Origin of the sequence: Roseburia sp. AF15-21 (genome assembly GCF_003479505.1) — a bacterium.
Classification (GTDB): domain Bacteria; phylum Bacillota; class Clostridia; order Lachnospirales; family Lachnospiraceae; genus Roseburia_C; species Roseburia_C amylophila.
Genome location: NZ_QUHG01000011.1, coordinates 16680 through 74350, shown reverse-complemented (window position 1 = coordinate 74350; position 57671 = coordinate 16680). Strand labels below are relative to the sequence as shown.

Sequence of the window (57671 nt, the reverse complement as noted above, 5' to 3'; positions counted from 1 at the left end):
CAAAATAAGTCTCTACCAGCTTTTTCTTCTGGCTGTCATCTAACAGGGAATAGACATATCCAGCTGAATCCGTAACTGCTCCACCAAATCCCTCTATTTTCTGCATGGTAATCTGCGGATACAGATTAATTAGTTGATTCTCCTCTCCTCTATCATCTACAAATACATGATGCTCTTCTTTTGTTTCTTTTTTATTGCCTTTATATGTAGTTGTATAATAAGTCAGTTCCATAAACTTCCTCCTTTACCGCTCTTTTATCCGATATTCCTTCGGTGACATTCCTTTGATTTTCTTAAATACTTTGGAGAAATATTTTTCGTCATTAAACCCCACTTTATAAGCAATCTCATAATTTTTAAGGAAATTCTGCTCCAGATAACAGCACGCTCTTTCCACACGGATCTGATTCAGATAATCGGTAAATCCACATTTCAAATTCTGATTCATCAACGTAGAAAGATAGCCTGTGGATATCTGCAGATATTCCGCCACATCTGCCAACGTAAGACTGCTTGCGTAATTTTCTTTCATATATTCTTTGGCTTCACTCACTAGTGGATTCTCTTTTTCTTTATCGGCGGCTGCCTCAGACTGTTCTTTCACAGTCTCTTCTTTTCCAATATATTCATCTGCCAGATTATTCAGCAATGTAAGAATATCTGCTGCACGGACCGGCTTTAAAAGGTACTCTTTGGCTCCGAATTTGATTGCTTTCTGAGCATAAGTAAATTCATCATAACCACTTAGAATGACCGTAATCGGTCTTATCCCGGCTTTAGCTGCTTCCCGCATCACATCCAATCCCGACTTAATTGGCATCTGCACATCCAGTATCATCATGTCTGGCTGTTTTTGATAAATAACATCTAAGGCTTCTTCTCCATTTTCTGCTTCATAAATTTTACTGAAACGGTCTGTATGAAGTCTTAGATATTTCGCAACACCTTTACATATAACATCTTCATCATCTGCGATCAGTAATTTAATCCCCATTAATCTCCCTCCTCAAATGGAATCTCAAGTATTACAGTTGTCCCTTCTCCAACTGTGCTTTCTATTTTCAGAATATATTGCTCATGATACTTCAACTGAAGTCTTTCCCTGATATTTTTTATTGCATATCTTCCAATTCTCTGTTTGGAATAATTGACCGGTTCATTTTCCCATAAAGCATCTATCTGTTCCTGCTTCATTCCTACTCCTGTATCTTTTATTTCAAAATGAATACGGTCTCCGGTACGCGTTCCTGTTATGGTAAGTTTACACGGTTTGCTGACATTTTCAAAACCATGTACAATTGCATTTTCCACAAATGGCTGAATAATCAGTTTGGGAATCTTTGCATCTTTAATTTCATCTGCAATATGTAATTCGTAATTCAGCTTTCTTGGGAAACGCATTTTCTGTATCTTTAAGTACTCCCGGACCAGTTCGAATTCTTTTTCTACCGTAATTATGCTGCGTCCCTGGTTTAAAGTCAGCCGAAACAATGACGACAGTGATAAGATACTCTCTGCAATTTCATCATTACCTGCCTCTGTTGCCTGCCAGTACAAAGAATCCAGCGTATTATACAGGAAATGCGGATTTATCTGTGCCTGCAGTGCGGCCAGCTCACTTTCTTTTTCCGATAAGGTAATCACATAATTCTCATCAATCAGCTTCTTAATCTCTCCGACCATTGCATTAAAGCATTCCGCCACCTGTCCGACTTCGTCATTGGTTTCTACTTTTACCTGCTGCTCAAAATCACCGGCAGAGAATTTTAAAATGGCTTCGCTTACTTTTCGCAACGGATTGGTTACAAGATTTGAAATAATCATAAAAAACGGAAACATGCCAATCAACAGTCCAAACAGTAATGCCAGTGGCATATAAACGACACTTCTTATCTGAGCCTGCACCTGCTGTCTTGGTATAATCTTGCAGGTAATTGCTCCTTCTTTATTCAGCTGGGTACAAATGACTTCATAATCTCCCCAGATGAAATCCTTTTCCCTCTCTCTGTAATCCTGCTGACGGAATTCTTCTGCCGTCAGATATTTTTTTAATTTATCATCCACATCTCCAACGGTTACCAGTTCCCCCGTATGTGGATCTACGACCATTACGGCTTCTCCGCCTTCTTTCACCATATTGGTCATCAGTTCTTCAAATTTACTTTTTCCAACACCTATTACAATAAATCCAAGTCTTTTCTTATGTGACAGATCATAAATTTCCCTGCAGAGCACTACTTTATCTGAGAAATTAGCAAGATACGGTCCACTATCGTCTGCATCCACGCTTTTCCATATCATTCCAAGCTTTGTATCCACCGTTTCCTGATAAATCTGTGTCTGCCGTATATCTTCCATTGTGGAGAGATTTACACTTCCATCCATACCCCTTAAATAAGGTCTTATTCCATTTTCCGGATAGATAGCTATTGTCTTAATCTCTCCACGCATGGAAATCATATCCTGAACCACTTCCATTGGTCCATTATTCTGCCACAATCTTGCATCTGCATTATAAGGAGCAGAATCACGTTCCGATAATAATCCCCTTATCTCCTGGTTAATACAGATATAGGTTGTATAATCTTTTACATCCGATTGTAGCAGACTTATATTCTCTGCTAAGGATTCCACGTTGGCACGGTTACCTTCCAACCGGTCACTGGATGCCTGTTTATAATTATGTACCATCAGGATGCCGCAGATGAGAATCAGTACAGGCGTAAAGATTGCATATGCATAAATAATTAATTTTGCTTTTACACTCAGACCGTTTATCCATTTTCTAATCTTCTGCATCCCTCATGTACCCTCTCTTATCCTTTTACTGCACCCATGGCAACACCCTTGGTGATATGTTTATTCAATATAATATATACAATAACTGCCGGAGCTGCTGTCAATGCCATAACTGCAAACTGTACTGCGTAATTTGACGAATACTCACCGGTAAATTCAAGAACCGAGAATGGAAGTGTCTTCCATTTATCAGAGCTTAAATAGGTACTTGCCATCATAAATTCATTCCAGTTATTTAAGAACGTCATGATTGCTACAGTTGCAATGGAGGATTTTAACATTGGTGTAATAATCTGGAATAAAATACGATATATTCCACAACCATCCATTACTGCTGCTTCCTCTAACTCTACCGGAATGGATTCCATAAAGCTTGTCATTAAGAACAATCCCTGTGGAAGTGAAAATGCAACATATGGTATCAACAATGCCCAGATGGTATCTGTCATTCCCAGGCGGCTGTAAATCTTATAATTCGGAAGCAGTGTCGCATGAATCGGAATCATCAGTCCCATTAATAAAAGTGTTTTTACGAATGTACTTAATTTCCATTTCATTCTACGGCATGCAAATGCCGACATAATAGATACTACAATTACAAGAAGCACTGCTAATCCATTGATTAAAATACTATTCTTCAGATACCAGAGGAAATTACCATCTACAAAAGCTTTTACGTAATTGCCCCACTGGATTTTCTTCGGCATTACCAGAAGTCCGTTGGTAAACATTTCTGAACTGCTCGCCAGTGAAAAATCTAACAGCCAGATTAATGGAAATATCTGTATTACCGCAACTATAATAAGTATAACATACAGGATTGGTTTCGACAGCTTCTTTTTCTTCTTCTTACTTCCGATCATTTCCATAATTATGCGACCTCCTTTACTTTAATTTTTGCTTCTCTTTCTTCAAAAATCTTATTTAAAATTACAGTTACTAACAGACAGATAATAATGAATACCACACCGATTGCATTTCCATATCCATATTTGTATGCTTTAAATGCCTGCTGATACAGATAGTTTGCTGCAAATTGTGTACTATTTCCCGGACCGCCATTGGTTAACAGATATACCGTCTCCATCTGCTTTAATGCAGAAATAACAGCCATGGTTACATTTACCTGAATAACCGGCTTCATCTGTGGTAATGTAATCTTAAAGAAGGTCTGTATCTGTGTCGCTCCGTCAATTGCTGCTGCTTCATACAATACCGGATCAATATTTTTAATTCCGGTGTAGTAAATTAACATTCCCCATCCAAATCCATGCCAGATTAAGACGATTAAGACTGCCCATATTGCTGTGTCATAATTGAACCAGTTAATATCACCTTTTCCGCCAAAGGCTTTGATAATGTTATTCAGCAATCCAAAATCCGGATTGTAAATGAATTTCCACAGATATGCGATAACTGCTACGGAAATTACATTTGGAATAAAGTATACGCAGCGGAAGAAGTTCTCTCCTTTTCCTCCGAGCTTATCGAGGACTGCTGCTACGATCATTGCCAGCGGATGCTGGATAAAAATAAATCCGATTGCTAAAAGCAGTGAGTTCCGAAGTGATGTTCCAAAGGCTGCATCATGGAACAGATTTTTGTAATTCTCCCACCCAACAAACTGATAAGAGCCCATTCCTGAGTAGTTGGTAAATCCATAATATACACTGAGGCAGATTGGAGCTAATATTGCAAATACAAATAAGAATAACCCCGGAAGTACCAGACTCAGAATAACCCACTTGTTACTGTAAAGTTTCTTCACTATATTTTCCCTCCCTATGTTTTTTCTTTATAAAAATTATAGCAACCGGGCCATGTGGTTTACAGATACCAGTCTTTAGAAAAGGTGTAATATTTTCACATACCTATATATGTTTTTTTCTCCTGCATGCATAAAAAAAGAGGAACCGCAGATTGATCTGCGGCTCCTGATAGGGTATGTAATTAAGAGAATTTGGAGAATGCTATGAAATTAATTTTGTTTACTGGCAGGCTTTTCCGATAGAAGAAAGGAAATCGTCTACGCTCATGCTTCCATTGGAAACACTCTGGATCTCACTTTCAATGCCTGTCTTAAATGCAGATGGTCCACAGTCATTGATTGGGGTTCCGGATACACTTGTTGCATTATTTACTGCATCTACAAACTGCATCTGTAATTCTGTTTCATCACCTGTCATATATGCTGACTGATCCTGTGCAGACATTCCTACACCATTTTCCCAGCCATATTTGGAAAGTTTATCCGGCTGATACATATAATTTAAGAATTTGATTGCTTCATCTTTGTGTTCAGAAGATGCGGATACTCCATATCCACCACCATTCCATGCTGCGATATCTGTTGCAGTTCCTTTTCCACCGTCTACTACCGGCATGGTAAATACACGGATGTTGGTTCTGATATCTTCGTCAATATCTTCATTCAATGCCATGGATGCATCCCAGCTTCCCATATAATACATGGCAGCCTGACCATTGATAAAAAGATTCTGTGCAGTTGCATAATCCTGTGAATCATATCCATTCTGGAATAATCCTGCATCTGCTGTTTCTTTCAGTAGTTCTGTTGCTTTTACAATGCTTGAATCTGTAAAATCACCAGTTGCTACTGCATTGCTTACAATACTGGAATAATCACTTCCTGCTACTTTGTAAAGTAAATCAGATAAATAAACTGCCATTGGCCATCCATCTCCACCATCCATTGCCAGTGGAATATAGCCTGCATCCTTGATTGTTCCTGCTAATTCCAACAGTTCATCATATGTCTTTGGAACTTCCCAGCCATTGTCTTCAAACATTTTCTGATTGTAATAGAATCCGGCAACATCTGTATTTCTTGGAAGTCCATAAAGTTTTCCATCTTTCTTGAATCCTTCTAAGGAACCGGATACGAATCCATAATCATCATAATCTGACTCATTTAATTCTGCAAGTACTCCTGCATCCAACACTTCGTCTAAGAATGCCGGCTGTCCCCAGATACTTACAACATCCGGAAGTCCTTCCATGGAGTATGCTTTGAATTTTGTCTTATAAGCTTCTTCATCCAAAGCTTCTACTTCGATTTTTACATTTGGATTCTCTTCCATGTACTCATCAATAATTTTCTGTTCTACCAGTCCCTGACCATTTTTACGGTCTGGCAGGTTGGAGAATACCTTCAATGTAATTTCATCCCCGCTTGAACTTCCTGCTTCTGCGGATGGGCTCTTCTCGGAACCATCACTACTTGCTGTAGTATCTTTTCCGCCGCATCCTGCAAGCATTGCTGTTACCATTGCTGTTGTTAATAACACTGATACAATTTTTTTCCTCATCATAATACCTCCTTTTTTCAAATGTCTCTCTTCATTTGATGATTCTATTCTAGCATTCACTTTTTTTGAAAAACAGTCATCAAACTTTCAAAAAAGTGCAATTTTTTAATATAATTTTGTTCTTTATACGATAAATTTACCCAAAGTCTCGATTAAACGGCTGGCTCTTTCTCTCAAATTTACAGATGCTTCTTTTAATTCTTTTACTGCACCCAGCTGGGAATCTGCACTCTCATATACTTTAACGGAACATTCTGCCGTTTCCCCGGACACTTCGGAAATGCCTTCTATTGCTTCTAATGTCTCAGAACGGGAGCTATCCATTTCCGATACATTATTGCTGATTGTATCCAATGCAATTAACAAAGAGGCTACCTGCGTATCTATCTGCCGGAAGGACTGCGTCGTCTCTTCTACTGCACCACTTTGTGTAGAAACTATTTCTTCTGCTTTTCGTGCAATTTCTGCCACTTCTCCGGTCTTTTCCACGATTTCTGCTACAATATCCGATATCTGTCCTGCTGATACCAGACACTGATCCGATAATTTACGGATTTCTTCTGCAACTACTGCAAATCCTTTTCCTGCCTCCTGGGCACGGGCTGCTTCAATAAATGCATTCAGGGATAACAGGTTGGTCTGCTCTGCAATCTGGTTAATTGCTGCGACAATCTCATTAATTGCTCTGGAACGTTCTTCCAATTCCTCAATTGCATCAATTACGCTGCGGGTTATCTCTACCGTAGATTCCGCACTGCTGGTCAGTCCCTGTACCGATTGTATGCCAGATTCAATCGTTGTTCCTGCAGAAGATGTAAGATTACTTATTTCCTGTGCATGCAGACTTACATCTGCTATTTTACCAGATAATGCATCCATCTGTGTCAGACAGTTTTCTGCTCCATTGTCAAGTTTATTTACTCCTGTTTCTATACATTCCACTGCCTCCTGTATGTTCTGAGAGGTCTTTAAGAAAGTGCCGGACGCTTCATTGACATAACCTGCTGCTTCATTTAACTGGTTACTCACTTCATTGACATGGACAATCAGTTCCTTTACATGTTCTACGGTATGATTGATTCCTTCACACAAAAGCCCGAATTCATCCTGTTTTCTCGTAGTCAGATGTATCGTCAGGTCTCCGTCTGCTACTTTACGCAGTTTGCGGAGAATATAATGTATCGTTCCGGACATATTCTGCGCAATCATTACGCCAAGTATAAGTGCAACAACGGCAAAACAGATGGAAAGAATTACCGTCAATGTCCGGATCTGTGCTGCTTCTGCCATAATATTCTCTTCCGGCACCAAGGCACATAAAAGTGCATCTTTTTCCGGAATCCGGCTGCTTAGGAAAAGATACTTCTTTCCATTTATCTCTGTCATTGTACTAAATGTCTCATCCTCTGTAGAAAGTGCCTCCTTATAAAATCCGGTGTCATATATCATGGTACTATCCGGAATATTGTCTTCCTGTCCATAAAATTCCTGTCCGTCACTGGTCACCAGCACCGTATAACCGCCGGTTCCCGGATTTAAGGATTCCATGACTTTCCGCAGATAGGAAGCGTCCATATTAATAAGAATTGCACCCTTTTGTGCATTATAATTTTTTACAAGACGGATGCTATAGGTACTGCTATCTAATCCAAGTACTTCATCCGCTTCTTTATCCTGCCCGAATATCAGCCAGTCAGTGGAATCTGCTGCCATTTTCTGTCCCTGTTGTGTTTCTACATATTCCGAATATCCGGCACTGTTTACCGGATTTGTATTATCTGAAATACTTTTTCCACCCTCTGCCAGAAAAACAATTCCACTGACTTTCTCGTCTACCACTGTCTTTGTATTTACTTCATCTGTAACCTTTTTCTTCTGGCTCTTTTCCTCTGAATCTGTATACATTCCGGAAATGTATTTCTGCATCTCTGTATCCGTAAGATACCGCTTGAATTCATCTTCCTCACTAGATACTGCAAGCCCGATGCACTGCTGCATCATATTTATGGTCTGCTCGACCGATTCTTTATACTTGCTTACAATTGCGTATGAAGATTTGTTATAGGAAACCAGCCCCAGTATAACGATTCCGGCTACCGGAACCAGAAATCCCAAAATCAGTTTCATCGCAATCGTCTTGTAAAAAGGCAGTTCCTTTTTTTCTTTCTGATCTCTTTTGTGCATACATAATCCTCCTTTTCTTCCCTTTTAAAGTCACCCTTTTCTCGACACTTTCTCCATTATCTGGTTGATATTATTTATCGTATCATTGACTTTTTATAAAAAATAGTCGAAAGCTTTTTAAAAAAGTGGATTATTTTCATATTACACAAAAATGGGACAATGGCTGCTCTCTGTCCATTGTCCCTTATATTGGTTTCCTGTTATTCTTCCTATTCTTTTAACAATGCCTGATAGACATCCCGCTTACTGATGCCGCGGTCCTTTGCCACCTGCTTCATGGCTTCCTTTCGTTCCATGCCGGAAGCCTCATAATGTGCCATATGTTCCTCGACGGAAAGGCTCTCCCAGGCTTCTCTGGCTTCCCGTTCCTTTGTCTTAAATGTCTTTCCCGAAATGATTAAAACGTATTCTCCTTTTGGTTCGTTGTCCTCATAAATCTTTATGGCATCTTCAAATGTCGTTTTTGTCGCATTCTCATATCGCTTGGTCAGCTCCTTGCAAACCGTTAATTCACGGTTTCCAAGAACTTCATAAAGCTCCTTTAAGGTCTTGAGAAGGTGGTGTGGAGCTTCGTATACTATCATGGTTCGGCTCTCCTGAGCCAGTTCCTCTAAGACTCTGGCACGCTCTTTTTTATCTCTTGGAAGAAATGCCTCAAAGGCAAATCGTCTGGTGGGAAGTCCAGACATGGTCAATGCAGTAATGCAGGCTGCCGGTCCCGGAAGGGATGTTACTTCGATGCCATTTTCATAACAGATACGGACCAGTTCTTCTCCCGGGTCAGAAATACCCGGTGTTCCGGCGTCTGTTATCAGGGCAATATTTTTGCCTTCCTGCAATTTCTCTACAAGCTTGTATGCCTTTTCAATTTTGTTATATTCATGATAGCTGGTCATCGGTGTCTTAATCTCAAAATGATTTAAGAGCTTAATGGAATTTCTCGTATCCTCTGCCGCTATTAAATCTACTTCCTTTAAGGTACGCAATACCCGGAATGTGATGTCCTCTAAATTTCCAATGGGTGTTGCACACAGATACAGTTTTCCTGCCATAATCTATCCTCTTTTATTTAAGTGGTATTATATATCTTCTTACTCCGCTTTCTTCGCATTTTCATAAATGCGCGGCAACATCTGATAGAGTATGATGCCTGCTGCCACAATACCAATGGAAATAAACTGGGAAGTAGAAAGGAATCCCACGCTTCCGCGGTAATCACTTCTTAAAAATTCCACACCAAATCTTCCGATTCCATAGAACATTAAATATAAGGATGCCACTCTGCCTTTTTTCGGCTTACGCTTTGCATAAGCAAGCAGCATCAGGCAAATCATGAAGTCTCCTGCAGATGAAATAAGCTGTGTCGGTATCAGCTTGACTCCATTTGGAGCATAGTCGGAATGGGTAAAGGTGATTCCAAACCAGCTGTCCGTTGCTTTTCCGTAACAACAGCCTGCAAAGAAGCATCCGATTCTTCCAAAGCCCTGTGCCAGTGCTACTGCCGGCATAACAAGGTCAAAGTATTCGATGAAAGATACCTTCTTTATCCTGCAGTAAAGCCAGGATACTAAGATTCCTCCAATAATTCCTCCATATACTACATAACCGTTTTTAAAGTCCCAGAGAATGGATGGGTCTTTGATAATCTCCGGAATCTCTACAATATAATAAAGCAATCTGGTTCCCACCAGTCCGCCGATGATGGCACACCAGAAGATTCCATAAAGGATATCTCCGCTTTTTTCCATTTTCATCTTTTTTCCACGGTAATAACACATCGCATATGCGGCTAAGAATCCAAGTCCAATCATCAGTCCATACATATGAAGTGTCAACGGTCCAATTGTTATCTCATTAAACATATGTCTTTCCTTTCTTTCATTACAAATCATAAATCTCATATATTTCATCGGTGTATACATTCGGTTCCTTGTATACAATCAGCGGCTTCTCCACCGTCATACGGGAACGCCCGCCTCTGCAGCCTTCGATAAGTACCATGTTCGGCTCCCGGTCTGCATATGGATATACCAGCCGCATCCGCTTTGGCTCGATGCGATGCTCATGCATACAACAGATGATTTCCGTCAGACGAAACGGACGGTGTACCATAAAAAAATGTCCCCCCGGCTTTAGTATTCTCGCACTCTCCCTCATAATATCCGTAAGATTGCACAATATTTCATGACGGGCAATTGCCTTTGCTTCCTCCGGATTCGTAAGACCGTGCTGTCCTATCATATAAGGCGGATTTGTGGTTATAATATCAAAAGAAGATGCCCCAAAGATCTTCGAGGCATCTTTTATATCTCCTGTTACGATATCGATTTTATCCGTCAATCCATTTAACGCAACACTTCGTCTTGCCATGTCGGCACTGTCCGGCTGAATCTCAAGCCCGGTAAAATGCTCTCCGGGAGTCTTCGCCTCTAATAGGATGGGAATCACTCCCGTTCCGGTTCCAAGGTCTAACACTCTCTGTTTCGGTTTTACCTTTACAAAAGCACTTAAGAGTACCGCATCCATTCCAAAGCAGAACTGCTTCGTATCCTGAATGATACGATAACCCTTGCGATTCAGCTCGTCCACACGCTCATCCGGTTTTAATTGAATCTCATTACTTGACGTCATTAATCTTAGACTTTCCTCCCTTATCCTCTAAGGCTTCCAGCTCTTTCATCTCTTCCGGAGAAAGTTTGATATTGTCTCTGCGTCTTCTTGGCTTGAACTTCAGCTCTTTTACCTTATATTCCCGAAGTTCTTTCTCATCATTTACTTCGATTAAGACCTTCACCAGCTGACGCAATACGTTAATGCTCTGTACTTCACCTTTACATCCATCAATTGTGATAACGGTATCACCCACATTCGGAAGACGGCTGTTTAAATATTCGTATGTTTCAGCCTCATTTTTCAGACAGCACATCAGTCTGCCACATACACCGGAAATCTTAGTCGGATTTAAGGACAGGTTCTGCTCCTTTGCCATCTTAATGGATACCGGAGCAAAATCAGCCAGATAGGATTTACAGCATAATTCTCTTCCGCAGATTCCAATTCCGCCTAAAATCTTGGTCTCGTCTCTCACTCCAATCTGGCGCAGCTCAATTCTGGTACGGAATACTGCTGCCAGATCCTTTACCAGTTCACGGAAATCAATTCGTCCGTCTGCGGTAAAGTAAAACAGAAGCTTATTGTTATCAAAGGTATACTCTGCTTCTACCAGCTTCATTTCAAGCTTATGCTTTGCAATTTTCTCAAAACAGATTTTGTATGCTTCTTTTTCTTTCTCTTTATTTCTCTGCTCAGTCTTATCGTCCTCCGGTGTTGCCACGCGGATGACCGGCTTCAATGGCTGAACCACTGCTTTATCGTCTACCTCTTTCGGGGCAATCAGCACAGTTCCGTACTCTATGCCACGGGCAGTCTCCACGATAACATGGCTGCCTGCCGCCATCTTTGCTTTACCCGGGTCAAAATAATATATCTTTCCGGCTCTGCGGAATCTGACTCCAACTACTTTTGTCATTCTAATTCTCCTTTATTGTCAGCAGCAACAATTCCATCACAAGGTCAAAGTTGACATTTGCCGTAAGGCGCACCTTTGCCTTTTCCAACGCTTCTAATATTGCTTCAATTCCACTGTAGGAACTCTTGCTTGCCTGCTTCTTTATGTCATAGACTTCATCCTTAAATATCAGTCCATTTACATCTGTTGTTGCTTTATATAATAAAATGTCCCGAAACCAGATCATCATGATATCAAGATAATCGTTGATTTCCATTTTATATTCGTTAATCTGTTTGATGGCTTCCTTAAATTCATAAAGCTCAATCTCATGGATTCGCTTTAATAACTGCACAGCTGCAGCTTTCAGCTCCTGGAAATCATCCGAAGATGCCAGTGCCATTGCCTTTCCCACATTTCCCTGGGCAAATGCCACACACACATCTGCCTGATAATCCGGCACTTTACAGTGCTCCATCAGATATTTTTTGATTTTATCATCAGAAACTACCTTAAGGTTCAATACCACACACCGGGAAAGAATCGTCGGTAAAAATGCATCTGCATTGGTAGTCAGCAGAATGATAACCGCATATGCCGGCGGCTCTTCGATGGTTTTTAACAGTGCATTCTGCGCCTGCTGGTTCATTTTCTCTGCTTCATCTACAATATAAATCTTATATCTGCTGCTGTATGGCTTCACATCTACATCATTTACAAGCTGGCTGCGGATATCTGCAACGGAAAGCGTATTCGGCTTCTCATGTGTGACATAAATGATGTCCGGCTGGTTGTGGTTCACTGCCTGCTTACAGGAATGGCACTCCATGCAGGGCTCAATGCCGTGCTTCTCACACTGCAGGGTCTGGGCAAATGCCTCCGCCAGCATTTTCTTGCCGGATTTGTCCGGTCCGTTCAATATATATGCATGGGATATTTTATCCATTTTTATTGCATTCTGTAAATGCTCTATAATCTGTTCATGTCCAATGATTTCTGCAAATCCTGCCATGTGCGCTCCTTTCTCCTGAAGCTTCCTGCTGTCTTAGGCTGCCCTGTTTTTACGTGAAAATATCCAGCAATAAGCCTGCAATTTCCCCGATTTTATCCAATATGGTAATGTGGTCCGACTCATCCTTCACCAGCTCTTCTGCCAGTTCGTCTAAGTTCTTATCCACCAACTTGACGATTCCATAGACACGATGACGGCCTTTCCGGTCGAGAAAGTTCTCTCTGGAAAATTTATGGGAACGGGTTACGACTTCATTTAAGAAATCCTTCACCAGTCCGCGGTATTTCTTCATGTCCCGGATGTCCATATGCTGTGCAATAAGATTACCCTGCTTGGTAATGTCATCTAAGAGGCTGTTCAACCGCTGCTGAAGCTCCTGCTCTTCGATTGCACTGGTCAATGTAAATTTAAAGCTGCCGTCTCCGGTGTCTACCGGCGTGGTTCCGGTGGTCTGATTCACCGGTGCAGTGCCGTTTACTCTAATCTCCATTTTATCACCTATCCATTATATGATAGCACAAAAGCTGCAATTTCCTCTACTGTCTTTTGCAGATTATCATTCTCAAAATGTCTGGTAATTCCTGCCTTTTCCAATGCTTCTTCTGCAAAATCCGCATCATCTGCAAGAAATCTCCTGCAAAGCTCTGTATACTTTGGCTTATCCTGCATCCGCTCCCGGTCCAATGCCCGCTGCAGGCGTAAACCATCTTCTACTTCTATATATATCGGTACGATTGCGTCTTTTCCATAATAGGCACAAAGCTGTGTATACACGGCAAGGGTGCCAATTAGAAGATAACTGTGCTCCGACAGATTGACCTGCCCGTCTGCAATTGTGGCATAGCGCCAGATTCCGTATATAGTATCATATGCGCGCTGCTCTATGACTTTTCCTTCTTTTTCGAGCTTCAAAAGCCTTTGTTCATCAATAAAATGATACTCTACGCCCTCCGCCTCGCCGGCACGGATCGGCCGGGTAGTATATGGTACAATCGTCTGAAGCTGCAACGCTTTCTCACCCCGCAGCATCTTATATATGGTATCTTTTCCTGTTGAGCTCTTGCCCATCAGGCAGAAAATCTTTCCCATGTGTAAATCTCCTGTTTCTACGGTTTTGCCGTCTGTTTTCTAGTATAAAATAATTTTCAGGAAATGACAACTTTTATCTTTCCGTCCTCAGTCACGCCATGAATACGAAATGCATTCTCCCGGCAGGTTTTTATCACTGCCACCGCCTCTTTGGAAATCTCTTCTCCCGGCACCAACATCGGGATACCCGGCGGATAAAGATAGACAAATGCTCCTGCCGTCTTGCCAACACTTTCCTTCATCCCCATTTCCGCTGTCTTTGCATCCAGCGCTTCTGCAATGGATATGCGGACCGTCCGCTTTGCATAGGCTTCGGTCAGAAACTGCGGCGTTATTGTTCTTCTTGCTACGGCTTCTTTTTTATCAATTTCTTCCAGTGCCGCATACAGCCGGTCAAAACCTTCCTCGCTGTCAAAAATACTGGTCATTGCCAGCGCATAGTCTCCCTGACACATTTCTAACTGCAAATGGTATTTCTCCCTGAGCAGCTGATACAGCTCTTCCCCGGAAAGTCCGGCTTTCGTGGCACGGAGTACCAGCTTCGACGGGTCTTTGGCAAAGCCTTCTGTCTCTTTTAAATCCACTTCTCCCATGACTTCCACATTAGAAAAATGGGATGCTTTTTCATAAAAGTCTTTCATATGCTTCTCATATGCATCAAAATACTTCTCTTTCTCTTCCGTCAGCAGACGCACACATTCATCTATACTGGTCAAGAATAAGTAGGATGGAGAACTGGTTTCATAGATATTTAAGAACCACTCCAACCGTTCCTTATTTATATAAGAAGAATTCCAATGCAGAATTGCAGTCTGTGTAGGTGCCGGAAGCGTCTTATGCAGGCTCTGGATTACCACATCTGCTCCCAGTGTAATAGCTGATTTTGGGAAATACGGATGAAAGCCAAGATGCGCACCATGAGCTTCGTCCACAATCAGCGGAATCCCATGCTGATGGGCAATTTCTGCTATTTTTTCTATATCTGATACGATTCCATCATAGGTTGGTGATGTAAGAAACACAGCCTCAATACTTTCATCCGCTTCTAATGCAGCTTCCACCTGCTCCGGCAGTATTCCACCCTGTATCCCGAATTCTGTAAATACCGGATAGAGATATGTCACCTGTAACTCTCTTAAATATGCTGCATGATATGCTGCCTTATGGCTGTTTCGTGCCATCAGAAGATGTCCCTTTTTCGGTAATGCGGCACTGAGTGCTGCTAAAATACCGCAGGTACTTCCATTTACCAGAAAGAAAGAACTCTTTGCGCCCCATAATGCGGCTGCCCGCTCCTCGGCTTCCTTTATAATTCCTTCTGCGGCATGCAGATTATCAAATCCATCTATTTCTGTAATATCATATGTATAAGGATTGATGTCACAATCCAGTCTCCGCTTATGTCCCGGCATATGAAGGGGATACATATCAGAGGATGCCAATTTACATAATTCGTCTTTTATATATGTCATGGTTCACCTGGCCTGTTATTATGGTTTCATACTCTTTGAATAATGGCTGATTTTCTAATTGATATACCTATTTCTATAGTACGGCTTGAAAGGGGAAAAGACAAGGGATTTTTCCCGCCAGAAACGACTTTCGGGTGACCGCTTTGAAAGCAGCCACCCGAATCTATATGATAACTTTACACAACTCAAATTTTTTATCGATACTCCTTACTGGGTAGTTTACCACTTTTTTCCAACACAAACTTTATGCTTTTGTTGTTGGTTTTCGTTGGTTTGTATTGTTTTTTGTTGTTTCAAAGGGGTTTTTGAGATATAATAAGCTTAATTTTAAAGATGCCTTGTGAAATGTTATTTTATTGAAACGATATATGAGTAAATCAGGAGGACTTATACATGGAAAAAACGCTCCACATTTTATTGATCGAAGATGATATGGACACCTGCAATCGTATTTCAAACTATATTGCGTCCAAAGATAATATGGATTTAGCCGGCGTCACCAATAATTCTTATGTTGGCATTCAATATGTACAGAATACGCTTCCTGACGCTGTTATTCTTGATCTGGAATTGCATCATGGCGGTGGAAACGGACTGTTTTTCCTTTCTGACTTAAATAAACTGGGCTTAGAGAAAAAGCCTTATATTCTTGTTACCACTTACAACTCCAGCAAAATCACACTGGAATCCGCCCGAAGACTTGGTGCTGATTTCATTATCGGCAAATATGAAGATTCGTATTCTCCGGAATCTGCTGTTGATTTTCTCGAACAGCTTCTCCCTATGATTGAAATGACAGAATCCACATCCAATACTTCTTATATGAAAGATAATCAAAAAGATTTAGAGCAGGGACTTATCCGCAGAATCCACCGGGAACTGGAGCTCATTGGTATCAGTCCAAAGGTTGTTGGTTACAAATATCTGACCGATGCCATTATGATAACAATTGATGGACCGACCACAAACATTTCCCAGATTCTTGGTAACAAGTATAAGAAGAGTAATTCCAGTGTGGAACGTGCCATGCAGAATGCCATTAACCGCGCATGGAATTCCAATGACACCGAAACTCTTCTTAACTGCTACACCGCCCACATTAATCCTGACCGCGGAATGCCTACCATTAAGGAGTTCATTTACTTTTACGCGGAAAAGATTACGGATGGACGTTAATGTTTGATAAACTGCTTGATAAAATCTAATAACCAATCCATTTCTATTCCTCCTTTTCAAAAATGTAAGGAGATTATAGAAAAATTCGGAACATTTCTTAGGTTTAAAATCGGGTTGGTTTTTATATGATTTTTAATACATTTATATGAGGTATTGTATGATTCAAAATATAATTCGTTGGTTCTTTGACCTTTTATGTTGCTACTATTTATATTTTAAATTATTAAATTTTAAACTTTCGCAAAAGAAATATGCTATTCTTCTTTCTTTTATATTCATTGGTGAAGCTTTCCTATTTAATTTTATCAATGCATGTCTGCCTCTATTTGCAATCCCTGTCTTTGTCCTTTTAAATGCTTTTATACTTACTTTGGTAACTAAGATACAGCTTACATTAAGTCTGCTATCCTTTACCATTTCTCTTAGTGTAAATTTCATTTTTCTTGCAATTTCAGGTGTTCTTATAGGATTCGCACTATTACCCTTCTTTTATGGAAATTACAACCTGCCATATGCTCTGATTCAAATTTCAGGTGGACTTCTTGAATTGCTCTTAATATTCCTTCTTTTCAAAATCAAAAGGCTCCGCCGTGGCATGCCATTTCTCTATCAAATCGGCTCTTCTGCCACAGGTTTTATCTTAAGCTGTTTTATTCTGCTCATTGTTACCATAATCAGCTTTTATGATTCCATTCCTGACATGCAGTTCCTCTTTCTCCTCATCGCCCTTTTCCTGATTGGACTTCTGCTTTATTGCTGGTGGCGGTTCCGGATTACCCGTGACTACCGGGAGAAGCTGCGGCAGGCGGAGCTTAAGGCTTTACAAAATGAACTCATTGAGAAAGATAACCGCATCCGGAAATTAGAGGAAAATAATGATGCCCTGGCTAAGATTATTCATAAAGATAACAAGCTGATTCCGGCAATGGAACTTGCTGTCTGCGAATATTTAGAGGATGGGATCACAGACGGTGATACCAGAAAGAAGGGCGAACAGCTTTCCAATGAGTTAAAGACCATGGCACAGGATCGGAAAGGTACGCTGAACTCCTACCGCCATGATGAACACGCTCTTCCGGTGACCGGGGTCTGTGTTTTAGATGCGCTTTTTACCTATATGCAGCAGCGCGCCCTGGCGCAGAACATCAACTTTTCCCTGCATATCACAGGCAATATTGTAAAAATGACGGAAGATGTCATTTCCGGGGAAGACCTTTCCCACCTTCTGGCGGATTTGCTGGAAAATGCCATGATTGCCATTGGTGATAATGAGGTGCGCAGTCTTTCTGTCCGCCTTTGTCATGACGAAGATACTTCCACCCTGGAGATTTCTGACAGTGGGAATGCCTTTGATGTGCAGCTTTTTGAGGACTTTGGTCAGACCCGGCACACCACCCACAAGGACAGTGGCGGCAGCGGAATCGGTCTTATGGACATCTGGAAAATAAAGAAACAATACCGTGCATCCCTGCACATCATTGAATATACGCCGGAAACTTCCATATTTACGAAGAAGATTGCTCTGTTCTTTGACCGGAAAAATCACTATCTGATTCAGAGCTACCGCCGTAATGAAATTGAACGGGTACATATGAGAAATGATATGTTTGTTTTACAGTCAGACTGATTTATGTTATGATGGAAGAACTTTTGAGAAGGTAAATATTACATGAGGTAAATGTTATGAGTCATGCACTGGTTATATTATGTGGTGGAAAAAGTACAAGAATTGGAACGGACAAGGCTTTGCTCCCTTTTGGGGACTGCTGCCTGATTGAATATCTGGTCCGGAAATTTCAGCCGGATTTTCCGAAAATCTACCTTTCTGTCCAGCAGAAAAATGATTATGCGCATCTGAATCTTCCGGTGACAACCATTGGAGACATCTATGGAAATGCCGGTCCGCTGTCCGGTATCTTCAGCGCACTTTCTATGATCTCTGAGGAACGTGCCTTCTTCATTTCCGTGGATACACCTTTTGTAGAACCGGCACTGGGGCTTTACCTGCTGTCACAGCCACAGGAGCATCCTATCTGGGCAATTGAGCGCGCCAATGACCAGCTGGAGACTCTCTCCGCTGTCTACTCCAAAAGCTGCATTCCGCAGGTGGGAAAAGCCATGCTCTTTCACCAATATTCCTTTAACCGGCTTCATGAAAAATGCAATGCCGGCTATATCCCGGAAAACGAGCTGGCAAATATATGTCCGGTTCCACTGAATGAACAATTTTTTAACATCAATACCCGCACCCATTATTATCATGCCTTAAAGCTGCTTTCCGAACGGGGAGAGCTTTTTGATGAAGACAGCAATCTGGAGCTTCCGGCAACAGGCAATATTGCTTCTTTTATTCCCGTGGTATCGCTGGTGGGGGATTCCATTATTGATAAAAAGACCTTCTGCATCCAGCTATTGGAGGCATTAAAAAAAGATGGCATTAAGGCTGCCATCTTTGATTCAGAAAAAGATTTTTCCAATATTACAAATGTAGACCTCATCCTCACCTGCGATTTAGAAGATGAAGACTGCTTTAAAATCGAGCTTTTGAGCAGTGAGTTAAATGAGACTCCGCTGCATCCCCTTTCCGGTCTTGTTGCTATCGCCAGTGATTTCGGTTACAAATGCGAAGAAGTTCCTTGCTTTGACTTCCGCAAGCCAAAGTCACTTCTTGGCTTCTTAAAGACGCTGATCCGCGACTATAGCCATTAAGTATCTACAGGAAACGGCAAAGCTCCGGCATCCAGTCTCCGATAAAAATTTCATCTTTGATAATTGCACGCCAGACTGGTGGAAAGAAGGCTTCCAAAAGAGTCATCACTTCCGCCCAGTCTGGCTCTTTTTTTCGCTCCCGCTTTAAGTATGCCGCCCATTTCCGCTTCATATAAGTATAATCCTTATAGCGAAGGACGGTATCCAGCCGGTCTTTTCCAAAGAACAGCTCTCTCTTTGTTCCAACTTCAATAATCTGCTGCTCAACCTTTCTGCCATCTAACGCCTCTTTCTTTAAGATTCCATAAATTTCTTCATAGCAGGACAGGTCGTTGATTAATTCCATTTTCTCTAAGATTTCCACAAAATTCTCTGCCACAACCTGCTCATAAGGATATTGCAGAAACTGGATTACCGTATTCTCCTGTAAGAAAAATGGCAATTCTCCATGGGCAGGCTGCATCTGCTCGTCCCGAAGTTCCTGAAAACGCAGGGTAATGGGAACTTCATGCTCCTTTGATTTTGCCAGCACCTCTATCTGATAGCTGCCCGCCTTTTCTTTCTCTATCTGATAGACATACTCCGGTTTCCGGCTTAACACCTCTTTCATGAGCTGCCCTAACTGCATTTCCGTTAAATGCTCATCCTTTACCACCTGATAATAATAGGAAAGGGAAAAGACTCTCTTCCGGCGATAATTCTCCACACCGAGGCTGCTGCCATTTCTAAGATAAAGCTTCTCTGCAAATGTTGATTTACTTATCTGATATAGAAAATACTCGGTTACTGCAGAAGGAAGCAGGTCCACAAAAGGGATTTGCAAGTCCTCACTTCTCTGCCGGATCAATGATTCTCTCAGTATGCACTCTGCCACTACAGCCACACTCCAATTCTGCTCTGAATCTTTGCCACAACCTTGCGGGCTCTGGCATATTCCATTAATTTTGCAATATCTTTCTTTGGCTCATTGATAAATGCCAGCAGCGCCTTCTTTAAATCCTCCCGCTCCAGACGTTCCTCGTACTTGAGGCAGTCACAGATAAGACGCTCTTTTTCATAAATCTTCATCTCGCCACCGGCAAAAGGAATGACCGTTACACCAAGCTCCATGACTTCCGGCTCTGTATAATATGGTTTCACCACCGGGTATTCCATGCGGAACCTTGACTTCGAAGTATTCTTGCTGATGGCAATACTCCATTCATAAGGACGCTTCTCAATATAACCGTAATAGTAAAGGGCGCTGTCCATACATAAGATTCCATCCGGAAACAGTCCCAGAATAATTTCTTCCTGCGGCTTCTCTTCATACCCCATGGAATAATATCCACTCTTTACATGGTCAAGTATGCCGGCTTTCACCAGTCCCTGAATACTTTTATAGGTCAATCCCAAAGGATATAATTTTTCGGCTTTCACAATGCCATTATTTTCTTCTAAAAGCTTCTTTATCTCTTCAATGGTCTGCTCTTTCTGCTTCGCATTCATAGATATCGCTCCTTCGCATTTTTCTTCTAGTATAAGTTAATTTTTGCCGCTTGTCAATTTCTGTTGCAATTTGTCTTATATTTTTCAGTTTGTCGTTGTAAAAGTTGTTTTCTTGTCGTATAATTTATTTGGAACAATATTTAATGTCGTATATGTCTATTTGAATATACGCTTGTTTTTAATAAATGAGGTATCTATGGAAACAGAAAATACTACCCGAAAAAACCCTTCCCGGGAAACCTGCCAGAAGATTATCAAACGTATTCTGGTCACAGAAGTATTGGAAAAGGGCTGCAATGAACATTTCCGTCAGGCTTCAGATTTTATGGGATATTTCCAGTCCCTGTACCCCGCTTCCGATGCACTGACCAAACAGGTGCAGCGTGCCATCAAGGCAATGGATATGCCCCGGGATGAGAGAGGTTACTTTATTGTAAATAAAACATCCGAGCAATTTGAGCAGGACAAAGAAATCAGCCGCCTGCTGCAATCCAGTGAAGCTTCTTTAAAAAGTCTGGAGGAATCCGAACCGGTACTGATTGAAGTACCAACCGAGCTTGCCGATTATCTGATGTATACTTTAAGTTCTTCCATCAGCTTAAAGGGACATTATGATACTATGGTAAAGGCTTATAATGGTATCATTATCTACACCAGGGAGCGCAGCCGTATCCTTTCCTACCTCCAGACTCTGTTATCCACAAATTGATGATAATTATCCAAATAGTGTGGATAACTCTGCTACGATAACAGAATAATAATGGATTTATCCACAAATTATCAGAATATAACTCGTCCTAACTTTAATGTCCAAGATAACGTAAAACGACAATATTTAAATTTAAATATTGTCGTTTCTTTTTATTCTTGTCTTTTTCAGTTGTTCTATTGCAATTTTCAAGACTATTTTCTTCTTCTGCGCCGTCTCCTTTTGCTGCGATAGTTTCTTTTTATGGTTTTATAACGTTTATCCGGTCTGCTCTTTGAGAAATATTTGTGTCTGATAATATAGAAATTATCCGCAAATCTCCGAATCAGAAATGCTATGACCACAAGAGCTGCGACACCAAGAATTCCCAATAACACTTTCCAGATGTTTATCTGGAACTTATGCTTCGTAGTGGTCCTGGTTCCTGCTTCCGTAGAAATCTCTTCTGCTTTTACATTATCAAAAGAGAACGTATCTGCTTTTACTCCGGTGGAAACAATATCCGCACCGCCTACATCATGTCCTGCAAATGTATACCTGATATTTGCCAACACATCATCCGAAGTATTATCATAGCTTACTGCCGGCGCAGCTTCGCTGAATTCTGCACTCTTTGGCAGAACAATATTTCCCGCCGGGTCTATTTTTACAAAGGAGGAATTGGTATTGAGCATTCCTGTATCCATTTCTCCATTTTCAAGCCTTGTCTCATTCTGTGCTACATTATATAGCGAAAAGTTCTCAAAATAATAATTATACAATGCAATACTGTCTGTCCACTGCGCTGGCGACTGGGCATTCATAATGACACAGATAAGTGTCATATCGTCCTTTTCTGCAAAGGTAACCAGCGTACTGTTTGCCGCTGTGGTGTATCCGGTCTTACCACCTACACAGTATTCATATAGATACTGTCCTCTGGTTTTAAAGGCATGAATCATTTCATTATGATTCTGCAGATAGGTGATCTCATCATGCTTGTTGGTTGGTGGAATCTGATAGGTCTTTGTTGCTGTAATCGCACGGAAAGTCTCATTCTGGTAAGCCGCCTTTGCAATCAGTGCCATATCATAACAGCAGGTGTAGTGAAGGGTTGCATCCTCTCCCTCAGATAGTCCGTGTGGATTGTTAAAATGTGTATTCACACAACCTAACTCTGCCGCTTTGTCATTCATCATCTGAACGAAATTCTCAACGGTTCCGCCTACATGCTCCGCTACCGCATAGGCACATTCATTGGCAGACTCCAGCATGACTGCATAAAGGCATTCCTCCATGGTCATCTGCTCTCCCACATCCCTGGAGATTCCGGAACCATGGGTGTTATAAACCGCCTCTTTGGAAAATGTTACTGTCTCATCCAGCGAACAGTTTTCCAGTGCCAGAAGCGTGGTCATAATCTTCGTGATACTTGCCGGACAATGCTGCTCCGTGGAATTCTTATCATAAAGAACCGTTCCTGTGCTCTCTTCCATCACAATCGCATTGGGTGATTCGGTTTCCGGGTCCTGGGGCCAGTACTCTGCCGCCTTTACCTTTTGTGTGTTTATACCCAATAAGCCGACAAAACAGCACACTGCCAGTCCGAAACTTAATATTCTCTTTTTCTTTTTCATTTTCTGCTGCTCCTAAATCATTCTTACCTTTAAGTATATATCAATCCATTTCCATGGTGCAATACCTTTCCATTAATATTCACAATTCTCTTTCTTTTAAACCATAAATATGATAAATTGTTTTCGAAAGATATATATAAGTAGAAAGGATTTCATATTATGAGACTTCGCAATATCCCGGCGGCTGCGCCGGCTGTAGAAGCCAGTGACCTCTGTATCAAGGATGCCGCTTCCCATAAAGGACACTGGAATGAAATATTTGGAAATGACCACCCGATCCGCATTGAAATCGGCATGGGCAAAGGACGCTTTATCATGGACTTAGCTGCCCGGAATCCGGATATCAACTATCTTGGCATGGAACGTTACGAAAGCGTATTGTACCGCGGACTCCAGAAATTGGAAGAAAATCCACTGCCAAACTTACGCCTTCTGTGTGAAGATGCGGCACTTCTGCCGGACTTTTTCGAAAAAGGCGAGTTAGACCGCATTTATCTTAATTTCTCCGACCCATGGCCAAAGGACCGCCATGCCAAAAGAAGACTGACCTCCCGCCAGTTCTTAGAGCGCTATGACAAAGTCTTAAAAGGTGACGGACAGATTGAGTTTAAGACCGATAACGTAGGACTTTTTGACTTCTCCTTAGAAGAAATCGATGCTGCAGGCTGGAATCTGGACGCATTTACAAGGGATTTACACCATGATACTGCCATGAACGAAGGCAATATCATGACCGAATACGAAGAGAAATTCTCTTCCAGGGGAAATCCTATCTGCAAGCTGATTACTTCCAGAAATATTCCTTTATGACCTTTCCGATAGTGCCAGTGCACGGACACTGCCGGATGCATGACCCATGAGATGAACCATTTGCCTGAGCATCCGGAGTTGGTTTATCAGTGAAATTTTTATAAATTTTTCTTTTTTTATTGTGGCTTATCTTCTGAGGGTTTATAATACGTCGTAGCATAAATCATTGATACAATGTAAGGAGATGTATACCATGTACGAATTTACAGAAGATTGTTTGATTCATATTCCACAAATTGATGAGGAACACCGCAAATTATTCCAGATGATAAATGATGCTCTTTCCCTTGTTAAAACAACCGAGGATATTTCCGGAACTGCCCAGAGCCTGCTTCTTCATCTGAAGGATTATGCGAATACACATTTCGCCCATGAAGAGGCTTATATGGAAGAGATTCATGACCCGGAGCTTCCTCTTCAGAAAAAGGAACATGCTGAATTTGCTGAGAAAATCAATTCCTTTATTTTAGATAAGTCCTCAAAAGAGGCTGCCAGAGCATCTTTCGAAGAACTGTTTTCCTATCTGGTACGCTGGCTGTACCACCATATCTTAAGCAGTGATATGATGATTGGAAAAATGTCCGCAGTTGAAGGGACTTCCGAAGACCCATTTGCCTTTACGGACAAATACAAGACCGGAATTGACCTTGTGGATAAAGAGCACCGCCGTCTCTTTGAGATTATAAAAGAGACCAATGACCTGATTCAAAACGATCTGCTGCATGACAAATATGATGAAATTATGCGGCTTTTAGTGGAATTAAAGGATTATACACAATTTCATTTTGCTGATGAGGAAATGCTGATGGAGAAGATGCACTATCCGGAACTGGCTGCCCAGAAGCGTGCCCACACTGCTTTCGTTGAACGCCTGGTAGAAATTGACCTCTCAGAACTTGACGATATGGACAATAACCAGCAGACTTATCTTCTGGAACTGATCCAGTTCCTGCTGGGCTGGTTATCCAACCATATTATTGGTATGGATAAAAAAATTGCTGTCTATATGGACGAAATGAAAAAATAATAAACTGCAGAGCATACAGCATAAAACCGGCTTCCTGATATTAGATTTTATTCTAAGTCAGGGCGCCGGTTTTCTTATATAAAGTGTCTTTCTGTGACACGCTCTCCTTTTTCAAGATGAACGAAATTACAATCCCATTTTCCAGATAAAAGCTTTCTTATAATATTGCAGTCGGATGGCTCCACCGCCAGCTTCTTATTTAGAAGTTCTGCAGGTCTTTTCAGTCCATCTTTGGTTTTCTTTATATCATAGCTTTGCGTATCTATTAAAGTAATCTTCTCATAACCGCCATAGATTGTATCTAAAACTTCCATCCCCCGTTCTCTGCCATAAGCAGCAAGAACGGTACTGCACTGGCCTCCAATGGATTCCTTGTCAATTGTCCACGCTCTTGTCGCATAAAGAGAATTCTTATCCACATGATTCTCCAAAAGCTGGTGGATGCAGTCGTGGAAACGTGGCATTACAAGTTCGGTATTCCAGCTCACAATCCCTTCCGTGCCCCGCCCGCACAATCCATAGGTGAGCAGGATTATATCCACATCCTGGTGCCTGTCAATCTCCTGCTGCAGCAGATTTCTTAATACAGACGGGTTTCTATGCAATCCACGTTGCAGATATACAACAGGATATGTTATATTTAATTGTTTTCTGTACTTTTCAATTTCATCCTGCTGCATTGCACAGGCAATCAGAATTTTCTTTTCCAAATGATTTCCTCTTTATTTATATATTTTTCCATATCCTCTTGCATATAATATCTAAAAAAGGGTATGCCCTCATGAAATTCAAATCAAACTGCTTTTCCAGAAAGGCTTTGCTTTTTTCCTACCGTAAGCCTGCCCTGCACACTAAATTTACTACAATTCAAAGGTCTTTTAAAGAAGTAAAAAATATACTGAACAAATAAACGATATCTTCATCATTCCTTATTTACATCTACAGAACCTGCCACGGGCAGCTTCTTACGGATTTTTTATAACAAAAAAAAGCACCAACCCCATGGCTCCACGTCCACAAAATCGGTACTTTACATGCGCCACCAGGGGTTCGAACCCTGGACACCCTGATTAAGAGTCAGGTGCTCTGCCAGCTGAGCTAGTGGCGCATTGCTTAACGCAAGGACTATTATATAATAGAATTTATCGAATTGCAAGTAATTTTTTATTTTTTTTAAAAATTTTGTAAATTACATATTAGCAAATAATGCCGCAATTTCTTCCGGTGTCATCATATGATTCGGGTCAGAATTTGCCTCGATAACAGGCTCTGCTGCCGGTTCTTCCACAACCGGTTCTGACACAGGTTCCTCCTCCGTTATCGGCTCAGATTCTTCTGAAATAGCATCTTCTGTTACAACTGGTGCTTCTTCAGCTGCTGAATCTGCATTTGCAATCAAAGCAGCAATCTCTTCCGGTGTCATCATATGATTCGGGTCGGAATTCATTTCCATAACCGGTTCATCAATGGTATTTACCATTTCTTCTGTAAATGCAGGTTCTTCCGGTTCTTCATCTGCAAATCCAAGTGTATCATCAAAACCAACTGGTTCTTCTGGTTCCGGTTCATTGTTTTCTTCTGCAGATCCGGTTTCTTCTGCTACTTCTTTTGTAGTTTCAGCTGCTTCGTCATTTCCGAATAAAGCATCTATATTTAATAAATCATCTTCTGCTAAATCCGGCATATCCTCTACAGTTGTCTCCGGTTCTGTTGCCGGTTCTTCCGGCATCACTTCGTCGATTGGTGCTTCCGGTTCTTCCGGCATCACTTCATTGATTGGTTCTTCCGTCGTTACTCCGTCGATTGGTGTTTCCGGTTCTTCCGGCGTTACTTCCTCAACTGGTGCGGCTGATGATGGCTGTACCGGTGCTGCTGTATAAGCAACAGCTGGCGCACCATTTATTTTTCCAACTTCAGCTAATATGGTATTGTGGATGGATAATTCCATTTCTTTCACGAAAGCTGCCATTTCCTGCTGTTTTAGCAGAAGGTCTTTATTGGCATTCTCAACTATGATACGCTGCTGCTCTAACACGTTCTTCTCAAGATTATCCAGACGGTCGGAAAGATTAAATATCTGCTCTAATAATTTGTCGTTGGAATTCATCAATGCATCGGAATTTTCTTTGTTACGGCTTATGGTAACTTTGGCAATGGATTTCTGTGCATCTATGATGTCCTTTGTCGGTGAACCGGCTGCCTCTTCGATACGATCAAGCTGATCCGCAATATCTTCAAAAGATTTGCGGGTTACAAGATAAGAAGCTTTTTCTGACTTAAACAGATTATCATACTGTTCGTACTGGTCAATCTCTTTCTTATAATTTTTCTGGATTGCACTGGCAATCAGAATATAAATATCAGCCAGTGCTACAACTGTAAGTACAATCAATGCCACATAATTGGACGGATAGTTAATCATCACATATAATTCCCCTAAAACCAGCACTGTTAATACCAGTACAGCCGTCACAATTCTCAGATTGTAAGAATCCTTCTTTTGTTTGATGTTCTGCTTTGCTTCTTCCATTGTAAAAATCCTCCATGATTTTTTATTTTTCACTAAATCGCAGGAGCAAACCGTAAAAACCTGCCACTATACTGGCAGTTCCCTGGATATGTCCTGCAGCCGGGTACTTACTTTCCCTGTAAGTATAATTAATTTTATTCTATCACAGGTAGAATTTTCCTTCAAGAAGCCTTTTCCAAAATAGAAATGAAAATTAAGATAGTTTGCTAGTTGATACCTTTACATATGAACTGATTTAAAAACTGATTTTTATCACATGGTCTGCCAAAAAGATAGCCCTGCAGATAATCAGCATGTATTTCTTTCAGCTTTTGATACCACTCTTCTTTTTCTATACCTTCTATACATATTTTGATATCTACACTATGTACCAGTTCAACTATTTTTTTTAACAGCTCAAAATCCCTTGTTTGACTCATAGCTTTTGCTGTAAAATGATTATCCAGTTTCACATAATTAGGATTCATGTTTACAATACAATGTAGATTCGAAAAACCTGTGCCAAAATCATCCAGAATAAACTGTATTTTTTTCTCTTCGAATTTCTTCCGAAGCGTATAAAAATACGGTGTCATATCCGTATATCCGCTTTCTGTCAGTTCCGCACACAGGCTCTCCGGCGGAAGATTATATTGTTCTATAGACGAAAGTATGTCCTTCCAGATATCACTTTTCATCATCTGAATATAAGATATATTTACATTAACCTTAAATCCCGGTATATACTGCCGCATTTCATGGCACATTGCCGCAGCTTCATTTAATACAAATCTTCCAGCCGGAATAATAAGCCCGGTTTCTTCCAGTAATGGTATAAATTCCACAGGCGGGATACTTTCTTTTTTTCCACCTGAATACATGGAAAACCTCATAAGCGCTTCCGCACCAATTATATTTCCCGAGGAACAATCTATAATCGGCTGATAGTATACTTCAAATCCTTCAAATTCATTTGTCACGGCACCTCGAAGTGCACTTTTTATTTTCTCTTTTTTTAAAAATAACTTATAATCTTCTTTTTCAAAAAAATATACTCCGTTTCCTCCCATGGATTTTGCCTGTTTTAAAGAGAAAACCGCTATTTTACGATACTCGTCATAATATTTTAAAAGCTTCGTTGCATGAATAATTCCGGTAGATACTGTAAAAACCACCTTATATTTTTCAGAAATAATAAAATCTTCTATTTTTTTACATATTTCCTTCTGCAATAGCATAACATCATCTCTTGTATGGCTTTCCAGATCAACAATCATATACTCATCTGCAACAAGATGGTACAGCTGCTGGTTATCAGAAAGACATTCCTTGATACCGTCAGCAACACTTTTCAACACATAATTTCCATAATCTACGCCTAATGTACCATTAATCGCATTAAATCCATCAATCCCTATATGTATTAAAAATACTGACGAGCTGTCTTTTATATGGGAAGAAACAAAGGAATGCATTTCTCTTTCACCCAAAAGTCCGCTGACATTATCTGCCCACTGTATATTTCCAATTTCGTTTACACAGCCTATAAGATAATGAGGTTTTCCATCGTTATCATTGATTACCTTTCCACGGCAGTTAATCCATACCGGCATCCCTTCTTTATCAAGCCATCTGTAATGCAGATTGTGATTTTTTTCGTTTCCATCCGCAATCCGCTGTAAATGTTCCCTAATCATCGGGCGGTCTTCTTCATATACAAAATAGCGGACACTGTCGGCAGCATTATCAAATGAATTGCCCGGCATCTTAAAACGCTTCACCGCTGCCTGTGAAATGATAAGGGTATTTTTCTGTAAATCTATAATATAAAGATAGTCATCCATACATGGTGCAAATACTTCTATTAAATCTTCTGCTCCTATTTCCTTGAGCAGTCTGCGTATGTTTGTATCCATAGTATAAGTGCCTTTCTTATAAAATTTTTATACTGATAAACTTTCTATTCTGTGGTAGAAATTATAGCTGGAAATCATTATCGTATTATACTGTTTTTTCTGATTCTGCCAATTTAAATTTACGAATCATTTCACGCAGATTTTCTGATTCGCTGCTCATCTCCTGGCTGGCAGCTGCACATTCCTCAGATGTTGCAGAATTGGTCTGTACAACATCATTAATTTGTTCAATTCCTTCATTAATCTGCTGGATTTCTGTTGTCTGTGTTTCTAACGTTTCCGCAATATTTGTAACTTCTTCTGTAATTATTTTAGAGTTCTCTGCAACATCTTCCAATTGCGCCGCAGTCTGTCCTGCAATCACCATACCCTTTTCTACTGCCTTCACAGAGGTTTCAATCAACATTGCAGATTCTTTCGCTGCCTGGGCACTCTGATCCGCTAACGAATTTACCTGATTTGCTACAACTGCAAATCCTTTTCCGGCTTCTCCTGCCCTTGCTGCTTCGATAGAAGCATTCAATGCAAGTAGATTTGTTTGGGAAGCAATTTCATTAATTGTTGCAATAATTTTGTCAATTTCTTTTGATGCTTCACTAATTTCATTCATGGAATCAACCATTTCATGCATCTTACCATTACTTTCTAAAATGGCATTTCCAAGCTCATCCACCCTTCCACTAATTTCTTTTGCAGATTTTGAATTATTTTCTACCTGTTCAGATACACCTGCAACTGTTGCTGTCAGTTCCTCTACTACTGCCGCCTGATTTGTAGCTCCATCTGCAAGATCATTAGAACTTGATGCTACCTGGTCTGCTGCACTTGAAACTTCATTGGAAACATTTTGAATTCCTCTAATCGTTTCTCCTATACTTTTTTCAAATTGCATAAAAGAATTTAAAATTCCGACAAAATCTCCCCGCCACTCTACTTCCGGTTTAACATCAAAATTTCCTGCTGCAAACAATTTCATTGCACGGTCAATATCGTCTACATAGCTTCCCAGGATACGGATTGATTTACGCATACTGTGTGCCAGTCTTCCAATCTCGTCTTCTGAACGATAATCCAGCGTACTGTGTAAATTTCCTTCTGTCAGTTCCTTTGCGACATCCTCAACTGCCCGTAAAGGTTCAAGTATTGTATCCAGGACTTTTTTACCTGTTTTCTTTGTCAGTGTCCATGCAAAAATTAAACACACTATAATACATACAATTCCTGCTGTAGCAAAAATAAATGTAGTTCTGGCAGCCCTGCTGCTCTCCTGGTCTGTTATATCATCTAATTTTATTGCGATTTCCACCGCTTTATTTAATGCAGGTGTGCAATCATTCATGATTTCATCAACTGCTTCTTCCTTATCACCACTTTTTATTTCTTCTATAATGGAATAACCAATGTTTCCCCAATCCGAAAGGGCTGATGAATATTCCTCACAATCTGAGTCAGGAATAATTCCGGTTCCCTTTAAATTTTTCAGTTCAGAATCAACTTCTTTCAGCAGCTTTTCTACTGTTTTCTCATAACTGGCATATGAAGAAGTATCATCATTTAATGCCATTTCCCTGATATTTCTTGCTGCCGCATTCACATTAATTCTACATATTTTTACTGCCTGATCTGCTACAGTAACATTTTCTATATAATGTACCATATTAGCAAATAAAACACCTATGACCACTATAGAAAGCAAGCCTGAAATTAACATCATAATAATGACTTTTCTGTAGCCATAGTTTATCCTTTCCTGCAGATGCATGTTTTCTAATTTCCCTTTCATTTTATCTTTTTGTGAAAACATTGATTCTTATTTCCTTTCTCTTTATTTTAATTTTTTCTAGACCTTGTTATATCAGAATTTTTTCAAAAGTCAACGACTTTTCAGCTTTAATTTTAAATTCTATTTTTTTGATAAAATTTAACACTTCCTGCTTTGGTTTTTCGTCATTTTTATAGACAGCTATTTACAGTATTTTTCTATAAAAACGGCTGCATCATCTTCTATAGCAGCAAAAGCCATCTTATCGTCTGGCCATGATTTTCTGAGTGCCACATAAGAAATCAGAAAATTTGCAAGCCAGCCAGCCGGTACAGCAAGCCAGACAAATGCAATGCCAAAACGCGGTGCGAGTATCAAAGCAACTGACAGACGAATTGCAAGATTTACCATATTTGCAATGAGAAATGGACGCATGATTCCAAGTCCCCGAAGAACTCCGTCTGTTGCCATCTTGATACCCATGAAAATGAAAAAGAAGCCGAGCCATCTCATATAATCTCCAGACACCTGATATGCCAGCGCTGTTCCATCTTTACCCAGAAATAATGAGGAAATCTGTGTATGCAGTGTTTCAATGACTATAAAAGCAAGGACTGCAAAACATAAATCTAACACCAGTGCAGCGTGGTATCCTTTTTTTATACGCCCGATTTTCTTTGCGCCAAGATTCTGGGAAACATACGGAGAGACTGCATTGCCTATGGACACAAATATCAGTGAAAAAACATTCTCTACCCTCATCGTTGCCGCATAACCTGCAAGAGCCTGTGTACCAAACGGATTTACAACCGCCTGTACAATCATCATACCAATTGACACTGTTGACTGCTGGAGGACCGATGGTACAGCAATACGGAGCATGGAATGTAATTCCCTCCCGTCAAACCAGCGAGCCGGACTCTTATACTGGCGTATCCGGTATAAAAAGATTAAAAACGAAAATATTGCCGAAATACCTTGTGCAATAAGCGTGGCTAGGGCTGCACCGAATACGCCCAGACCAAGGCCTGCTACCATCCAAAGATCCATTATAATATTCAGAACAGAAGAAAAAATCAAAAGGCATAATGGAATCTTTGATTCACCGATTGAAGTAAACATCGTTGAAAGAATGTTGTACATAAACAGAAACGGAAATCCCACAAAATAAACACGAAGATATAGTACTGCTTCCTCCAGTATATCAGCGGGTGTCTGTAATAAGTCCATCATGGAACGTGAAAAACAAAAGCCAGTAACTCCCAGAAGTATGCTAAGAACCAGAAAACTAATCAATGATGTTGATACGATTGTTTTCATTTTACTATAATCTCTGGCACCAAAATAACGGCTCACAAGTACACCTGCACCTACACCTGCACCAAGTGCTATACAAATGAATACATTCGTAAGGGCGGCACAGGCACCAACAGCCGCAAGGGCAGAAGATCCAACAAACTGACCCACAATGATTGAATCAGCCATATTGTAGACTTGTTGAAAAAAGCTTCCGAAAATCATTGGCATTGCAAAAACAGTCAGTGCTTTAAGGGGTGCATCTGTAATTAAATATTCATCTTTTGACATGATTTTCTTCCTCTGTAACTATTTTAAAGCACTATTACTACGGCATCAAGTCCCTCAACTTTTCCGTCAAACAGTTCTTCTCCAAGCAAATTATATTTTCCCTCATACTCATTAAATCTCTTCTCACTGCTGCTGCAGTTAAAAATCAATGCCATAGTTTCTTCACCATTTTTTCTAATCAGAACAATGGTTTCTTCCTCATCCCTTGTGATTGCCTCAATCAATTCACCTTCTACGATACATTTATATTTTTTTCGAACCTGCAACAGCTGTTTATACCATTCAAACATCTCTTTATCCTGGTATTCTTCATCCCAGTACATGCCACGTCTGCAATCCGGATCGTTTGCTCCCGGCATCGCATACTCATCTCCATAATAAATCATTGGCATTCCCGGCAATAACAATTGAAAAGCTGCTGCCAAATGCTGCTTTTTCTTATTATTCTTACATAAATGTAAGAATCTTGCTGTATCATGGCTGTCTATCAGATTCCACATAAGAGGATAACATTTCTTATTTAAGCGTCCTTTCAAATATCCAAGATTCTGTATAAACTGGCTGACCGTAATCTTTTCATCTGCAAGCAGATCTATCATATTCAGATAAAACGGATAATTCATGACCGTATCCCATTCATCTCCTTCAAGAAAATCTCCTGCATAATGCCAGATTTCTCCAATTATCAGCATATCTTTCTTTACTGCCTTAACTGCTTTTCTAAAATTCTTCCAGAAAAAATGACTGATTTCATCTCCTACATCCATTCTCCATCCGTCTATATCGCATTCCCTGATCCAATAGCATGCAACATCTGTAATAAATTTTTCAACTTCAGGATTTTTCAGATTTAATTTTGGCATTCCACCATAATAACCAAAGCATTTGAAGTTTGGAATCTCTCCCCTTTCACTTTTAAGTGGAAATTCATCAATAAAATACCAGTCCAGATATTTAGACTTATTTCCTTTTTCTAAAATATCTTCGAATGCAAAAAATTCCTTTCCTGTATGGTTAAACACCGCATCCATAACCACTTTCATTCCATATTCATGTGCTTTTTGTACCAGCTCTTTAAGATCCTCTGCTGTTCCAAATGAGGGATCAATCTGATAATAATCAATGGTATCGTATTTATGGCTTGAATTTGATTTAAAGATTGGTGTCATATATAAAACATCAATTCCAAGACTATGGACATAATCCAGATGTTCTATAATTCCTCTGAGATCACCATGCAGATTATCCATAGACGTAACTGGTGCTTTATACCATACTTCCTTGTCTACCGGCTGTGATGATGCAAAACGGGACGGAAAAATCTGATATACGACCTTATTTTCTGCCCACTCTGGCACCACAAACATTTCTTCCTCCCGTAGATTCTGCGGGCAGTCAAACATTCTGTCCCTGTTTGTAATACATTCCTTACTAAACTCATAATTGCCGTAATATACTTTTTCCCCCTGCATGTCCGTAAATTCAAAAAAATAACGGAGACATATCAGATGCATCTGGATCTGTGCTTCATAATAATCCTGAAACTGTGAGGTGGCAACCTTCTTCATTGGAATTGTCTTTCGCGTATCCTTCCATTCCATTGGTATATACTTATCCTCATAATGAAGAATTATTTCCTTTATATCATCTCGTTTTACCTGGATGCGTATCACAAATAAATCCTTATCTATTGCATAGCAGAATCTTTTGTCCATATCATGAATAATTGCAGAGTATTCCATTCATTTTCTCCTTTACATATTCTGTTTTCTTCTTTCGTATTACTTACTTTTTCTATATCTTAACGTGATAATCCTGGCTTGTCTATAGATAAATTTCTCTGCAGCTCACCGATTGACAAAAAATATCCGAATCTTTATCCGGATCTGACCTGGATTCCGATTCTATCATACACCGCTTCAAACCGGGTGTTGCATCAGTTGATTGAAATGGCCCAGATTGATAAAATCTGCTGGGGATGTGATACCTGGACAGTAGAAGAAAGCTATGGTTCTCTTCTTGCTTTCCGTTTTTCGATGTGTAAGGTTTTGATATAAAATATAAAACACAGTTATTGCCTGGACGAAGCTCCCAGATATCATCATCAAGGTGTTTTGTGATAATTTCATTAAGCCGTGTACCATTATCTTCGAGGATCTGGATGTACAAACTGATCTGCCATTGGAATCTTCGTAAAATATCTTAACAGCTCCATTTCAATTTCAACTAATTTTTCATCCAAATCTCTGTTATCCGTCTTTTCTGTCAATGACATTTTCTCCTTTTCCCTGAACGAAAAAAATCACCCAGACTAGAATTTTTAATCTAATCTGAGTGATGCTTCGTCAGGCCTGTTTTCATCTCTGTAAAGCACCTTTCAATGCTCGTCCGGTACTCGGAGCACCCGGAGGATGTAACCATTCCGTTCCATCGAGTTCACACAGTTGGCCACCATTACGATTCAGCTTCGTAACAATGATCACTTGGTTTTCTTATTAGATTAGCTATATTATAACGTGCTGTAGGTCGGATGTCGATGATTTTTTGACCATATTTATTGTTTTATATGTTACTTCTCTATTAGTTCTGCAAACTGAAAGTTTCCATTTATTTCTTTTTGCGGTATTTGGGTTCAATACCTACTACATACGCTACCATAGCCGCAATACTAATAAGCATTGCACCCAATATAGGTATAATAATCAAACCCGAATTCTGCCCATCTAATAAAGGCAATCCAATTAACGTAAACAAAATACCATACACGCACCACAATATGCCCAAAGCACGATTATAGCCTTTCAAATCTTCTATGGGCGCTACCTCGGCATTTGCCCAAAAACCGAAAGGTTTTGCTTTCTTGGAATTAAAATCATAAATGCCCATTACAATAAATAATACGCCGATTATTACCCAAATAACAAATGCTATTAATCTTCCTTCCATAATATGTATCCTTTCTTTGTAGTTCTGTAAATTCAAAGCTTCGCGAGCTTTGTACTTTCTTTAATTTTCTCAGTATTACTGAAAGTTTCAAGTGGAAATTATCAAATCAATTTTTTCGCATTATCTGCATTCAATTCAACATATCCACATTTTGGACATACATAACATGAAACAGTACTATTCTTTTCATTCTCAAAGATACCGTTTTTCTTATTAGTTAAATAAACAACCGTACCTACTGCATCTCCTTTTAATTTTGCTTTAATCATTTCCTCTTTACATCTTAAACAATCCATCTTTATTCCTCCATAAACTTCAAATTTGTACATATCTTTTTACACAGTATAGCATATACCTATCTCTATGCACATCAACAATTTAATCATCCTTATCCTCCTGTCGATCCAAATGCCCCGGTTCCACGTTCTTCCCATGATTCAAAGGTAAAATCTGGTATCAGAACCGGCATGATCACAATCTGCCCGACTTTGTCACCTATCTTATCATCTGCTGCGCCTGCCAGTTGTCTGCAAGATCCGGCACATAATGAAGCATATCCAGATCAATTCTCTTTCCGATCAGCACATCCATTTCCACACCGTCATCCAGATTGTTTGGATCAGCTACCCTGATGCCGATTGCCGGTATTCCATGCATGCCAGACAGTTTCTCGCCTTATGTGAAATTCTTGAAATATACGATATCTATACAGAGTTTGTTGGCCAGAGTCCTCTTAATCCATTCCGGAACCTGAATGAAAATGGAATGAACAAAGTGCTTGAATATATCAGCGATCTGGAAAGCACCGGCAACTATAAACCGGCAGAGATCATTCCTATCCATGTGATCAGGGAAAGAAAAGTATTTTACAATACCGTTTCCGCTGGTACCGGCTCTTTTCTTGATAGTGACGAATATGAGATATTCTCCTCTCCTGACATTCCGGAGGCTGCCACATTTGGCGTATATGTAGATGGTGACAGTATGGAACCTAAATACCATAATAAGGATCTCATCTGGATTGAACAGACAGCATGCCTTGATGATGGCGAAATAGGTATCTTCTATCTTGATGGAAACGCATATGTGAATAAATTTCAGAATAACAGACTCGGAACCTACCTCATATCACTGAATAAAAAATATGATCCGATTCCGGTTACAGAGAACAGTTCCTTCAAAATATTCGGCCGTGTTCTTTCATAAGTCCTTTTTTTGGAACACTTAAAACTGTAGGATTATTATAGCGGAACAGACCTAAACAATTCTGAATTTGGAGGTGCATATATATGAATACTGATATGGATATAGACATAAACACCATGACAGACACAATTACCTGCAGACTTGTTGAAGCGAGGGCAGATCTTGGCATTACCCAGAAAGAACTTGCATCAGCAACCGGCATCAACCTGAAAACTATTGCCAATATCGAGTCAAAACAGCATATTCCTTCTCTGCTATACGCCATGAGAATTGCAGATTTTTTTCACAAACCGGTAACAAGCCTGTTCTGCTATCATCTTGGTGTTCAGCAGACTCCCTCTAAAGGAGATGATCTGAATGAATAATAAAAAAATGTTAGATTTCCAGACAATCGCTGTTGATTTTGATGGCACTCTCTGCTACAGCAAATGGCCGGAGCTTGGTCAGCCAAACCAGGCACTGATCGAATATCTCCAGGAATGGAAACGCAATGGCAACAAACTCATTCTCTGGACCTGCCGCGCCGGTAAAGCTCTGTCGAATGCTGTCGAATGGTGCCGGGAACAGAATCTTGAATTTGATGCAGTTAATGACAATCTTCCGGAAAACGCAAAGGCATAGAACCCGTAATGGGGCTATGCCCTTGTGCTTATTCTAGCATTCATTTTTAGTTAGTGCGGGTTATTTACCTAATACAGTTCTTCTCATAATAAAAATCTGTTAGTTAAACTTTTTCAAATTTTGCTACTTCATCCGATAAATCTTCCGAAAGGTTCTTATTTTCGTCCGCCTGCACTGTAATTGCTGAAATTGCTGTTACAAGTTGTGATATCTCTTGTGCTACGTTTGTAACACCTTTTGCAGATTCTTCAATCGCTATAGAAATGTTATTGATACCTTCATTCATATCATTCATTGTACCTAAGCTATCTTTTGACTTAACTGCAAACTCGTTAAATGTATTACTTGCCTGATCAGAATCAGCATCATAATTTCCAATAATTTTTACAAAGTTGTCATAATCAAGTGCTACCTTTTCATCTACAAAACGAATCATTTCTGTTGCATTTCCAGACAGATTGTTTACTGCCTCAATAACTTTTCCACTGATTTCCTGAATATTGTTTGCTGTCTCACGTGAACTATCTGCAAGCTGTCTGATTTCATCTGCAACAACGGCAAAGCCCCTGCCTGCTTCCCCTGCTCTTGCTGCTTCAATCGATGCATTAAGTGCTAGAAGATTTGTCTGTGCTGCGATATTTAAGATATTTTCTGTAAGTTTTGCAATTTCATTTACAGACTTAGATGCTTCTACTGCCTCCGCGACATCCTTTTGAATGCCATCAAATGTTTCTACTGTTTTTTCTTTTGATGCAATCGCTTCTTTATAGCTATTTTCTGCAGTAAGCTTCACTTCATGCATCTTCATTGCAGAGTTCTTAGCATCCTCATTCATGCCTGCCATTTTCTCCAGCAGATTATTACATCCTTGGGCTAAATCAGATAGAGAAGCAGATACCTCTTCCATGGATGCTGCAAGTTCTTCCGATGTTGCACTCACATTGGATGCACTCATATTTGAAGATTCCGCCTCATTTTGTACAAGATAGGAAGATTTTTTCATATCTTTTGATACACTCTGAATCTTTACCATAAGATTTTGTAATGTTTCAATAAAATGGTTGACACCATTTGCAAGCTGACCAATTTCATCACTGGTTTCATCAAATACTCTTAACGTAAGATTACCCTGTCCTGATTCTATACCTAAAATGATATCATCCAAATCATTCTTTGCTCTTTTTGCTGGACGAACAATGGACTTATTAATAACAATCGAAAGAAGTACGATTACAATAATATCAGCTACCACAAGTGCAAAATCAAAAATGATGCTTCCATTTATTTTGTAGTTGCTATGTCTGATGGCTTCTGCCACTTCTCCTTTTGCTGTTTCAAAAACCGCGGTATCATTATTTTTCACTGCTTCTTCATATTGTTCAAACTGTTCTATAAGCACATCATTCTTTCCTCGAATAGCTTGTAATGCCATTAAATTCAAGACTGTAATCAAAACTGCAAAAAAGCCTACAGACACTAACATTGTTACTAACTTTTTTCCCAAGTTCTTTCTCTTTTTCATGTTTATTTTTCTTCTTTCTGCGAAAAGCGCCAATGCGTTATGTTTTGGAATTTTTTACCATCATTCTACCCCACCCCACAAAATTTTGTCAATACTTTATTCTCTTGATAGAAAATTTTAATCTTTACTCTGATGAGGATGGCGTGAAACACATCCGTATCAAAGCCAGACCTAATAAATGGCATGAGAATGACTGCCCTTTCTGTCACAAATCATGTCCTGCTTATGACAAACATTCCAGCAAACCAACCACTTGGAGGGGGCTGGGAAACTGTAGGCCGCTGTGTCAATCGTGCTCTTCACGATTTAGAACCGGAGCGCTCAAGAAGACTTGATGGTCTGGTTAATATCGGCATTGACGAAACCAGTTACAAAAAGGGTCACAGAGTGTGTAAATGAATACACTCCTGACTGCGCCCGTTGTGTTGATTCCTTTCACGTAGTCGAGTGGGCTATGACAGCTCTCGATGAAGTCAGAAAAGATATCTGGCATGATGCCTACAGCGAATATAAGCAGATCAAAAAAGATAATCCATGTGGCAAGGGTCGTCCTAAAAAGGATGATCCTGAACTTGCTATTGTGAAAGCAGCTAAAGCTAAAGCAGATGAGATAAAAGGCTCTGCATACATGATAAAGGTTCTCTGTTTCCTTTTTGATACCAAATATCATATGCATTATATAATATCTTTCTTGGGTGGAATTGGTTATCTAATTAACTACATTATTTTCTATCTAAAATATTCATAAATTCGTCACCTGTAATTGTTTCCTTCTCATACAGGTACATAGCCAGTTCGTCCAGTTTTTCCCTGTTTTCAGCAAGGATTTTTCTTGCTTTTTCATGCTCTGCTTTTACGAGCTGCACGACTTTTTCATCAATTTCCTTCTGGGTATCTGCAGAACAGGAAAGAGACGTATCGTCGCCAAGATACTGGTTGGTCACGGTTTCCATTGCCACCATGTCGAATTCATCTGTCATGCCGTAGCGGGTGATCATCGCTCTTGCAATTTTTGTTGCCTGTTCGATATCATTGGAGGCTCCGGTCGTGATCTCACCAAATACGATCTCCTCTGCCGCACGTCCGCCTGTAAATGTAGCAATCTTATTCTCAAGTTCTTTTTTCGTCATCAGATATTTATCACCCTGCTCAACCTGCATAGTGTAGCCGAGTGCACCTGAGGTACGCGGGATGATCGTAATCTTCTGGACCGGTGCTGAATGACTCTGCAATGCAGCTACCAGAGCGTGTCCTATCTCATGATATGCAACAACCTTCTTCTCCTGATCTGAAAGAACCGCATTCTTCTTCTGATATCCTGCAATAACCACTTCTATACTTTCTTCGAGATCAGATTCATTTACAACGGTCCTTCCACTACGGACAGCACGTAATGCTGCTTCATTTATAATATTGGCAAGCTCCGCACCGGATGCACCGGATGCCATACGTGCAATCGTATGCAGGTCAACATCATCAGATGCTTTTATCTTCTTTGCATGAACCTTTAAAATTGCTTCACGGCCTGCAAGATCCGGCAGTTCAACCGGCACACGCCTGTCAAAACGTCCCGGACGTGTAAGTGCCGGATCTAACGACTCCGGACGGTTCGTTGCAGCAAGAATGATGACACCATTATTTCCTTCAAATCCGTCCATCTCTGTAAGAAGCTGGTTTAAGGTCTGCTCCCTCTCATCATTTCCGCCCATTTGTCCGTCACGCTTTTTACCAATGGCATCAATTTCATCAATAAACACGATACATGGTGCCTTTTCCTTTGCCTGTCCGAAAAGATCTCGAACTTTGGAAGCTCCCATACCGACAAACATCTCAACGAATTCTGATCCGGACATTGAGAAAAATGGTACATTTGATTCACCTGCAACTGCTTTTGCAAGCATTGTTTTGCCGGTTCCCGGAGGTCCTACAAGAAGGACACCTTTTGGCATAGACGCACCTACATCGGTATACTTCTTCGGATTGTGAAGATAATCAACGATCTCTGAAAGGTTTTCTTTCGCCTCATCTTCTCCTGCAACATCTGAAAAACGGATTCCCTCACTGGATTGCACATAAATCTTCGCATTGCTTTTTCCCATTCCAAAAGCCATCGAATTTTTTCCTCCGGCATGCTCCATCAGTTTCTTCGCCATATAATTTCCCAGTGCGATAAAAAGGATCAATGGCAAAAACCCGGTCAGCAGGAAGCTGATGATCGGTGACATCTGCTTATCGATATCTTTTGCGAATACTGCTCCACATTCATATAGCCTGTCCGTCAGGTTCGGATCGTTCATCAGACCTGTTTTATAAATATTTTTTTGATCTTTATCTGTAAAGATGATCTGATTGTCCTTAACTTCTACTTCACCGATATTCTTCTTCTCGATCATGCTCATAAAAGTTCCATAATCCGTTTCCTTTACCTGATGCTCCATAAGGATTGGTGTGACAACCAGATTAAATACGATCAGCACTATTAACACAATCCCATAATAATATGCCAGTGGTTTTTTCGGTGTTTTAACTTCTTTCATGGTCTTTCCTCCTGTTGTTCTGCGTTATGCTTTCTCCGTGCATTTTCGTATTATTTATTCTGCCATCTGACTTCGCCCTTGGACAGAAGCGGATAACAGATCAGCTGATCTGAATCCAGATTTTCGGCATGCATGTCAACCGCTGTGATCTGATGATTATCATAAGTCGTATAATAATAAATACCTTTTGCTGTATTACAACAGGACGTGTATATCGTGATCTCATATTTGCCTTCTGTCACCTCACAGCATCCACGTTGCTGATCTACGGATCCTAAGATATGGAAGAACTGGCTTACACTCTCATCCTCTTCTTCACCGGAGATCGAATTTAATTTTGTAAAGGCAACTTTCACAAATCTTGACTGGCTGGAAAGATCTCCAGGTATTCCCATTCCACCCATTCCTCTGCTATATGCATCAAGCTGTAATACTTCTGCAAAAGTACTCTCCGGCTGTTTTCTGGATACACCGGCATAATTATTCAGTGCAAACATCTGACCGGGGAATGGTGGATTATTGGTAAGCACTCCTACCGGATTATCATATACATGCAGCCCATCCTTCATAGACTCAACAACGATACAGGAGTCTTTGTCTGCAATAATCCAGTGAAGCTGTGCTGTCGGCAGCTGTTCGCTGAATGCTGTGCCTGTCAGTCTCATTGCTGCCAGCTTCTCTCTCACCTCTTCTACAGTAGCACACTGTACAAGGATCCATGGGATGAACTCGAACTGTGCCACCTGACTGACTTCTGTTTCATCTCCCGGCAAAGCCTCTTCATATGCCGCATTGCCAACAAAATTAAGACCTGCCATTCCAAGGCCTTTTTCATTAACAGCATCATAATAAAGCGGATAACCTCCTGCAACAAATGCCATTCCGATCAAAGCATAATGGCTTTTTATCTTCCCGGCAAACCGGAAATCAAATTCGTAATTTCTTGGCGTTATCGTAATCTGTTCCCCATAGGAAAATTCATAATCAAGCGTTCTGCCCATATAAAAATCTTTTGTTTTGTAAGTTGCTGCTGTACACATATCGAACCCCTCTTCTTTCTGCTATAATAGTCCTGCAAACAATCTCATAAACAACTGTCCGAGCCGTAAATATGCACTCCGTCCTGTGCGGTACTTTTCGGTCACTTCCCTGCATTCATTCATTGTTGCTCCCAGATCATCTCTTATATCCAAAACTGTCTGACTACCATTATACTGCATTATAAGGCAGATAAGCAATCTGTCTTTTTGTCATAAAAAACCTTATCTAAATGACATTGAATGATTTATTTTCTATCTAAAATTTTATTAAACCGACTAAAGACTCCATAGTTTGTGTGTTTGACTTACTGTTTATATCTATCTTCTCCTAAATATTTTTCTAGTCATTGCAATATAAAATTGCTTATACAGTCTCTCCCTTAAGAGTCCTGGTATTCTGGATAATATACAGAGCGACCGATATGACCATCATTATAGCGCACAAACCAATCAACAGATCTGATACCATCGGTGTAATTTGGAACCATATAATATGCACCGCTGCAGTTCCATATAATAAAAAGGTTACTATCTTTCCATGCCAGTCTGCACCATGTACTTTTCCTGTCTTTCGTATCACAAGACATCCACTGACTACCATATACAGCTCCTTACCTGCCATTATTACGATTAAAAGAAGCATATGCGGAAAACGAGTAAACAGACAGATTAACATCGCTGCCTGTGTCAGCTTATCAGCCACCGGATCAAGTATTTTTCCTAAATTACTAATCCTATGGAATCTTCTTGCGATATATCCATCAGCAAGATCCGTAAGACCAGACAGCAATAAGATTTCACCAGCTAACAGAGGATTTTTCTTTACACAATAACTCCATATAATTACCGGAATCAGACAAAGCCGAAAAAAAGAAAGAAGATTAGGAACCGTAATAATTCTATTCAAATTTTCTTCCTGATTCACTTCACTCTGCATGTACGGTCACATCACTTTCCTTTTTTTTAGACATAAACCAATAAAATATAACACAAAATGCTAAAGCAAACACAACACCAAAAACATTTTGAATCACTCTAAGACTAACTGCTCCTTTTAGTCCATAACTCTCTGTAGCAATGGCTAAAGCACCAAATGTGTTAAATACTGCCTGCCAGCCATATTGTGCTGAAAATCCTACACCGATTCCACCAAGAATTCCTATATATGCATAGATTGACGAAGGAAGCAGAAAATATAATACTGTAAAACATATAACACCTGCAATATTTCCGACAATCCTTTTACGGACTCTGTAGTGCATATCTTCCATAAACGGCAAAATCGCGGACATGGCCGCAATACCAGCCCACATTGCACGTGGCATATTACAAAGTTCTGCAATGCAAAGGACAATCGGTACGCATAAAATCTGACATATCTGCCATTTTGTTCTGGAAGAAGTGATATCAAATTCTTGTATCAGATCTTTCAGATTTCTTTTATAAGTTCTGTTTTTATGATTTCGATAAAATACGAAGCAGGTAAGTGCTGCACCTAAAGCCATTCCGACTAATCGCATCTGATAGCTTTTTCCTGTAACATCATAACCATATAGCAGCAGATACCCAAGAACCAATGTAGATTGATTAAACATGAATGGATTATGGCATCCGAACAGAATCAACACAGCCAGTGCCGCAATATTTAACAGCATTCCCAATACCGGTGAAAACTGATTTGCTAAATGCGGACATACAGCCATAATTACAAAGAACAAAGCCAAAAGCATCGTAGATTGTCCGGTATGGATCCCCAGATCCGCATTTCTAAACACCATGAGACATAATAAGACTACTACACCTACAATGCTGTTCTCATTTCCAAATAGGATGCTGAAAATACTAACAAATAAAAAACAAAATGCCATTGTAACAGCTATCTTCACCAGATATACCCACATATGATATAATTTTTCTTTTCGTGTTTCACTCTTTTTCAACAGGTTTTTAGAACCTGCCTGATTTAACTGCAACTCCTGATAAAATGTCATGTAATTCCTCCTCTATCTGTTTTTCTTAAACTTATATGGCCTCATCTTTCTGTATTGGAAGCTCTACAACAAATCTGCATCCACCATATTCCCGGTTTTCTGCCTTGATTGTCCCGCCAGCACTATCTACGATCCGTTTCACAAGTGCAAGGCCGAGACCATTTCCTTCTGCTTTGTGAGAACCGTCTGCCTGATAAAATTTATCAAATATTCTGGATTTTACATCATCCTCTATTCCTGGTCCTTCATCTTCCAGAATGAACTTAACAGAATCCTGTTCTTGTTTCAGAAACATCGTAATTGTCCCCTTTGAAGGGCTGAACTTAATCGCATTATCCAAAAGATTTATCCAGATATGCATAAAAAGTCCTTCATTCCCAGTATATTTAACTTCCTCCAATTCTACCTGAAAACCAATTTCTTTTTCTGTCCATTTTGTTTCCAATGAAAGAAATGCCTGGCGGATCTGTTCATCCAGACGATATTCTGTTTTTTTCATTGGTATATTCTGATTCTCTAACTTGGATAACAGCAAAATATTACCAACCAATCCGGAAAGTCTTTGGGTGTTAAATAAGATTTTTTCTACATATTCCTCTTGATCCGAAGACAGTTCTTCTCCCTGAAGCAGCATTGTATATCCTTCAATGGCATTAATCGGGGTCTTAAACTCATGAGAAACATTAGATACAAAATCCATCTGCAGCATCTCTGTTGCACGAAGTTCTTTTGTCATAACGTTAAAACTTTGATAAGATTCTCCAACTTCTGCTATACGGCTGTTCGTTTCCAAATGCTGTTCAAAATCTCCCCGAGAAACTTCCTTCATTGCTTTACTAAGTCTGGTAATCGGTTCCAGTAACTTTGCATTGATAAAGGAAGTGATCAGCCCTGCAATCAATGTATTGAAAATCAAAAGCCAGCCAAGCACAGGTATGCTGCCCGGCAGATTAAAAAAATGATTCAAAAAAGCAAATAATAAAGCAGATATGACTGTTGAAAATACAAGTGCCAGCCAGATTGCACCAGTCAGACAGGATCGGATCCGCAATCCTTTTTCTTTCTTTTGTTCCATTATTTTTTCACCACCTTGTATCCAATTCCACGCATTGTCACGATTTCAAAATCCGGGTTATCCTTAAAACGCTCTCTGATTCTTCCTATATGTACCTCTATCGTATGTGGGTCTGCCTCCGTCTCGTATCCCCATACTTCATCCATCAACTGTTGTTTTGTAAATGTTCTGCCTGGCGAAGCTGCAAGCTTATATAAAAGCAGGAATTCTTTTTTAGGCAAAACAAGACTTTCCTTATCAGTTGTAACCGTCATTGCATCATAATCAAACTCTGTTGAACCGATCACAATTTTGTGTTCATTCAGTATCTGTGCACGGCGAAGCAGTGCTCCGACTCTTAAAACCATTTCATTCACATTTACCGGTTTTACCATATAATCGTCACTTCCCGAAAGAAATCCCTGGCGCATATCATCAAAGGAACCTTTCGCAGTGATCATAAGTACCGGTATCTGATATCCTGCTGAACGAAGTTCTGACACCAGTTCATAACCATCCATAACCGGCATCATAATATCAGAAATGATCAGATCAACATATTCCTTATCCAATATTTCTAATGCCTGTGCTCCATCCGATGCACTTTTGACTTGATATCCATTCTTCTCAAGCACTTTTTGGAATAGCTGGCTTAATTCTTTATCATCTTCTACAATCAATATTTGAAACACGTTTTCCTTCCTCCTTATTAAAACAGATACCTTGCCCATCCAAGCAGATGCTGTACTAAAAATATTTTTCTCTGACGTTTCTTTGTTAATTCGATTGGCTCTACATGATATGGATCATTATAAGTTCCGCCTTCTAATATCTGGCGGGACACTTTTTCATATTCCATCATGCCCTCTTCCAACTGTTTATTAATATCTTTACTGCGTATTACAAGCATCAGTTCCGTATCCAGATATGTACTTCTCATGTCCATATTAAAGGAACCGATTACAGACAGATCATCGTCAATCAGAATACTTTTTCCGTGGTATGAATAGCCGCCTTCATACTCCCAGATATCAATTCCTGTATTTAAAATTCTGTTTCTGTTTCTCGCATAATCAGCAGCCCCAAATGGATTCCCATTATTCGCAACTGAATTTGTCATGATAGAAAAATCTGAAACGTTCTCTGCAATCTCCTCCCATGTATTATACATCATATCATTGCAGATAATATATGGAGTGTGGATCTTCACACGATTTTTTGCATTTTTCATCAATTCTCCCAACTGATACCACACTACTGGTTCTTTGGAACCTGTGTGAATAGGATTTGACACTAATGTAATCTTTTCTGTCTCAAAAGTTTCGTCCGTGTAATCGGTATCGCAGATTCTTTCCTTATTCTCTTCAAAATATTTCTGATAGCCGTTCTGCAGCTCTAAAACTGCGTTCTTTACAGATTTTCTATTTGCCAGTTTTTTATTGTCATGAAAATAACCACTGTCTTCCTGATTCCATATGGTTTCAAAATACTCTGACAACTGGTTAACTGAATTTTCTTTCTCAGGTTCATCGCAAACCACTAACACGTCTCTGTCATAGTTCTTATGTCCCGGAAAATCACCCAGGAAATAATTGTATGTATTTCTTCCCCCAAGAATATATCTCTTTCCATCTGCAATCAAATATTTATCATGCATTCTACCCATCATTTTCCACGGTTTCAACGGATTGGCCTTATTATATAGTTTAATTTCAACATTCTCATGGGAAGATAATCCATAGAAATACGGATTTCCTTCCATATCAATCCAGCTCTCCATTCCATCTACTAACAGACGAATATGTACACCTCTGTCTGCCGCATCATGCAGTGCTCCTAAAATCAATTTTCCACTTTCATCGGATTGAAATGCAAAAGTAGAAAGAATAATTTCCTTTTTTGCATTCTTGATCAAACGCACTCTTTGTAAAAGCGCTTCTGGATTCTTTTCTATGATTACTGCCCGTTCTGTATTTTCACTGCATTCGTTCCATGACCCATTTTTTGTTTCTTTTTTGGTTGTATTGGACACTTCCGGCTGCTTTTTATATGCAACGCAGATTCCGAGCAATTCATAAAAAGCCACACATAAAAAAATTGCCAGTATAACAAGAAGGATTTTACATATTTTATGCTTTTTCATTGTACATCACCTGATTCCTTTTTTTCATACTTATACAATACAAAGTCAATCTCAATTTAACCTCAACAAGGTTTGTTTTTTTCATCCATGCAAAATCTTCTTTGTACAACAGACTGTTAGATATAACAAAAACGACCTTTCAAAAACAGTTAACTTCTAAATCAACTGTTTTTTGAAAGGTCGTTTCATCAGATTCTTATAGCAATCCAGCAAATAATCTCATAAATAATTGTCCCAGTCGCAAATATGCACTTCGTCCGGTTTGATATTGGTCTGTCACATCACGACATTCTCCCATCGTTCTTATCAGATCATTTTTTATTTCCACAACTGCCTGACAATCTACCATAAAACAGCCGTTTTCAAAATGGTGATATAAACTTCGATAATCCAGATTAATTGTTCCACAAGTTGCCATACAGTCATCTGCCACACTCATTTTTGCATGACAGAAACCAGGAGTCCACTCATAAACACGAACACCATGTTTAACTAATCCATGATAAAAAGAACGAGTTATATTATAAATGAATTTTTTATCAGGGATACCAGGTGTGATAATTCTTACGTCTACCCCTCGCTTAGCAGCCAAGCATAACGCATGCGTCATTTCATCTGTTATGATTAGATATGGAGTCATAAACCAACAATATTTTTCAGCTTTATTTATCATACTGATATAAACTTCTTCTCCTACTTGCTCATTATCCATAGGGCTGTCTGCATAAGGTTGAACAAACCCAGTTTGCTGTGCCGCATAATCATATTGGAAAAGGTATTTACTAAAATCAGAATCATTAGCATCCTTATCACTTACTGCATTCCACATTTCCAAAAATGTCACCGTAAGCGACTGAACAGCATCTCCTTCTAAACGAATACCTGTATCTTTCCACTGTCCATACGGGTGTGTGTAATTAAAATATTCGTTTGCTAGATTATATCCACCTGTAAATCCGACTTTTCCATCAATAACTGTTATTTTTCTATGATCACGATTGTTCAAAAACAGATTTAAACCTGGCATAAACGGATTGAATACACGGCAATGAATTCCTATTGCCTCCATCTTTTTCACAAAATCTGTGTTAATAAAGCCTATAGAACCCATATCATCGTAGAATACTCTAACTTCCACACCTGCTTTTACTCGCTCTTCCAGAACATCTTGAATCTTATGCCATGCTTCAGCGTCTTCTATCGCATGATATTCCATAAAGATAAACTTCTGTGCTTTCTCCAAATCCTTAAGCTGTGCCTCTAATCCTTTCACTGCTTCATCAAAATACACAATATCCGTATTCTGATAGATTGGATACTGCGAATTTCTTTGTATGTAACTTGCTATATTTCCTGCTTTCGGAATTGTTTCTTTTATTCTGCTCAAACACTCCTGACTGTCCGGAAGCATTGGTAACAATTTGCTATCAATTTCTGCATATCGCTCACGCATTTTATGTGTGCCACCATTCAAACCAATCAACAAATACAGGCCTACACCCATAACTGGGAAAATTAGAATTAAGATGACCCAAGGCATTTTCATAGAGGATGTCTTATTTGATGCGTACAATCCCAAAACCAAGATCCCACTCAAAATCCTTGTAAATAAATTTATGATTTCTGCATATTCATTCAAGCGTGTTACGATAGTAATAATAAAAATCACTTCCAGAAGAATGCAGATTATGGAAAAACACAGCCGTTTTACCCCATTTTTTGTTTTTGCTTTGCCCTCTAAAGTATCTTGTTTCATATATATTTCTCCTTCCTACTTGCTCAGTTTTCTCCCTAAATTTCGTGGAACATACCAATTTTGTCTTTTATTCTCTGCATTTCATTATCTGCTTCAATGATAGCTCTTGCAGAATGAAGTAATTCTTCACTTATCTCATCATAGCCAGGCATTTCTTCAATTCCTTTTTTATAGCGAAGTTGATGTTCCAATGTTGCCCAGAAATCCATACCATTGGTTCGAATCTGTAATTCTACACGCATAGGTGTTTTACCCTTAGCAAAAAATACTGGTATTTCAACAATCATATGATAGCTTCGATAACCATTCGATTTTGGATTTTTTATATAATCTTTTATTTCAATAACTTTAATATCATCCTGTTGGGTAATCAAATCTGATATCATATAAATATCGTCAATAAACGCACAAACTATTCGAACACCTGCTACATCATTGAGATATGTCTGTATATTTTCTGTTGTAAATTCATATCCCATCTTCTGCAGTTTATCGTAAATACTATTGGGCTTCTTAATTCTTGTTTTTATAAAAGAAATAGGATTTCGATTGTTCTCAACTGAAAATTCATCATCCAAAACCTCAAGTTTAGTTTGTATCTCCCGAATAGCACAACGATACATCATCATTAAATTATAAAATTTTGTAGCATTATTTAAAAACTGTAGTGATTCCGGACTGGCCATCCTAAGTTTTTTTACTTCATCTTTTGTCATGGAACTTTCCTTTCTACCTCATCCCTGATTTCAAAACATTATTTATTTTGATAGTTGATTCTTTCTCCTTGAATTACTGGATAACAAATCATTTTATCACTATCCAGATTTTCTACATGCATATCTACTGCACTGATCTGATGGTTTTCATAAGTATTATAATAATAAATACCTTTTGTAACATTACAACACGACGTATACAATGTGATTTCATATTTTCCATCCGCTACTTCGCAACATCCTCGTTGCTGATCCACAGATCCGAGAATGTGGAAGAATTGGCTAACGCTTTCTTCCTCTGATTCACCTGAAATTGCATTTACCTTTGTAAAAGCTACACGTACAAAGCGTGAGGAAGAATTGCTCGCTGACATGAGCCATTCCAATAATTGCATAATGATTTTTCATATCGCCAACATGGAGAAAATTAAACGCATAATTACTATCTGATCACCATAAGAGCATTCATAATCAAGGGTTCGTCCAAAGTAAAAATCTTTTGTTTTATAAGTTGCTGCTGTACACATGATCGTTTATCCTCCTAAATAGATTGAAATATGTCAATGAGTTTTTTTCTTGAACAATAGTATAGCACAATTCTTTTATTTTGTTCCAACTTCATACATGATTATAACATGTAAACTTTAAACTATTTTCCTAGATTATTTCTCCATCAGTTTTTCAAACCAGGTATCCATAGCTAGGATGAATTGACCTACGTCTGGCAATTCTTGCAGCATTTCGTTTAGGGTTTTGTGCTTCACATATTTCTGCACATACACCCAACAGGCAACTCTACTGGCTTCTGATTTGTTCATTCTCATAAAGAAAATGAAGAAATCTATGGAAATCTTTCAGGTAACGGCAAAGCCATAATTGATGGAGAAGAAATCATCCTTTCAACCGGAGACTGGCTAAAAATCGCACCTGCTGCAAAGCGCCAGTTTTTTGCATCCGATATTTCCAGAATTACTTATATCTGTATTCAGGTAAAAGAAAATTCTCTGGAACATTTTACAGCAGAGGATGCCGTAATTAGCTAATTAAAAGTATTTATTTACAAAATGCACAGTTCACGATAAGTTAAGAACTGTGCATTTCTTTTTTGTTCAATATTACGTTTTCTCAATTTTTCAAACAAGAAGTTAGGGCTTTAACTTTTTCCAAATAATCAGCTTTAGGATAATACATACGACCACCACAACAGCCATCACAGCACCATGCAACAGTAGCGCTGTGTAGCACGGTGCAGACTGTATGACATATAAATTTGGATAAGTTTTAAAGTGCCAGAACTTATAAATTCCGGTCCCAATGAAAACTCCTATGGATGAACCAATAACGATGTTTAAAAAACAATTCAACTTTCTCAGCGGGAGTATCCCAAAGTTTGTGTAAACCTCCAAACTGATGTAAGATAAAATTACTCAGTTTGGAGGTTATTTTTATGGCAAGAAGAAAAGACAGTCCACAAAAAGCAGCAATGAGAGAAATGATGCGTGATTATTTGAAAAATAATGATATCAGCATCAAAGATGGTACGGATGTGAACAGCATCATGCGTGACATGATGTCTGTTCTTTTGGAAGGTGCTTTGGATGAAGAACTGGATGAGGAATTAGGATATTCCAAGTATGACTACCGAAACAAAGAAACAGACAACAATAGAAATGGACATTCTAACAAAACCATGCACACCAGCTATGGAGACATGGATATAGCTATCCCAAGAGATCGCAATGGTGACTATGAGCCTCAGTTGATTAGAAAGTATCAGAATACAGTAACCCAGGACATGGAGGAAAAAATACTTTCCATGTATGCCAAAGGAATGACGACTGGAGATATCGAGTCTCATATGCGTGAACTGTATGATATTGATATTTCAGACAGCACAATCAGCAGAATCACAGACAAAATCCTGCCTATTGTAAAAGAATGGCAGGAACGCCCTCTGGAAGAAGTGTATGCTGTAGTATTTATGGATGCCATCCACTATCACGTCCGCAGTGAAGGACGTATTGTAAAACGTGCGGTTTACATTGCTCTTGGTATCGATATGAATGGAAAAAAGAACGTCCTTGGAATGTATGTTGGAGAAAACGAAAGTGCGAAGTTCTGGCTTTCTATCATGAATGGATTAAAAAACCGGGGAGTTGAGGATATCCTGATTGCATGCGTTGATGGTTTGAATGGATTTCCACAGGCAATCGAGGCTGTTTACCCAAAAACAGAAATCCAGCAGTGTATTATCCATCAAATCCGTAATTCAACAAAGTTTGTTTCATACAAAGACATCAAAAAACTGATGGATGATCTGAAGCTTGTATATGCGGCTCCAACAGAAGAAACAGCTTTAAATGAATTAGAGTTGTTCAAAGATAAATGGGAGTCCAAGTACCCGAAAATCTATAAATCCTGGCATGATAACTGGACAACCCTGTCCACTTATTTCAAGTATCCGGAGGCAGTAAGACGCCTGATTTATACCACAAATGCCATTGAAGGATTCAACCGTCAGCTTCGGAAAGTGACCAAAAGCAAAACGGTTTTCCCGTCTGATGACAGCCTTTTGAAAATGCTGTATCTGGCAACTATGGACATCACGAAAAAATGGACAGGTCACCGGCAGGACTGGGGACAGATTCATTCCCAACTGGAAATCTATTTTGAAGAACGTCTGACCGGACGAAACCTGTAAAAAACAGCTTGTTTTAGGCAGGTCTTATTGACATGCCTAAAAACTTCTGTATAATGCAGATATGGGCAGAACCTGAAAAAGCGGCTCTGCCCATTTGTAACTATTCACAAATCTTATATCAGTTTTTAACGTTTACACAAAACTTGAAACGGTCTCTTCTCAGCATGGCAGTGCACCCCTTTCCAAATTCCGATTTTTCAATTCTGTCAACAAAAATTGTTCTATACAAATTCTGCACCTGCTTCATGCAACTTTTTAAAGTACTTATTCTTGTTTTTCTTATACATTGTTCCGATTGCAGCTTCATTCACGATTACTTTATATCCATTTTTTATAGCACCTAATGCTGTCAGTGCAACGCAAGCCCCACCATCTACAGCCACAACTTCAACATATTCAATATTGTGTTTTTTCAGCAATATATCAAGTCCAGAATTAGTAAATGCATTACCTTTATATCTTATGAATATATTATCAGATACTATATGCAATTCTTTAGCAAAATCAATATCTTCTGTTCCTTCATATGCATGAAATGGTGCAAACTTATTTATCAGATTCTTCTTCATTACATTTTTTATATAACCTCCTATATCTACCATTACAATTCTAATAGATAATACGGAAATGAAAATTTCAGTTATAATGAAAGTTTTATGTTATAAAAAATACCGATCTTAATTCTCCACTATTTACGAATTATTAAGACCGGTATTTATTTCATTTTTTAATTAGCAATTAATCCCGACGTAGTGTAAACTTTCCTACCAGATCGTTTAATGTATATGCCTGTGCGGATAATTCCTCACTGGTAGCAGACGATTCCTCTGCTCCCGCAGAGTTCGACTGCACTACTTCCGATATCTGATTCACACCAAGTTCTGCCTGTTGCATCGCCTGTGCCTGCGCAGCAGACTCTTCACTCAATCGTTTTGCATCTGTCGCAATCTCCTTGACTCCCGTAACGATCTGCTCCAGAGATTCCGCTGCTACCTCCACTGCCTGGTTGCCATTCTCGATCTCCTGCAGCGATCCCTCGATCAGGCTTCTGGTATCTACTGCCGACTGTGCACTCTGTTCGGCCAGTTTACGGATCTGTTCTGCCACCACTGCAAATCCCCGTCCGGCTTCTCCTGCTCTGGCCGCCTCAATTGCCGCATTCAGAGACAACAGGTTCGTCTGACTCGCAATATCTTCAATGTCAGCAATAATATTCTGTATCTTTTTAGATGTTTCATTGATTCGCTCCATTTCCTCCATCAATGACCTCATCTGCGTATGCCCTGCATCCGCCTGCTGTGCATAATTCTCAGCCTTTTCCGTCGTCCTCTGCAGTTCGCCGGCTGTACGTGACACGGCATCTGTGATATTCGTAATGGTTGCCGTCAGTTCTTCCACAGATCCTGCCTGCTCTGTTGCTCCTTCTGCCAACGCCTGGGCAGATTGTGCAAGATTCTCCGATCCGGCAGATACCTGCTTAGCGGCCTCTTCTACCTGCTGTAAGGTACTGTTCATCTGTCGGTTCATCTTACGCATGGCATCTTTCAGTGCCACAAACTGTCCTACATATTTCTCTTCGATCTTAGTACCGATGGCATAATTACCCTCCGCCATCTGTCCCAACAATTCTCCTGCATCCGTAATAATCAGATTCAGGTCAGCAGCCATGCCTTTTGCGACCTGTATCATATAGGATATCTCATCTTCCGTGTTTCTGTCCGGGAATGCACTATTCAGATCTCCCTGTGCAAAAGTCTGAAGTCGATCTGCCAGCGCTATCATCGGTTCTTCGATATTTCCTGCCATTTTCTTGCCTAATACCACAGAACTCCAGAAAGAGGTCACTACGATAACCAGAATCGCGATCAGCATAAAACGCTCCATATGACGCAGATCTACCTCCGCCTGATCTCCTTTTTCGACGCACAGATTCATCAAGTCTACAAACTCCGCGTATATCCGTTCGTACTGTGCGGTCAGCTCTCCGATATCCAGATCCTGCGCCTTCAGATATCCGTCCTCGTCATCGGAAGTAGCCAGTTCCAATACCTGTGCATCCAATTCCCAGTACCCGTCCAGTTCCTGCAATATTTTATTATAGGCATCCCTGCCTTCGGTGAATTTGATTGAGCGGTTCAATTCATCTATGTAAGCCTCAAACGCTTCCTTTTTCTGGTCATGCAGTTCGATCTGCTTGTCTATCACTGCTTTGTCATCATAGCCTACTACTGCACGTAATGCGCTCCGGCTCTCCGAAAATGCCGCGACCGCTTTACCGATATCTCCCTGTGTAAATCCGTATCGGCTCAATGCCTTTTCATACTGTATCGCTGCGATCAGTAGTACTACGATTCCAATAACTGCCGCAATCGCACCGATTATTGCTACTTTCACAAATCCTTTCGTCAGTTGCTTTTTAATACCTTGTTGCTTTTGTGTGGCCATATAAAGCTCCCCCTAGTTTATCCGTTAAATAAGCTGCCGTGATCAACATCTCTATACAATAGTAGCACATCCCCTTTCATTATTCAACTGTACGAAATGGGTTGACCATTATTTACTCCGCATTACACGTACTCTCTTCTATGTTATAAAATCAAGCATCTTCTGCATATACACCATCTCCATAATATAAAAAAGAGGAGTCCCCGCAGGTTCTCCCCCGGTCGCAGGCCTCACAGGTTTCTGCAACGCGATCACTGTATTTGCAGTTTATTCCGCAATGGGAATAGGTTTTCGGTCTCCATCCCGACCACTGGAACAGGTTTAAGGTCTCTGTTCCGACCTTATATACATCTTTTATATTTTAATTATGCAAGATAACTTTAGAATCTGCAACAAGTTGTTGCTAAATTAACTGCTTATTTATGAACTCAATTCCGTTACCAGTGAAGAATATCTTTTTGTCCGGTTCTTTATATCCTCCTCACTGACACCATAATAACAATATAAATCTCTAGCTATTTTCTTAAACCTTTTTATGACCGACTTATTTCCAGAGTAAGATATTCCAAATATATTCCAGGTATAATCTACCTCTATTTCCATTAAATCCTCACCAATTTTTATTTCATATAAATGAAAATCCATGGGAATTACATTATCAGGCATTTGGTCAATCAATTTATTTCTAATTTCCATTTCATTCAAAAAATTTTTAACAGATTCTTCATTATGAAAATCTGGTTTTGGAATATCCTTCCTTTGGCCCAAAAGTTCTGGTTTATGCTGTATAATCAAACTAGCTTTTAGATTTTTCTGTCGTTCTATCCAATTTGTTGCGGCAGGATTGATTTCCACTAAATCATAATGATCCTTTGCGTATTGCACCACTTCCGCAAGGGTATGCGGGTTGGCCGCTATTCTCTTTTCTATCCTTTTTCGTCTGGATTGATAGATAGCATTTCGGATTCTAATCTTTAGAGATTGCTTTTGAGCTTCTCCAAATATAAAAACACTTGTGGGACCATCTTCACCATTTATTATGGAAACTTGATTGATACTTTTATTTTTCATAAGTGCCCTCTACTCACAAATCCCGATTATATCGGTGATTCACAATCTTTTAGCCAAAATCGCAGTTCCATAACCGTCACAGCAATTTTATACTTTACTTCGATTTCAATCTTTTCTGGTGGATTGGCTAAAAGCCTGTTAATATCATTTTCCTCAACACCAGCCATTTTTGCTATCGTTAGCTTGGATATGCCATAATAGGAAACAAGCACTTCCAACTAATGCATTGATTTGATATTTTCCTTTTACCGAACCCTCTTATGCCTTAATATCAAAACTTGATCTATCAGGTGCAGAAATACTCACAGATTCTGCTACAAGGCTCTGTGTCATACTTTTTACATCATTACCAGTTATGGATAAGGTATAATCACCCGTTTCTTTTTTTTCTGCCGATTTTTCTGCACGTTGCTTTGCAGCTTTTTCTTCCTCTGCTTTTTTAGCAGCTCTTTTTTCTTTTACCTTTTCCTCTTTTTCTCTGTTCTCTTTTACTTTTCGTTCAGCATTCTCTTTCGCTATTTTCCCATCTGGATCATTTGTACCAGATATTGCCACCGAAATATTTCCGTTTTCATCAACCTTATAACTCAGATTTGTCAAAGTGCCCAAACATCCATTCACCGCACTTTTTGCACAATCTGGAATGGCTGCTAAGTTTTCCTCCAGATACTTTGCTTTTTCCGGATCATTCATACACTTCTGTAAAAATGCACTTGAAACGGATACTGTTGTCGGAACCTCTTGCATTGAAGTCATTCCCGTATTCATATAATGGTATTTTCCTTGCAAGTATTTTGAATAATCATTTACATTGCTATACCCCGTCTTAATCTGCTCTGTTTTTGTCACACCGGGACGTGATGTTTTTAATTCAACTGTACTTGTTGTCACGTTGCCGTCTTTTGTATTTGTACTATCCTTTTCACTATCTGTTTTTTTAACAGTATTCTTGTAATTTGAAGCATAATACGATGTGCAACTGCTGTTATTGATACCTGTAATTGCCATAATCCTACCTCCCTGTTATTGAAACTTAAAATAATTTCTTTTATATTGAACGACTTGGATATTTAATTTCCGTTGATGTAAATTCATCTTCTGCCGAAACATTGATATGCCCACTGCTGTCAATAGCATACTCTTTACCATAAACGGAAAACGTATCTCCTTCTTTATACCCGATTTCTATCCAGTTTATATCATTTAACTGTTTTATCTTG

Annotated in this window: 55 protein-coding genes, 1 tRNA gene and 2 pseudogenes (1 of these 58 only partly in view); 13 read left to right on the top strand and 45 right to left on the bottom strand. The window is 39.6% G+C overall.

Going from position 1 to position 57671, the window contains the following annotated elements:
• From DWW33_RS13440 to DWW33_RS13370, 15 genes are all read right to left on the bottom strand, one after another.
• On the bottom strand, positions 1-232 hold the 5' portion of the coding sequence (locus DWW33_RS13440; RefSeq protein WP_117697933.1) for a glycoside hydrolase family 30 protein. Its footprint begins 1106 nt before the window's first position; 232 of the gene's 1338 nt are visible here — the first part of the coding sequence; the start codon lies at positions 230-232; its stop codon lies beyond the left edge, outside the window.
• A gap of 12 nt (positions 233-244) precedes the next feature.
• Complete coding sequence (locus DWW33_RS13435) at positions 245-994, bottom strand: response regulator transcription factor (protein ID WP_117697934.1); 750 nt, start codon at positions 992-994, stop codon at positions 245-247.
• Complete coding sequence (locus DWW33_RS13430; protein WP_117697935.1) at positions 994-2799, bottom strand: sensor histidine kinase; 1806 nt, start codon at positions 2797-2799, stop codon at positions 994-996. Before DWW33_RS13430 ends, DWW33_RS13435 begins: the two co-directional genes overlap by 1 nt.
• Positions 2800-2816: 17 nt before the next feature.
• A complete protein-coding gene (locus DWW33_RS13425) occupies positions 2817-3668 on the bottom strand; it encodes a carbohydrate ABC transporter permease (RefSeq protein WP_197420848.1) in 852 nt (283 codons plus the stop codon).
• 2 nt (positions 3669-3670) lie between these two features.
• A complete protein-coding gene (locus DWW33_RS13420; RefSeq protein WP_117697936.1) occupies positions 3671-4567 on the bottom strand; it encodes a carbohydrate ABC transporter permease in 897 nt (298 codons plus the stop codon).
• A 220-nt stretch (positions 4568-4787) separates the two neighbouring features.
• Positions 4788-6128 carry an ABC transporter substrate-binding protein gene (locus tag DWW33_RS13415; protein ID WP_117697937.1) on the bottom strand — a complete coding sequence of 447 codons (1341 nt, stop codon included), beginning with the start codon at positions 6126-6128 and terminating at the stop codon, positions 4788-4790.
• A gap of 123 nt (positions 6129-6251) precedes the next feature.
• Positions 6252-8312 (bottom strand): methyl-accepting chemotaxis protein, encoded by a 2061-nt coding sequence (locus DWW33_RS13410; protein WP_117697938.1) that lies wholly within the window; start codon positions 8310-8312, stop codon positions 6252-6254.
• Positions 8313-8521: 209 nt separating this feature from the next.
• A complete protein-coding gene (gene rsmI / locus DWW33_RS13405; RefSeq protein WP_117697939.1) occupies positions 8522-9364 on the bottom strand; it encodes a 16S rRNA (cytidine(1402)-2'-O)-methyltransferase in 843 nt (280 codons plus the stop codon).
• Positions 9365-9403: 39 nt separating this feature from the next.
• Positions 9404-10174 carry a prolipoprotein diacylglyceryl transferase gene (locus DWW33_RS13400; RefSeq protein ID WP_117697955.1) on the bottom strand — a complete coding sequence of 257 codons (771 nt, stop codon included), beginning with the start codon at positions 10172-10174 and terminating at the stop codon, positions 9404-9406.
• 19 nt (positions 10175-10193) lie between these two features.
• Entirely contained in the window at positions 10194-10943 is a 750-nt protein-coding gene (locus DWW33_RS13395) for a tRNA1(Val) (adenine(37)-N6)-methyltransferase (protein ID WP_022244278.1), read from the bottom strand.
• Complete coding sequence (locus DWW33_RS13390) at positions 10930-11841, bottom strand: PSP1 domain-containing protein (protein WP_117697940.1); 912 nt, start codon at positions 11839-11841, stop codon at positions 10930-10932. Before DWW33_RS13390 ends, DWW33_RS13395 begins: the two co-directional genes overlap by 14 nt.
• Before the next feature lies 1 nt (position 11842).
• Complete coding sequence (locus DWW33_RS13385; protein ID WP_117697941.1) at positions 11843-12832, bottom strand: DNA polymerase III subunit; 990 nt, start codon at positions 12830-12832, stop codon at positions 11843-11845.
• 49 nt (positions 12833-12881) lie between these two features.
• Positions 12882-13322: a YaaR family protein gene (locus DWW33_RS13380; RefSeq protein ID WP_117697942.1), complete on the bottom strand. Its 441-nt coding sequence runs from the start codon at positions 13320-13322 to the stop codon at positions 12882-12884.
• A gap of 8 nt (positions 13323-13330) precedes the next feature.
• The gene (locus tag DWW33_RS13375) at positions 13331-13921 is read right to left on the bottom strand and encodes a guanylate kinase (RefSeq protein WP_117697943.1); all 591 of its coding nucleotides are present in this window, start codon (positions 13919-13921) and stop codon (positions 13331-13333) included.
• 56 nt (positions 13922-13977) lie between these two features.
• The gene (locus DWW33_RS13370) at positions 13978-15393 is read right to left on the bottom strand and encodes an aminotransferase class I/II-fold pyridoxal phosphate-dependent enzyme (protein ID WP_117697944.1); all 1416 of its coding nucleotides are present in this window, start codon (positions 15391-15393) and stop codon (positions 13978-13980) included.
• Positions 15394-15786: 393 nt separating this feature from the next.
• Here DWW33_RS13370 and DWW33_RS13365 point away from each other — a divergent pair, with 393 nt between their 5' ends.
• The 3 genes from DWW33_RS13365 to mobA all read left to right on the top strand — a co-directional run bounded on the left by DWW33_RS13365 (position 15787) and on the right by mobA (position 19278).
• Entirely contained in the window at positions 15787-16569 is a 783-nt protein-coding gene (locus DWW33_RS13365) for a sporulation initiation factor Spo0A C-terminal domain-containing protein (RefSeq protein WP_117697945.1), read from the top strand.
• Positions 16570-17164: 595 nt separating this feature from the next.
• The gene (locus tag DWW33_RS13360; RefSeq protein WP_158577494.1) at positions 17165-18196 is read left to right on the top strand and encodes an ATP-binding protein; all 1032 of its coding nucleotides are present in this window, start codon (positions 17165-17167) and stop codon (positions 18194-18196) included.
• A 56-nt stretch (positions 18197-18252) separates the two neighbouring features.
• The gene (mobA, locus tag DWW33_RS13355) at positions 18253-19278 is read left to right on the top strand and encodes a molybdenum cofactor guanylyltransferase (protein ID WP_117699122.1); all 1026 of its coding nucleotides are present in this window, start codon (positions 18253-18255) and stop codon (positions 19276-19278) included.
• 4 nt (positions 19279-19282) lie between these two features.
• Here the strand turns inward: mobA and DWW33_RS13350 are convergent, their stop codons facing one another.
• Both DWW33_RS13350 and DWW33_RS13345 read right to left on the bottom strand, forming a co-directional pair.
• Complete coding sequence (locus DWW33_RS13350) at positions 19283-20152, bottom strand: hypothetical protein (RefSeq protein WP_147404728.1); 870 nt, start codon at positions 20150-20152, stop codon at positions 19283-19285.
• A complete protein-coding gene (locus DWW33_RS13345) occupies positions 20152-20766 on the bottom strand; it encodes a type IV toxin-antitoxin system AbiEi family antitoxin domain-containing protein (protein ID WP_118639695.1) in 615 nt (204 codons plus the stop codon). The genes DWW33_RS13350 and DWW33_RS13345 overlap by 1 nt, the downstream gene beginning before the upstream one ends.
• 196 nt (positions 20767-20962) lie before the next feature.
• On the opposite strand from DWW33_RS13345, the gene DWW33_RS13340 reads away from it, so the two are divergent.
• A complete protein-coding gene (locus DWW33_RS13340) occupies positions 20963-21475 on the top strand; it encodes a hypothetical protein (protein ID WP_117842281.1) in 513 nt (170 codons plus the stop codon).
• A gap of 194 nt (positions 21476-21669) precedes the next feature.
• On the opposite strand, the gene DWW33_RS13335 is transcribed toward DWW33_RS13340, so the two are convergent.
• Positions 21670-23091, bottom strand: a complete 1422-nt coding sequence (locus tag DWW33_RS13335) for a D-alanyl-D-alanine carboxypeptidase family protein (RefSeq protein ID WP_118639694.1) — start codon at positions 23089-23091, stop codon at positions 21670-21672.
• Positions 23092-23250: 159 nt separating this feature from the next.
• Between DWW33_RS13335 and trmB the strand changes: the two genes are divergently transcribed.
• The gene (gene trmB, locus DWW33_RS13330; RefSeq protein ID WP_022244294.1) at positions 23251-23901 is read left to right on the top strand and encodes a tRNA (guanosine(46)-N7)-methyltransferase TrmB; all 651 of its coding nucleotides are present in this window, start codon (positions 23251-23253) and stop codon (positions 23899-23901) included.
• 193 nt (positions 23902-24094) lie between these two features.
• On the top strand, positions 24095-24928 hold the full coding sequence (locus tag DWW33_RS13325) for a bacteriohemerythrin (protein ID WP_118639693.1): 834 nt from the start codon (positions 24095-24097) through the stop codon (positions 24926-24928).
• Between the two features lie 74 nt (positions 24929-25002).
• Here DWW33_RS13325 and DWW33_RS13320 read toward each other — a convergent pair whose 3' ends face one another.
• The 7 genes from DWW33_RS13320 to DWW33_RS13290 all read right to left on the bottom strand — a co-directional run bounded on the left by DWW33_RS13320 (position 25003) and on the right by DWW33_RS13290 (position 34444).
• Positions 25003-25638: a DUF1638 domain-containing protein gene (locus DWW33_RS13320; protein ID WP_117842350.1), complete on the bottom strand. Its 636-nt coding sequence runs from the start codon at positions 25636-25638 to the stop codon at positions 25003-25005.
• Positions 25639-25963: 325 nt separating this feature from the next.
• Positions 25964-26036 (bottom strand) — tRNA-Lys (locus DWW33_RS13315).
• Positions 26037-26117: 81 nt separating this feature from the next.
• Positions 26118-27458 carry a hypothetical protein gene (locus DWW33_RS13310; protein ID WP_118639692.1) on the bottom strand — a complete coding sequence of 447 codons (1341 nt, stop codon included), beginning with the start codon at positions 27456-27458 and terminating at the stop codon, positions 26118-26120.
• 206 nt (positions 27459-27664) lie between these two features.
• Positions 27665-29353 carry an EAL domain-containing protein gene (locus DWW33_RS13305; RefSeq protein ID WP_118639691.1) on the bottom strand — a complete coding sequence of 563 codons (1689 nt, stop codon included), beginning with the start codon at positions 29351-29353 and terminating at the stop codon, positions 27665-27667.
• An 85-nt stretch (positions 29354-29438) separates the two neighbouring features.
• Entirely contained in the window at positions 29439-31157 is a 1719-nt protein-coding gene (locus DWW33_RS13300) for a methyl-accepting chemotaxis protein (protein WP_118639690.1), read from the bottom strand.
• Positions 31158-31316: 159 nt separating this feature from the next.
• Positions 31317-32702 (bottom strand): MATE family efflux transporter, encoded by a 1386-nt coding sequence (locus tag DWW33_RS13295; RefSeq protein ID WP_118639689.1) that lies wholly within the window; start codon positions 32700-32702, stop codon positions 31317-31319.
• A gap of 23 nt (positions 32703-32725) precedes the next feature.
• Positions 32726-34444: a glycoside hydrolase family 13 protein gene (locus DWW33_RS13290; RefSeq protein ID WP_118088377.1), complete on the bottom strand. Its 1719-nt coding sequence runs from the start codon at positions 34442-34444 to the stop codon at positions 32726-32728.
• 78 nt (positions 34445-34522) lie between these two features.
• Between DWW33_RS13290 and DWW33_RS15580 the strand changes: the two genes are divergently transcribed.
• The gene (locus DWW33_RS15580) at positions 34523-34759 is read left to right on the top strand and encodes a hypothetical protein (RefSeq protein ID WP_147404727.1); all 237 of its coding nucleotides are present in this window, start codon (positions 34523-34525) and stop codon (positions 34757-34759) included.
• An 86-nt stretch (positions 34760-34845) separates the two neighbouring features.
• Here the strand turns inward: DWW33_RS15580 and DWW33_RS16160 are convergent, their stop codons facing one another.
• From DWW33_RS16160 to DWW33_RS15740, 4 genes are all read right to left on the bottom strand, one after another.
• Positions 34846-34977: a hypothetical protein gene (locus DWW33_RS16160; RefSeq protein WP_256385592.1), complete on the bottom strand. Its 132-nt coding sequence runs from the start codon at positions 34975-34977 to the stop codon at positions 34846-34848.
• A 332-nt stretch (positions 34978-35309) separates the two neighbouring features.
• Entirely contained in the window at positions 35310-35648 is a 339-nt protein-coding gene (locus DWW33_RS13280) for a hypothetical protein (RefSeq protein ID WP_117842344.1), read from the bottom strand.
• A gap of 101 nt (positions 35649-35749) precedes the next feature.
• Positions 35750-35944, bottom strand: a complete 195-nt coding sequence (locus tag DWW33_RS13275) for a hypothetical protein (protein WP_117691176.1) — start codon at positions 35942-35944, stop codon at positions 35750-35752.
• Positions 35945-36143: 199 nt separating this feature from the next.
• Positions 36144-36305, bottom strand: a complete 162-nt coding sequence (locus DWW33_RS15740; protein WP_158564740.1) for a hypothetical protein — start codon at positions 36303-36305, stop codon at positions 36144-36146.
• Positions 36306-36413: 108 nt separating this feature from the next.
• On the opposite strand from DWW33_RS15740, the gene DWW33_RS13265 reads away from it, so the two are divergent.
• From DWW33_RS13265 to DWW33_RS13255, 3 genes are all read left to right on the top strand, one after another.
• Complete coding sequence (locus tag DWW33_RS13265; protein ID WP_242986250.1) at positions 36414-36854, top strand: S24 family peptidase; 441 nt, start codon at positions 36414-36416, stop codon at positions 36852-36854.
• Between the two features lie 83 nt (positions 36855-36937).
• Positions 36938-37219, top strand: a complete 282-nt coding sequence (locus DWW33_RS13260) for a helix-turn-helix transcriptional regulator (protein ID WP_118639688.1) — start codon at positions 36938-36940, stop codon at positions 37217-37219.
• Positions 37212-37475, top strand: a complete 264-nt coding sequence (locus DWW33_RS13255; RefSeq protein WP_118639687.1) for a hypothetical protein — start codon at positions 37212-37214, stop codon at positions 37473-37475. Before DWW33_RS13260 ends, DWW33_RS13255 begins: the two co-directional genes overlap by 8 nt.
• Positions 37476-37578: 103 nt before the next feature.
• On the opposite strand, the gene DWW33_RS13250 is transcribed toward DWW33_RS13255, so the two are convergent.
• Entirely contained in the window at positions 37579-38997 is a 1419-nt protein-coding gene (locus DWW33_RS13250; RefSeq protein WP_118639686.1) for a methyl-accepting chemotaxis protein, read from the bottom strand.
• A 334-nt stretch (positions 38998-39331) separates the two neighbouring features.
• Between DWW33_RS13250 and DWW33_RS13245 the strand changes: the two genes are divergently transcribed.
• On the top strand, positions 39332-39745 hold the full coding sequence (locus tag DWW33_RS13245) for a transposase (RefSeq protein ID WP_118177426.1): 414 nt from the start codon (positions 39332-39334) through the stop codon (positions 39743-39745).
• Here the strand turns inward: DWW33_RS13245 and ftsH are convergent.
• The 10 genes and pseudogenes from ftsH to DWW33_RS13195 form a co-directional block, all read right to left on the bottom strand.
• Positions 39720-41534 carry an ATP-dependent zinc metalloprotease FtsH gene (ftsH, locus tag DWW33_RS13240; protein ID WP_118639685.1) on the bottom strand — a complete coding sequence of 605 codons (1815 nt, stop codon included), beginning with the start codon at positions 41532-41534 and terminating at the stop codon, positions 39720-39722. The genes DWW33_RS13245 and ftsH overlap by 26 nt on opposite strands.
• A gap of 50 nt (positions 41535-41584) precedes the next feature.
• Positions 41585-42574 (bottom strand): choloylglycine hydrolase, encoded by a 990-nt coding sequence (gene bsh, locus DWW33_RS13235; RefSeq protein ID WP_117947895.1) that lies wholly within the window; start codon positions 42572-42574, stop codon positions 41585-41587.
• Between the two features lie 364 nt (positions 42575-42938).
• Positions 42939-43511, bottom strand: coding sequence for a CDP-alcohol phosphatidyltransferase family protein (locus DWW33_RS13230; RefSeq protein ID WP_006858451.1), 573 nt, complete (start codon positions 43509-43511; stop codon positions 42939-42941).
• Positions 43501-44565, bottom strand: a complete 1065-nt coding sequence (locus tag DWW33_RS13225; protein WP_118639684.1) for an FUSC family protein — start codon at positions 44563-44565, stop codon at positions 43501-43503. The genes DWW33_RS13230 and DWW33_RS13225 overlap by 11 nt, the downstream gene beginning before the upstream one ends.
• Before the next feature lie 31 nt (positions 44566-44596).
• Entirely contained in the window at positions 44597-45640 is a 1044-nt protein-coding gene (locus DWW33_RS13220; protein ID WP_118177429.1) for a HAMP domain-containing sensor histidine kinase, read from the bottom strand.
• Positions 45640-46350, bottom strand: a complete 711-nt coding sequence (locus tag DWW33_RS13215) for a response regulator transcription factor (protein WP_118173525.1) — start codon at positions 46348-46350, stop codon at positions 45640-45642. The genes DWW33_RS13220 and DWW33_RS13215 overlap by 1 nt, the downstream gene beginning before the upstream one ends.
• Positions 46329-47762 (bottom strand): phospholipase D family protein, encoded by a 1434-nt coding sequence (locus DWW33_RS13210; protein ID WP_117699026.1) that lies wholly within the window; start codon positions 47760-47762, stop codon positions 46329-46331. The genes DWW33_RS13215 and DWW33_RS13210 overlap by 22 nt, the downstream gene beginning before the upstream one ends.
• Before the next feature lie 196 nt (positions 47763-47958).
• Positions 47959-49518: a cardiolipin synthase gene (gene cls / locus DWW33_RS13205; RefSeq protein WP_118173527.1), complete on the bottom strand. Its 1560-nt coding sequence runs from the start codon at positions 49516-49518 to the stop codon at positions 47959-47961.
• A gap of 35 nt (positions 49519-49553) precedes the next feature.
• Positions 49554-50234 carry a GTP pyrophosphokinase gene (locus DWW33_RS13200; RefSeq protein WP_117699024.1) on the bottom strand — a complete coding sequence of 227 codons (681 nt, stop codon included), beginning with the start codon at positions 50232-50234 and terminating at the stop codon, positions 49554-49556.
• Between the two features lie 38 nt (positions 50235-50272).
• Positions 50273-50596 (bottom strand): annotated as a pseudogene (locus DWW33_RS13195) (linear amide C-N hydrolase); the annotation flags it as partial.
• Positions 50597-51043: 447 nt separating this feature from the next.
• Between DWW33_RS13195 and DWW33_RS16285 the strand changes: the two are divergent.
• A pseudogene (locus DWW33_RS16285) lies at positions 51044-51277 on the top strand (cupin domain-containing protein); the annotation flags it as partial.
• 440 nt (positions 51278-51717) lie between these two features.
• Positions 51718-52935, top strand: coding sequence for an IS256 family transposase (locus tag DWW33_RS13180; protein WP_199650789.1), 1218 nt, complete (start codon positions 51718-51720; stop codon positions 52933-52935).
• A gap of 221 nt (positions 52936-53156) precedes the next feature.
• Here the strand turns inward: DWW33_RS13180 and DWW33_RS13175 are convergent, their stop codons facing one another.
• The 5 genes from DWW33_RS13175 to DWW33_RS13155 all read right to left on the bottom strand — a co-directional run bounded on the left by DWW33_RS13175 (position 53157) and on the right by DWW33_RS13155 (position 57459).
• On the bottom strand, positions 53157-53537 hold the full coding sequence (locus tag DWW33_RS13175) for a cysteine hydrolase family protein (protein WP_118639682.1): 381 nt from the start codon (positions 53535-53537) through the stop codon (positions 53157-53159).
• A gap of 136 nt (positions 53538-53673) precedes the next feature.
• Entirely contained in the window at positions 53674-55380 is a 1707-nt protein-coding gene (locus DWW33_RS13170) for a methyl-accepting chemotaxis protein (protein WP_117699365.1), read from the bottom strand.
• A 420-nt stretch (positions 55381-55800) separates the two neighbouring features.
• Complete coding sequence (locus DWW33_RS13165) at positions 55801-56451, bottom strand: hypothetical protein (protein ID WP_118639681.1); 651 nt, start codon at positions 56449-56451, stop codon at positions 55801-55803.
• A gap of 26 nt (positions 56452-56477) precedes the next feature.
• Positions 56478-56663, bottom strand: coding sequence for an HTH domain-containing protein (locus DWW33_RS15855; protein WP_306755716.1), 186 nt, complete (start codon positions 56661-56663; stop codon positions 56478-56480).
• 46 nt (positions 56664-56709) lie between these two features.
• Positions 56710-57459, bottom strand: coding sequence for a hypothetical protein (locus tag DWW33_RS13155; RefSeq protein ID WP_118639680.1), 750 nt, complete (start codon positions 57457-57459; stop codon positions 56710-56712).
• Positions 57460-57671: the final 212 nt, after the last annotated feature.

Coding starts and splice junctions, on each gene's coding strand:
- DWW33_RS13345 (WP_118639695.1), bottom strand. CDS start 20,766: ATGAATGCGAAGCAGAAAGAGCAGACCATTGAAGAGATAAAGAAGCTT.
- DWW33_RS13365 (WP_117697945.1), top strand. CDS start 15,787: ATGGAAAAAACGCTCCACATTTTATTGATCGAAGATGATATGGACACC.
- DWW33_RS13255 (WP_118639687.1), top strand. CDS start 37,212: ATGAATAATAAAAAAATGTTAGATTTCCAGACAATCGCTGTTGATTTT.
- DWW33_RS13385 (WP_117697941.1), bottom strand. CDS start 12,832: ATGGCAGGATTTGCAGAAATCATTGGACATGAACAGATTATAGAGCAT.
- DWW33_RS13360 (WP_158577494.1), top strand. CDS start 17,165: ATGCCATTTCTCTATCAAATCGGCTCTTCTGCCACAGGTTTTATCTTA.
- DWW33_RS13275 (WP_117691176.1), bottom strand. CDS start 35,944: ATGGATTGTTTAAGATGTAAAGAGGAAATGATTAAAGCAAAATTAAAA.
- DWW33_RS13290 (WP_118088377.1), bottom strand. CDS start 34,444: ATGGAATACTCTGCAATTATTCATGATATGGACAAAAGATTCTGCTAT.
- DWW33_RS13435 (WP_117697934.1), bottom strand. CDS start 994: ATGGGGATTAAATTACTGATCGCAGATGATGAAGATGTTATATGTAAA.
- DWW33_RS15740 (WP_158564740.1), bottom strand. CDS start 36,305: ATGCATGGAATACCGGCAATCGGCATCAGGGTAGCTGATCCAAACAAT.
- DWW33_RS13305 (WP_118639691.1), bottom strand. CDS start 29,353: ATGGATACAAACATACGCAGACTGCTCAAGGAAATAGGAGCAGAAGAT.
- DWW33_RS13375 (WP_117697943.1), bottom strand. CDS start 13,921: ATGGGAAAGATTTTCTGCCTGATGGGCAAGAGCTCAACAGGAAAAGAT.
- DWW33_RS16160 (WP_256385592.1), bottom strand. CDS start 34,977: ATGTCATTGACAGAAAAGACGGATAACAGAGATTTGGATGAAAAATTA.
- DWW33_RS13295 (WP_118639689.1), bottom strand. CDS start 32,702: ATGTCAAAAGATGAATATTTAATTACAGATGCACCCCTTAAAGCACTG.
- DWW33_RS13300 (WP_118639690.1), bottom strand. CDS start 31,157: ATGTTTTCACAAAAAGATAAAATGAAAGGGAAATTAGAAAACATGCAT.
- ftsH (WP_118639685.1), bottom strand. CDS start 41,534: ATGAAAGAAGTTAAAACACCGAAAAAACCACTGGCATATTATTATGGG.
- DWW33_RS13225 (WP_118639684.1), bottom strand. CDS start 44,565: ATGACATTTTATCAGGAGTTGCAGTTAAATCAGGCAGGTTCTAAAAAC.
- DWW33_RS13265 (WP_242986250.1), top strand. CDS start 36,414: ATGAACAAAGTGCTTGAATATATCAGCGATCTGGAAAGCACCGGCAAC.
- DWW33_RS13410 (WP_117697938.1), bottom strand. CDS start 8,312: ATGCACAAAAGAGATCAGAAAGAAAAAAAGGAACTGCCTTTTTACAAG.
- DWW33_RS13175 (WP_118639682.1), bottom strand. CDS start 53,537: ATGGTAGATATAGGAGGTTATATAAAAAATGTAATGAAGAAGAATCTG.
- DWW33_RS13390 (WP_117697940.1), bottom strand. CDS start 11,841: ATGACAAAAGTAGTTGGAGTCAGATTCCGCAGAGCCGGAAAGATATAT.
- DWW33_RS13200 (WP_117699024.1), bottom strand. CDS start 50,234: ATGACAAAAGATGAAGTAAAAAAACTTAGGATGGCCAGTCCGGAATCA.
- DWW33_RS13430 (WP_117697935.1), bottom strand. CDS start 2,799: ATGCAGAAGATTAGAAAATGGATAAACGGTCTGAGTGTAAAAGCAAAA.
- DWW33_RS13400 (WP_117697955.1), bottom strand. CDS start 10,174: ATGTTTAATGAGATAACAATTGGACCGTTGACACTTCATATGTATGGA.
- DWW33_RS13335 (WP_118639694.1), bottom strand. CDS start 23,091: ATGAAAAAGAAAAAGAGAATATTAAGTTTCGGACTGGCAGTGTGCTGT.
- DWW33_RS13230 (WP_006858451.1), bottom strand. CDS start 43,511: ATGCAGAGTGAAGTGAATCAGGAAGAAAATTTGAATAGAATTATTACG.
- DWW33_RS13250 (WP_118639686.1), bottom strand. CDS start 38,997: ATGAAAAAGAGAAAGAACTTGGGAAAAAAGTTAGTAACAATGTTAGTG.
- DWW33_RS13245 (WP_118177426.1), top strand. CDS start 39,332: ATGGTCTGGTTAATATCGGCATTGACGAAACCAGTTACAAAAAGGGTC.
- DWW33_RS13370 (WP_117697944.1), bottom strand. CDS start 15,393: ATGACATATATAAAAGACGAATTATGTAAATTGGCATCCTCTGATATG.
- DWW33_RS13415 (WP_117697937.1), bottom strand. CDS start 6,128: ATGAGGAAAAAAATTGTATCAGTGTTATTAACAACAGCAATGGTAACA.
- DWW33_RS13310 (WP_118639692.1), bottom strand. CDS start 27,458: ATGGAAGAAGCAAAGCAGAACATCAAACAAAAGAAGGATTCTTACAAT.
- DWW33_RS13155 (WP_118639680.1), bottom strand. CDS start 57,459: ATGGCAATTACAGGTATCAATAACAGCAGTTGCACATCGTATTATGCT.
- DWW33_RS13215 (WP_118173525.1), bottom strand. CDS start 46,350: ATGGGCAAGGTATCTGTTTTAATAAGGAGGAAGGAAAACGTGTTTCAA.
- DWW33_RS13395 (WP_022244278.1), bottom strand. CDS start 10,943: ATGACGTCAAGTAATGAGATTCAATTAAAACCGGATGAGCGTGTGGAC.
- rsmI (WP_117697939.1), bottom strand. CDS start 9,364: ATGGCAGGAAAACTGTATCTGTGTGCAACACCCATTGGAAATTTAGAG.
- bsh (WP_117947895.1), bottom strand. CDS start 42,574: ATGTGTACAGCAGCAACTTACAAAACAAAAGATTTTTATATGGGCAGA.
- DWW33_RS13425 (WP_197420848.1), bottom strand. CDS start 3,668: ATGGAAATGATCGGAAGTAAGAAGAAGAAAAAGAAGCTGTCGAAACCA.
- DWW33_RS13260 (WP_118639688.1), top strand. CDS start 36,938: ATGAATACTGATATGGATATAGACATAAACACCATGACAGACACAATT.
- trmB (WP_022244294.1), top strand. CDS start 23,251: ATGAGACTTCGCAATATCCCGGCGGCTGCGCCGGCTGTAGAAGCCAGT.
- DWW33_RS13165 (WP_118639681.1), bottom strand. CDS start 56,451: ATGAAAAATAAAAGTATCAATCAAGTTTCCATAATAAATGGTGAAGAT.
- DWW33_RS13325 (WP_118639693.1), top strand. CDS start 24,095: ATGTACGAATTTACAGAAGATTGTTTGATTCATATTCCACAAATTGAT.
- DWW33_RS13210 (WP_117699026.1), bottom strand. CDS start 47,762: ATGAAAAAGCATAAAATATGTAAAATCCTTCTTGTTATACTGGCAATT.
- mobA (WP_117699122.1), top strand. CDS start 18,253: ATGAGTCATGCACTGGTTATATTATGTGGTGGAAAAAGTACAAGAATT.
- DWW33_RS13380 (WP_117697942.1), bottom strand. CDS start 13,322: ATGGAGATTAGAGTAAACGGCACTGCACCGGTGAATCAGACCACCGGA.
- DWW33_RS13280 (WP_117842344.1), bottom strand. CDS start 35,648: ATGGAAGGAAGATTAATAGCATTTGTTATTTGGGTAATAATCGGCGTA.
- DWW33_RS13170 (WP_117699365.1), bottom strand. CDS start 55,380: ATGGCCACACAAAAGCAACAAGGTATTAAAAAGCAACTGACGAAAGGA.
- DWW33_RS13220 (WP_118177429.1), bottom strand. CDS start 45,640: ATGGAACAAAAGAAAGAAAAAGGATTGCGGATCCGATCCTGTCTGACT.
- DWW33_RS13180 (WP_199650789.1), top strand. CDS start 51,718: ATGAGAGAAATGATGCGTGATTATTTGAAAAATAATGATATCAGCATC.
- cls (WP_118173527.1), bottom strand. CDS start 49,518: ATGAAACAAGATACTTTAGAGGGCAAAGCAAAAACAAAAAATGGGGTA.
- DWW33_RS13340 (WP_117842281.1), top strand. CDS start 20,963: ATGGAAACAGAAAATACTACCCGAAAAAACCCTTCCCGGGAAACCTGC.